This window comes from Pseudofrankia coriaricola (genome assembly GCF_001854805.1).
Lineage (GTDB): Bacteria > Actinomycetota > Actinomycetes > Frankiales > Frankiaceae > Pseudofrankia.
The window spans coordinates 173,014-222,170 of record NZ_MBLO01000210.1; the positions used below are offsets into that span (position 1 = coordinate 173,014).

A 49,157-nucleotide genomic window follows, 5' to 3' on the forward strand; every position below is an offset into this window, starting at 1 on the left:
GCTCCGCCGACGGGCTGACCCCCCGGGCGCAGCTGGACCTGATCAGCGGCAAGACCGCCCAGCTCACCGACCGCGCGATCCGCTGCTTCACCGACGAGGTGCTGCCCTCGCTGGTACACGCGGGCATCAGCATCCGGTTCTGGCACCAGCTGACCACCAAGCAGCAGCAGCGCCTGCACGAGTTCTTCCACGACCAGATCTTCCCGGTGCTCACCCCGCTCGCCGTCGACCCCGCGCACCCGTTCCCGTACATCAGCGGCCTGTCGCTCAACCTCGCGGTGACGGTGCGGGACCCGGGCGACGAGGCCGAGCGCTTCGCCCGCGTCAAGGTGCCGCAGAACGTTCCCCGGCTGATCCGGGTGGACCTCTCCCCCGAGGACGCCGCCGGCGACGAGACGGCCGGCCTGGACGGCGCGGGCAACGGTGTCGAGGGCGGCGCAGGCGAGCCGGAGCCCGACCGCTACGCGTGCTTCGTGCCGTTGGAGGAGGTGATCGCCGCCCATCTGTCCCAGCTGTTCCCGGGCATGGAGGTGGTCGACTCCCACATGTTCCGGGTGACCCGCAACGCCGACCTCGAGGTCGAGGAGGACGAGGCGGAGGACCTGCTGCAGGCGTTGGAGCGCGAGCTCGCCCGCCGCCGCTTCGGCCCGGCGGTGCGGCTCGAGGTGGACGCGGACATCGACGACGGCCTGCTGAAGATGCTCTGCCGCGAGCTGGAGGTCCTGCGCCGTGACGTGCACCTGGTGCACGGCCTGCTCGACCTGTCCGTGCTGTGGGCGCTGTTCGACCTCGACCGGCCGGAGCTGAAGTTCCCGCCGCGGGTCCCGGTGACCCACCCGAGCCTGGTCACCGAGGCGGGCGAGGCTGCGGACTTCTTCACGGTGCTGCGCGAGCGCGACGTGCTCGTCCACCACCCGTACGACTCGTTCACCACCTCCGTCCAGCGCTTCATCGAGCAGGCCGCGGCTGACCCGCGGGTGCTGGCGATCAAGCAGACGCTGTACCGGACCTCCGGCGACTCCCCGATCGTGGACGCGCTGATCGCGGCGGCCGAGGCGGGCAAGCAGGTGGTCGTGCTCGTCGAGATCAAGGCGAGGTTCGACGAGACCGCCAACATCCGGTGGGCACGTGAGCTGGAGCGTGCGGGCTGCCACGTCGTCTACGGCCTGATCGGGCTGAAGACGCACACCAAGACCTGCCTGGTCGTCCGCCAGGAGGAGGACGGGCTACGCCGCTACTGCCACGTCGGCACCGGCAACTACAACCCGAAGACGGCCAGGCTCTACGAGGACCTGGGCCTGCTGACGGCGGACGAAGAGGTCGGCGCGGACCTGACCGACCTGTTCAACGTGCTCACCGGCTACAGCCGCCAGACGGTGTACCGGTCGCTGCTGGTCGCCCCCGAGCGCATGCGCGACGGCATCATCGAACGGATCGAGCGGGAGGCGGCCGCGGCCAGGGCCGGCGAGCCCTCCGGGGTCCGGATCAAGGTGAACAGCCTCGTCGACGAACAGATCATTGACGCTCTCTACCGGGCATCCCGGGATGGCGTGCCGGTACGTTGCCTGGTGCGCGGCATCTGCGCGCTGCGTCCCGGAGTGCCCGGCCTGTCAGAGACCGTGCTGGTGCGCTCGGTCCTCGGCCGCTACCTCGAGCACAGCCGGGTCCTCGACTTCACCTCGCTGGACGAGGTCTGGATCGGCAGCGCGGACATGATGCACCGCAACCTGGACCGCCGGGTCGAGGCGTTGGTCCGGGTGACACAGGCCGACAACCGGAGGGCCCTGCGCCGGATGCTCGACTACGCGTTCTCGCCCGACGTGTCCGTCTGGGACCTCGCGCAGGACGGCCGCTGGGAGCGCCGCGTCACCGGGCCCCAGGAGAACCGTCTCTCGGACTACCAGGCCGATCTCGCCGCCTGGGCACTGCGCCGCGCCTGAGCCGGGACGGAGACCCCTCGGCGCGGCGCGGCCCGCCGTTTTCGCCGCCTTTCCGGAGGTGAAACACGGCGGGCCGACGCGGCCCGCTCGGGCTAGGAGCTAGCCGAAGTCGCTCCCCCCGGAAGACCGGCTGGCGCCGGTCTTCCGGGGACCCCTGCGGCGATGATGGCGAAGCCTCGCGTGGCCGGAGGCCGTCAGACGCGGCCTAGTCGTTGGACGAGACGCTGGACTTGAAGTCCGAGCCCGGGCGGAACTTCGGCACCACCGACGCGGGGACGTGAACCGGTTCGCCGGTCGCGGGGTTGCGTCCGGTCCGCTCGGCACGCTCCACCCGCTCGAAGACCCCGAAGCCGGTGATCGTCACCTTCTCGCCGGCGGAGACGGCCTCCTGGATCGCGTGGAACACCGCGTCGACGGCCTTGGTCGCGTTCGACCGGCCGCCTTCGATCTGCTGAGCAATGCGGTCAACCAACTGGGACTTGTTCACAACAACCTCCGGACACCCCCCGCGGGTGCGGGGTGGGGAGCAGATCGGGCATCACACTGCGCTGCACCGTAGGCATCTCTACTGTCGAGGGCAATTCCCAGAAGCGTGTCGCGTCACACAAACCCGCACGTCAGCGGGTTCGAGACAATCGGCGACCGGATCACTCTCTTCTGTTGCGGCGCACAGTCGAACACGATCAGCACAATCAACCCGCCGATTTTCGAGCCGTTTCAGACGTTCTGTTACCGTTTGGTCGCCCGCCGCCGCGACCGACGCGGCCCCGTTCATCCCTGAGCGCGCAGCGCGAGGCATTGGCGGCGGGGTCAGCGTCACTGCCCACCCTGTCCGCGGCCCGACACCCGGATCGCCAGTTCCTTCGGCGCGCTCGGCCAGAACGGCACCGCCGGGCCAGAAACCCCGCCTTACCGGGAGCCCTTCCCGAGACGGCCTGGTCCCCACCGCCCACCGGGCGGCGGGGACCAGGCCTCCGCTTCCCCGCCGATCCGACGGGGACCCCTCGCGCCACTCGACGCGGAGGATCAGGCCGACGCCGTGGTGGGAAGCCAGGACGGGCGGGTCTGCTCGAAGGCTGTGATGGCATCGGCGTGGCGGAGGGTGAGGCCGACGTCGTCAAGGCCCTCCATGAGGCGCCAACGGGTGAAATCGTCCAGCTCGAACGGCGCGACGATGCCCGCGCCGCGGACCTCGCGGGCCCCGAGGTCGACGGTGATCTCCGTCGCCGGGTCATCCTCGACGGCCAGGAGCAGCGCGTCGACGGTCTCGGCCGGCAGGACGACCGTCAGCAGGCCGTTGCCCAGCGAGTTGCCACGGAAGATGTCGGCGAACTTCGGCGCGATCACGGCGCGGAAGCCATGGTCCTGCAGCGCCCAGACGGCGTGCTCACGGGAGGAGCCGGAGCCGAAGTTCGGCCCGGCCAGCAGGATCGTGGCGCCGGCGTAGGCCTGGTTGTTGAGCACGAACGACGGGTCGGTCCGCCACTCGGAGAACAGGCCCGCGCCGAAACCGGTCCGCTCGATGCGCTTGAGCCAGTCGCTGGGGATGATCTGATCGGTGTCGACGTCGCTGCGCCGCAGCGGCACCGCCCGGCCGGTGTGCGTGGTGAACGCCTCCATCGGGCGCTCTCCCTTCCTGACGAGGTCTGAGAAGTTGTTCAGGTCGTGACGTTCAGCGGCACGTAAGCGAGCTGGCCCGGAGGCGCGCCTCGCGGAGGCCCGGCCCACGCGCGAGGCGAAGGGCTCCCGGACAGGACCCGCTGTGGCCTGGTGACGTGCAGTGGTGGGTGACCCCGCGGCGCGGAGGCGCACCTCGCGGAGGCCCAGCCCACGAGCGAAGCGACGTGGGTTGGGCCGCAGCGAGGTCGCCGGAGCGCCCGTGAGCGGAGGAGGCGGACCTCCCAGATTGGCTCCGCAAGCTCCGCCAATCCGGCAGGAACCCCGTCGCGCGGAGGTCCCTCGGGAGCGAAGCGAGTGAGGGGCCGGAGCGCGGTGCCCGGACGGAGCGAACCAGAGACACAGCGAACCAATGTCACAGGTCGGCGGGAGCGGCGAACCGGCCGGTGACGGCGGTCGCGGCGGCGACCTCGGGCGAGACCAGGTGGGTCCGGCCGCCCTGGCCCTGCCGGCCCTCGAAGTTGCGGTTCGAGGTCGACGCGCTGCGCTCCCCCGGCTTAAGCGTGTCCGGGTTCATCCCGAGGCACATGGAGCAGCCCGCGCTGCGCCACTCGGCTCCGGAGGCGCGGAACACCTCGTCCAGGCCCTCGGCCTCGGCGTCCGCCTTGACCTGCATCGAGCCGGGGACGACAAGCACTCGCAGGCCGGCGGCGACCTTGCGGCCGCGCAGGATGTCGGCGGCGGCCCGCAGGTCGGAAAGCCGACCATTCGTGCATGAGCCGATGAACACCGTGTCGACGGCGATCTCGCGCAGCGGGGTGCCGGCGGTGAGGCCCATGTAGGCCAGCGCGCGCTCAGCGGCCGCCCGGGCGCCAGGGTCGGCGAACGAGGCCGGGTCCGGCACGGAGGCATCCAGCGGGACGCCCTGGCCGGGGTTGGTTCCCCAGGTGACGAACGGCGTGAGCGTGCTCGCGTCGATGACCACCTCCCGGTCGAACACCGCGTCCTCGTCGGTCGCCAGCGTCTTCCAGTAGGCGACCGCCGCGTCCCAGTCTGTGTCTCGGCCGTGCTCCGCCGCGGAGCCCTTCGGCGCGTGGGGGCGGCCCTTCAGGAACTCGAACGTCGTCTCGTCGGGAGCGATCATGCCCGCGCGGGCGCCCGCCTCGATCGACATGTTGCAGACCGTCATCCGGCCTTCCATCGACAGCGACCGGACCGCCTCGCCCCGGTACTCCAGGACGTAGCCCTGCCCGCCGCCGGTGCCGATCTCGGCGATGATCGCCAGGATCAGGTCCTTGGCGGTGACGCCCTCGGGCAGCGCGCCGTCGACCGTGATCGCCATGGTCTTCGGGCGGCCCTGCGGCAGCGTCTGGGTGGCCAGCACGTGCTCCACCTGGCTCGTGCCGATGCCGAACGCGAGCGCCCCGAACGCGCCGTGGGTGGCGGTGTGGCTGTCGCCGCAGACGACCGTCATGCCCGGCTGGGTCAGGCCCAGCTGGGGGCCGACGACGTGCACGATGCCCTGGCCGGGGTCGTTCATCGGGTGCAGCCGGACGCCGAAGTCGGCGGCGTTCTTGCGCAGCGCCTCGACCTGGGCGCGGGAGACCGGGTCCGCGATCGGCAGCAGCGTGTCGGTGGTCGGGACGTTGTGGTCCTCGGTCGCGATGGTCAGGTCCGGCCGGCGGACGGGCCGGCCGGCGAGCCGCAGCGCCTCGAACGCCTGCGGCGAGGTGACCTCATGCACAAGATGCAGGTCGATGTACAGCAGATCGGGCTCACCGTCGGCACGTCGCACGACGTGCGCGTCCCAGACCTTCTCCGCGAGTGTGCGCCCCATTGGCCCACTCCTTCTCTGACAATGTCGCAGTGCTGTGTCGTCGCAGTGCTGTGTCCCGCCGCCGGCCAGCCCAGCCGTCTCGCCCTGAGACGGCACCCTCGGCGCTTCCGTTCGAAAGTCACCGTTCGAAAGTCACCGTTCGAAAGTGGCCGTTCGAGGGTCGCCGTCTCAGCGATTGGGATGGCAGTATCAACGTATGGAACAGCGTATCCCCTCTCCGGGCCTGGCCGTCGGCACCCCTGGGCTCGGCGCGGACAGCCTCACCGGCGCCGACGGCATCGGCACCCAGGAGGTGACCAGCGGGGTCGGCGTGCTGGACAAGGCGGCGCTGGTGCTCTCGGCCGTCGAGGCGGGCCCCATGTCGCTCGGCGAGCTGGTGGCGCGCACCGGGCTCAGCCGCGCCACCGCGCACCGGCTCGCGATGGCGCTGCAGACGCATCGGCTGGTCGGGCGGGACGCGGACGGGCGGTTCGTCGCCGGGCCGCGCCTGGCCGCGGGGTCGGCGACCGCCGCGCTGTGGCCGCTGCCCTGGCAGGTACTGCAGGCCGCCCCGACGGTGCTCGCGGAGCTGCGGGACGCCACCGGGGAAAGCACCCAGCTCTACGTGCGCCGTGGCGCCGAGCGGGTGTGCGTCGCGGCCGCCGAGAGCGGCAGCGGGCTGCGGGACACGGTCCCGGTCGGCGCCATCCTGCCGATGACGGCCGGGTCCGGCGCCCAAGTGCTGCTCGCCTTCGTCTCCGGCGACGATGCGGGCGGTGGCGAGGCGCCCGGCCAGGGACCGCGAACCGGAGGTGTCCCGGCCGGCTCGGTGTTCGACGAGGCGGTGCTGGCCGAGGTGCGCGCCCGCGGCTGGGCGCAGAGCGCCGGCGAGCGCGAGGCGGGGCTCGCCTCGGTGTCGGCGCCGGTCCGCGGTGCCTCCGGCGCCGTGATCGCCGCGCTGTCCATGTCCGGGCCCGACGGCCGGCTCACCCGTGCTCCGGGCGAGCTGTTCGGCGCCACCGTCGCGGCCGCCGCGGACCGGTTGTCCCTCATCGCCGGCTACACACGGGTGTCACATGTGACTACCCCCAGCGGACTACCCGCGGATGCGACAGCGTAGCCTTTTCCGTGTCGTCCTGGGTGATATCGGTAGTCTCAATGCCGGTACGTCAGGGTCGGTGGTCGCACGGTCGTGGCATTTCAGGCCGTGGCACGCCGGCGACCACTGGCCCCGGCCGCTGCTCCGGACCCGGCCCTGTGGCGTCGGTCCGGACCAGCCGGCCACCCGCCCAGGACCGACACGAGCCGTCGTTCGGGGGGTCGGACGGGCGGCTCGGGCGAGATCGTGACCGGGCATGCCGCGCGCCCCGCCGCGGCCTCGCCGTCGTGGCCGTCACCCGCCTCCCGCTGGGCGGCGCGTAGAGGGGGAGTCTGGCAGTGCGCACACTCGGCTCGCGGTACGTCCTGCACGAGCTGCTCGGGCAGGGCACCACCGGCGAGGTGTGGCGGGCCAGCCGCCGCGACGACGGTGCCGCCGTCGCCGTGAAGATGCTGCGCCCCGAGTTCGCCGACGACCCGGTAGTGGTCGACCGGTTTCTGCGAGAGTGGCAGATCCTCTACGACATTGACAGCCCCGATCTGGTACGCGTTCTCGATCTGGTCAACGAGCGGGACGCGCTGGCGATCGTCATGGAGCTCGTCGAGGGCACCGACCTGCGCGAGTACCTGCGCCACGAGGCGCCGCTGCCGGTCGACGAGGCCGTACGGATCGTCATCGACGTGCTGTGGGCACTCGACAACGTGCACGGCGCGGGCGTGGTGCACCGCGACGTCAAGCCGGAGAACGTGCTGCTGGAGAGCCGCGGCAACGGCCCGGCGGTCCGGCTCACCGACTTCGGTATCGCCCGGATGGTGGACACCCTGTCCCGCGGCCGCACCCCGGCCACCGGCCCGATCGGCACACCGCTCTACATGGCCCCGGAGCTCGGCACCAGCACGCCGCCCACCCCCGCCGTCGACATCTACTCCGCCGGCATCGTGCTCTACGAGCTGCTCGCCGGCATGCCGCCATTCGACGAGGCGAACCCGGCCGACATGCTCGCCGCGCATCGCGAGCAGGAGCCGCTGCCCATCAAGGGCGTGCCGCGGCCGGTGTGGGACGTTCTGGCGGCGATGCTGGCCAAGTCGCCGGCGCACCGCCCGCCGACGGCCGCCGAGGCGGCGCGCGCGCTGGAGTCCGCGCTGCGCCGCGACCGGGACCGCGACCTGGACCTGGACCTGGACGACGACCGGCGGCGAAACGACGACCGGGACTGGGACCGTCGCGAGGACACCTGGGAGCGCGGCGTCCCGGACCGCCGGAACGAGGCCGGCGACGCCATGGCCGGCGCCGGCGGCCGGCGCACCGCCGCCGCTGCGGCCGCCGGTGCGGGTGCGGGTGCGGCGCTCGGCATGACGAAGGTCGCCCACGCCGAGGCCGGCCAGGGAGGTCCGCCATACGGACCCGGCCGGGGCTACCCCGATGACGACTGGAACCCGGACGCGGCCACCGGCCTGATGCCGCCCGTGCCGGGGCCCCGCCCCGGCGGGCCGCGCGGCGGCGGCGCCTGGGACGACGACCACGACGCGCCGACGGGCATACTCCCGCCCGTCCCCGGCGCCGGCCCGGGCGGCCCGCGGCGCGGCTGGGACGACGATGACGAGCCGCCGACCGGCGGCCAGCCGGTCCGGGTACCCGGCCGCGCCGGGGCGACCCAGTCCGACCGCAACACGGTGATCTCGGCCATTCCCGCCTCGCGCCAGCCCGCGCCCGGAGGTGGCGGCGGACGGCCCCCCAGCCAGAACAACCGCCAGCAGCGACTCAAGATCGCCGCCGGAGCGGCGCTCGTCGTCGCCCTCATCGCGGGCGCCGGCGGCTGGGCGCTGGCCGCGTCGACCGGCGGCCAGTCCGGGGCCACCGACACCGGCAGCGAGTCCTCCGTCGGCGCGCCGGGCGTCAGGTCGACCCCGTTCGTCGACACCTCCGGCAACATCATCGACCCGGCGGCCACGGCGCCGTATGCCACGGTTGTAAACGGCACGACAGTCATGGTCACCCCCAAGTCCTCGGCCTCCGGCGCGTCGACGAAGCCCGGTTCTCCGTCGAACTCGACCGCCGCCGGCGCGCCGACGACCAGCGCCGCCCCGACGACACCGTCGACCGCGACCGTCCCCAACCTGATCGGCCAGAACGTGAGTGACGCTCAAGCCGCGGTCGCCGACGCCGGTTTCACCAACCAACTGCAGACGCAGCAGAAGTGCTTCGATTCGGACACGCCGATCGGGGAGATCCAGTCGCAGGCACCGGCCGCGGGCTCCCGGGCGGACAGGTCCACCACGGTCTCCGCGGTTGTCGCCGGTGACTGCGTCACGGTGCCCAACGTCGTCGGGATGTCGGTTGCCGACGCCAAGTCCGCGCTGGAGAGTAGAGGCTTCGCCGTGGGCTACCCATGGGGGACCTGCGACTACGGCACCTCCAGCGTCACCGGCCAGAGCCCGGCGAACGGCTCACGGCAGCTCCGATCAAGCTGGGTGAACATCGCCTACGACTGCAAGGCGTCGCCGCCGCCGCCCTCGTCCCCGTCAAGCGGCTGACCCTGGCCATCTGAACTGAACAGTCCGGCCCGCCCCGCGTCTCCGGGGTGGGCCGGACTGTTATCCCGACCAGTGCGGCACGTCAGTGACCCGACCCGGCTGCCCGGCGGCAGGTCGCTCGCGGGTGTGGACGACCCGCCGCGTTGGCGCTGGCGGTAGGGACGCCGGCACCCGGACGAAACCACGCCGGCCCGAACGACCCGACGCTCCAGCGGGTGGTGGCGCGGCCAGGACAGTGATTGTCGGACCCCAGCCACAGGCCGCTGGCGTGTCAGCCTGAGCGGTCCAGGGGGAAGTCGTCGGGTGTCCGCCAGGACGACGCGACGCGGCGCCCCAGCGGGGCGGAGTGGCCAGGACCACCGCCACCGTCCAGGGCGATGCGGCCAGGGGCGGGGGCGTCGGCAGGGATGGGCCCGTGGGAGGGCCAGTCCCAGCGCGGCGGGCGCTGGCCCGCCAGCGGCGGCGTGGGGGCCAGCGCGGGCTCGTCGTGGGGGTAGTCCTGGGCCAGGCGCTCGGGACGCAGCCCCGGCAGGTCGGGCATGTTCGGAAGGTGGGTCGGGTCGTTGGTGGGCAGCGACAGCTCGGCGGCCCACATGTCGACCTCGACGTTGATCTCGCCGCCGTCCGCCGTCATCCGCAGCCGGCCGCCATGCACCTCGACCAGCCGGCGCACCACGTACAGGCCCATGCCAGCGCCGTCGATCGACCTCGTCGCCGAGCCGTCCCGCTGAGTGAACGGCTCGAACAGCCGGTCGATCGTCTCCTTGTCGAGGTCGGGCCCCTGGTTGCGGACCCGCAGCACGACCTCGTCACCGACCCGGCCCGCGATGAGACGGACGGGGGTCCCCGGCCAGGAGTGCACGAGCGCGTTGTCGACCAGGTTCGCGACCACCTGGTGCAGCGCCTGGCGGGACATCCGCACCGGCAGGTGCTCGGGCAGGTCGACCGCCACGGCGCCCGCCATGGAGGCGTGGCGCAGGCTGCCGAGCGCCTCGTGGACCACCTCGGGCAGGTCGGAGACGGTGTTGTCGTCGATGCCGGTCGCGGTCGCCGCGGTCAGCATGTTCTCCAGCAACCGGGACAGCCGCTCGGAGGAGTTCAGCGCCGAGTCGAGCATGACGTCCAACTGCTCGTCGGACATGCGGTGGCGGCGGCGGCGGATCGTCAGCAGGTTGCCGCGGATGCCGGCCAGCGGCGTGCGGAACTCGTGGGACACCGTGGCGACCAGGTCGGTGCGGATCTTCTCGGTCTCCTCCAGCCGCGCCATCAGGCTCTGCTGGCCCTCGTAGAGCTGGTGGCGGTAGCGCTCCGTCCGGCGGCGCTCCTTTTGGTTGTAGTGCCAGAAGACGACCTGGGCGCAGGCGAGCGCGACGATGAAGCCGGCGTGCATCGCGGCCAGCATCAGTGCGCTGTGCCGGGCGTTGTCGGTGAGCGCGCCCGGGCTGACCAGGTAGCGCAGCACCAGGTTCGAGATGAAGACGAACCCGATCGCCAGCACGTACACGGACCAGTCCTCGTACAGCGCGATCAGCGCGACGACGACGAAGAAGTGGAAGTACATCGGGCCGAGCCCGTCCGAGAGGTGGACGAGCACCACCGAGCAGCACAGCAGCCCGAGGCTCGCGGCCAGCGCCCGGACCCGTCGCGCGCCCGGCAGCGCGGCCGCGCCGAACAGCAGCAGCGACGGGCTCGCGGCCGCCAGGCCGTGCGTGAGGCTGAAGTCGCGCAGGAGCGCGTAGCCGACGATCGCCGGCAGGTGCAGCGCGAGGATCCACTTCAGCAACCGGTGACGAGCGGTCCAGTCCTCGAACGGCAGCCGGTGGCCGTGGGGCACCAGGCTCGCGACCCACCCGCCGGCGCGGCCGGCCCTGCTGTGCGCATCCGTCTGGCTGGGCTTCTCGGCCTGCCGGTGACGCTCGGCGGCGGGACGCTCAGACCGGACACCGACGTGTTTGGTCCGCGCGGCGCGCGCCCGCTCATGCCGACGCCGCGCCCGCTCTCCGAAGGGGGGACCGGCGGCGGACATCCGCGCAAGTTTCTACCGAGACGACCGGTAGCCGCCATGGTTGTCAAGGGTGGTGTGTGATGGCGACAGTGTCCACTTTTGACTAGGCACTCAGGACCAGCCCGGAACAGGCTAGACGGAGCATGGCGCCGCAAGGCGGCCACCGACAGTGTGGTCCGCGTCGGCGCCCCAAGGGAAGCCTTCGCTTCCACTGGTTTCGCGGACAACGGTGTACGGGTCACAAGCCCGTCACTGTCGGCGAGACAGCACCGTCGCAGGTCCCAGGTTGTTGCCCACGAGGAGGACACCGTGCCCCCAGTCGCCCTGACCGTCGCGTCTGCCCCGGCCTGCCTGTCGTCCCGGCGAGCCGCCGCCGTCGCCCCGTGCCCGAGCACCACGGAGGCTGTCCCGATGCCCGCGCTCGCGCCCGTCCTCCCGGAGCAGCCGGCCGCGCGTCCCCACCTGCGCCTCGTGACCGCCGCCGCCTCGCCTCGGGTCGACGACGTCGACGAGGCCGAGGTCATCGAGATCGTCCACGGCCACGGTGGCCCCGCCTCCTGCCGCTGCCGCGCCTGCACGATGGCCCGGCACCCCGCCGCCCTCCTCCCCCGTCTCACCGTCGTCCGCTAACCGGACCGGGAGAGAAGTAGCCGCCATAGCCACTCGCGCCTGCCTGGGCTTTCCAGCTCAGGCAGGCCGCGGAGGCATCGCGAACAGCAAGAAGCCCGTCAGATCGCTTGGATGATCTGACGGGCTTTCAAGCTTCTTCAAGCAACCCCCGAGCCTGTCGAAGCCAGACACCGGGCGTCCGGGGATGACCGCCGGAACAACATGGCAGCCAACGGGAAGATGACCGAAAGGTCATCAACTCAAGCAACCCCCGAGCCTGGCGAAGCCAGACACTGGGAGTCCGGGGGTGGCCCCCGGAGCAAAATCGCGGCCGACGGGAAGATGACCAAAGGTCATCGAACAGCATCGGCCAGCTCGTAGCCCCGACCGGATTCGAACCGGCGCTACCGCCTTGAGAGGGCGGCGTCCTAGGCCACTAGACGACGGGGCCAGACTTTTAAAAGCATCTACCACGCGCTCGCCGCAGTATGTCTCCACCCCGCGACGTCCCACACCATACACGACATCCGCCCGCCCCGGTGGGGGGTGTCGGGGGGGCGAAGCCCCCTGACACGGGGGTTCCAGGGAGTCGCCCCCCTGGGCAGACATCGAGGCCCCGGGGAGCCGATCAACGATCGGCGAACAGGGCCTTGCTGGGGTACCAGGACTCGAACCTAGACTAACGGAACCAGAATCCGTTGGGCTGCCAATTACCCCATACCCCATGGGATGCCCGCGTGGGCGTTGCCTACTGTACCGCATCCCGCGAGGGTGGTTCGCTCCCAGGTCGGGAGATCGAACCGGCATCGAACCGGCCCGGAGAGAGCCGCTCCGGCACGGCCTGGGGGTGGGCTGCGGGGACCGGGTGGATGGGCTCGATACGGTCGCTGCGTGCGTATCGCTAGGTTTACAGACGGCTCGGAGCCAGCCTTCGGCGTGGTGGAGGGCTCGGTCGAGCGCGGCGAGGCGACCATTGCCGCCCTGACCCCCCACCCGTTCGGGCCTTTCACGTTCACGGGGGCCCGCCGGCCGCTTGGCGAGGTGCGGCTGCTGGCGCCCGTGCTGCCGAGCAAGGTCCTCGCGGTCGGCAAGAACTACGCCGACCACGTGAAGGAGATGGGTGGCGACGCCCCGCCCGAACGCCCGATCCTCTTCCTCAAACCGTCGACCAGCGTCGTCGGCCCCGGTGACCCGATCATCCATCCCGACCCGACCAGCCGGATGGACTACGAGGGCGAACTGGCGATCGTCATCAGCCGGCTGTGCCGCGATGTACCGCAGGAGCGGGCGATGTCGGTCGTGCTCGGATTCACATGCGCGAACGACGTCACGATGCGCGAGCAGCAAAGTGCCGACGGCCAGTGGACCAGAGCCAAGGGCCACGACAGCTTCTGCCCGCTCGGCCCGTGGATCGAGACCGACCTCGACCCTTCGAACGTCGGCCTCCGCACCACCCTCGACGGCGAGGTCCGCCAGAACTCCACCACCGCGGCCCTCATCCACACGATCCCGCAGCTGATCGCCTACATGTCGGCCGCGATGACGCTGCTGCCTGGCGACGTCCTCCTCACCGGCACACCCGCCGGCGTCGGCCCGATGCGCCCCGGCCAGACGGTCGCCGTCACCGTCGGCGGCGTCGGCACCCTCACCAACCCCGTCACCGCGCGCTGATCACCGTCACTCGCTCTCAACCCCTCAGAGCCTCGGCGCGGGTACCGGGCCGGTCCGCCACCGTGGGTGACCGGCGCGACGAGACGGGGCAGCCTGCCCACGCTCGGCACTGTGAGCTGGACCTCGGCCGGGTGGCTGTCAGGCCGGCGCGAGCATGGCAGAGAATTCGGAGCAGATCCGGCGGTGTGCCGTAGCCGGGGTATGAAGACCCGGTCACACGACTTAGGTCAGCGGACCGCCGGTGGGGGTCCACTGACGAACGAACGGAAACGGACAGAAGGAGCGGCATGACCGAGGCCGTCTACGAGGTTGGCGCACCGGAGCCCAAGCCGATCGACGAGGAGCTGAGCGTCAAGCTCGGTCACCTGGCGGAGGACGCGATCCTGCGCGGCAAGCCGAACCGCGACGAGCGGTGCGACAACTGCCTGTACTACCTGGACACCGACAAGGACATCTCGTACTGCTGGCACCCGAAGCTGCGGATCCTGGTCGGCGGCCCGTGGTGGTGCCAGTGGTGGGAGGAGATCCCCGAGGACTGACCACAGTCCGAGGCAGGACGGTTCCGAGGCAGGACGGTACCGGCGGGCCGGGGCAAGCGGGCACGGTGTGCGCGCGAACCCGGCCCGCCGTCGCGTCAGGGACGCTGTTGCCTCCGACGGTCACCCTCACAAGATCCCGGGAAAGGCCCCCGGAAAGGTCTAGCGGCGGTGCCCGGCCGCGCGGCGGGTGTCCCGGGGCTCGGTGGTCGCCTCGGCCGCCGACCGCCCGGCCCGAGCCAAGGGCGGCGAAACGAGCCACGGGTGGCGCAGGTCGTGGTACGTCGGCTCACCGGTGAGCTCACGCATGTCGAAGAGGACCTCCTCGATCTCCGGGAGCTGTTCGCCATGCTCGCCGGCGCGCGCCAGCTCCTCGGAGCTGAAGTAGAACACCCGGACGAACCGGCCGTCCGGGCCAACCGCGGCCAGACCGCCGATGATGTCCTGCCGGCCCTCCGGAAGGTAGCGGAGCAGTTCCTTCTCCAGGGACCGCAGCCGCCACGGGTCGGTGGTGCGGCCCTGGATGACCTGCACGAAGCCCGCGTCGTCGGAGCCACCCTCGATCATCAGCACGGCGTCGGCGAACTCGGTGGTGACCACCGGGCCCAGGAAGAGCCGCTCCGTCCTGGCCCACCATTCCCGGTGGTCGGAGCGGGCCGAGAGCTTTGCCAGTGCCTCAACCGAGGCGAACCGGCTGAGACAGATAAACCGGTCGTCCTCGGTGATGCCGGCCGTCGAGCCCAGCCAGCCAGGCGTGCCCGATCCGATGTCGGCAAGCCACCGCTCGTGCTGGGCCCGCATCGCTGCGCGGTCCGGCACCCTTCCCTGGATCACCTGCAGAAACATCACGACCTCCGCGCCGCGTCCCACCCGTAACCACGAACGGACGGACCGTAACCCCGGACGGCCACAACTTCGAACCGATCTTCAGGGTGTCGGTGACAGCGGCCGTCCAGGCCGCGGCGCCACCGCCTCCACCGGTCCGACCTCACATGAGCGCCGTCCCCAAGGGAACACCGGGCCCGACAAAGGGCACTCACGGCTGGCCGGCTGGCCGCCGTCCAGGCCCGCCAGTCGGCATCCACCGCCCAGACCCAACAAGGCCACGCCCCGAAGCGAACGTGGACCCCCGACCCCCCGATCGCGCGGGTCACGTCTGACGCCCGTCCAGGGCCGTCAGACGGTCAGACGGTCAGACGGCGGTGGGGTCGGGGAGTTCGCCCTGGCGACGCAGGCCGTGGGTGACGGCGTCCTGCAGGGCCTGCCAGGAGGCCGCGATGATGTTCTCGTCGACGCCAATGGTGTTCCAGCGTGACTGGCCGTCGCTGGTCTCGACCAGCACCCGGGTCACGGCGCCGGAACCCTCCCGCCCGTCGAGGATGCGCACCTTGAAGTCGGTCAGGTCGACGTCCTTGAGGCCCGGGTATGCCTTCGCGAGTGCCTCGCGCAGCGCCTTGTCGAGCGCGTTGACCGGCCCGTTCCCCTCGGCCGTGGAGACGTGCCGCTCGCCGCCGGTGGTGAGCTTCACGGTCGCCTCGCTCACGATCTCGCCGTCCGGGCGTTGCTCGACGATGACCCGCCAGCTGTCCAGCGTGAAGTAGCGCTCGGCTCCGTACACCTCGTCGCGCAGCAGCAGCTCGAAGCTCGCCTCGGCGGCCTCGTAGGAGAAGCCGTTCGCCTCGCGCTCCTTGACCAGCTCGACGATCCGGCCGAGGGCCTCCTTCTCGTCGGAAAGGTCCAGGCCCAGCTCGCGGCCCTTGAGCTCGATGGTGGCCCTACCCGCGAGCTCGGAGACCAGCATTCGCATGTCGTTGCCGACGAGGGCCGGGTCGATGTGCTGGTACATGTCCGGGTCGATCTTGACAGCGCTGGCGTGCAGGCCGCCCTTGTGGGCGAAGGCGCTCGCGCCGACGTAGGGCCGGTGGGTGTCGGGCGTCGAGTTGGTGATCTCGTCGATGGCGTGCGAGACGCGGACCAGCTCGCGCAGCTGGCCGGTCGGCAGCACCGGCGTCGAAAGCTTCGTCTCCAGGCCGGCGACGACGGTGAACAGGTTCGCGTTGCCGCAGCGCTCGCCGTAGCCGTTCGCCGCGCCTTGGACGTGGGTGACGCCCGCCTGCACGGCTACCAGGCTGTTCGCGACGGCGCAGCCGGAGTCGTCGTGGCAGTGAATGCCCAGGCGCGCCCCCGTGCCGTTGATCACGGCGCGCACAGTCTCGCCGATCTGGGTCGGCAGCATGCCGCCGTTGGTGTCGCAGAGGACGACGACGTCCGCGCCGGCCTCGGCGGCGGTACGAACCACTTCCAGCGCGTAGGCGCCGTCGGCGTGGTAGCCGTCGAAGAAGTGCTCGGCGTCGACGAAGACCCGCTTGCCCTCGGCGCGCAGATGAACGACCGTGTCGCGGATCATCGCCAGGTTCTCGGCGGGCGTGGTACGCAGCGCGCGCTCGACGTGCCGGCGGTCGGACTTGGCGACCAGGCAGACGACCGGGGTGCCGGCGTCGCGCAGCGCGGTCACCTGCGGGTCGTCGGCGGCGGTCTTGCTGGCGCGCCGGGTGGAGCCGAAAGCGGCGAGCTTGGCGTTACGCAGGGTGAGCTCGGTCTGGGCTCGGCGGAAGAACTCGGCGTCCTTCGGGTTGGAGCCGGGCCAGCCGCCCTCGATGAAGCCGACACCGAGGTCGTCGAGGTGGCGGGCTACCGCCAGCTTGTCGGCGACGGAGAGCGAAAGCCCCTCCTGCTGCGTGCCGTCCCGCAGAGTCGTGTCGTAGATGTGCAGGGACTCGGGGTCATATGGCCGCACGCTGCGCCTCTCACGGTGTCTCGCCCACAGGCCTCGGGGTACGCAACCCAACCGCATGGTCGCGCGTGCTCTGGCCGTATCGCCTGTATGCCTCCGGGGCGGGCGCCTGGCGAGCCTGCTCGCGCGTCCTTCGGCCTGATTCCCAAGCGTAGGACCGTCGAAGGGCGAAGAACATCACGCCGGCCGGGGCCCGCAGTAATCCCTGGGACAGCCATCCGTCGGCGAGGCGAACGCGGATACGTGCCCTCGCCCGTCGGATGTCGACGGGACCGGTCGGCTCTCCATCGCGGCCGGTCCTGGCGATGGCCGTCTCCCAGGGCTCGTCACGCGTCCGGCCCACTAGGGTCGGGTGACCGGAGCGCGCGACGAAGACGGGTTCACCGCCGGGTGTCCACCTTACGACGTAACACCCGCGACACGCCGCCACTGTGTCCCAGGTCGCCCCCGTTAACCTGCCCAGCTCAGCGCCGGTCTGTGAGGCCGGAAATCACCCGAATGCCAGACGGCCTCTGGCTACTCGCCCGCACGGAATGCGGCGAGCCAGGCCCTGCCCAGGGCGCGGCTGAGCCCCGCGCGTCACCTCCAGCACCGCGCGGGGACACCAGAACGTGCGCCTGGACGGCCTAGGCCAAAGCCGCTCCCCCGGAAGATCGGCTGGCGCCGATCTTCCGGGGACCCCTGCGGCGATGATGGCGGAGCCTCGCGTGGCCGGAGGCCGTCAGACACGGCCTAGTCGCCAGCGAAGCGACGGAGGCGGTCCAGCTGGAGAATTGTGATCGTCTGGCCCTCGGAGAGGATCCACGTACGCCGCTCGAACTCGCGCAGGGCCTGGTTGACCGACTGGCGAGAACCGCCGAGCAGCGAAGCGATCTCGGTCTGGGTGAGCCCCAGCTCGATGACCGGCCGGCCGGCCTCGCGCGTCCGCATCAGCAGCAGTTTGGCGACCCGGCGTGGAAGATCCAGGAACACCAGGTCCGCGTTGGCCCCGGTGAGCCGGCGCACATGCGCGACCAGTGCGCGGATGAGCTGCTCGGCCACCGCCGGGCGCTCCTTGACGAGCTCCCAGACGGCGGTCCGGTCGAGCACCAGCGCGGTGCTGGGCTCGAGGGCCTCGACACTCGCCGACCGGGTGCCCGGCTCAACGATGTTCAGTTCGCCAATGGTCTCTCGCGGGCCGTGGATGTTCAGCACGTGGTCACGGCCGTCGTCGGCCTTCGTGAGCACCTTCAACCGGCCCTGGGCCACCACCAGCAGGGTGTCCGCGGGCTCCCCCTCAGTGAAGACAACCTGGCCCCGCCGGTACCGGCGCGTCACCGCGCGGGCAGCAAGCCGCCGCAGGTCCTCCTCGTCAAGTTCCTTGAGCAGCGTGGTCGCACGGAGCAGCGCGACCGCCTCGTCGTCGTCGAGCATGGGCGAGACGTTAGCGGCTTTCACCGGTCTCTTGCTGCCCACATCACGCAGAACACGCCCGAATCGGGTTTCTGACGGGTGCGGCGCCGTAAATGCGCCAACCTCGCGCCAAACAGGGGCGACACCTGCCATCGCTAGGTGGTTACGCGCTGCTGGTTCCAGCAGCGCACAACGTCACGCATCGACAGAACCCCAGCCACCGAACCACCCTCAGTCACAACGAGGTGGCGAAAACCGCCCCGGAGCATGGCGTCGGCGGCGGTATCGAGCGACCAGTCCGGGTCCGCGAACACAAGGTCACGGGTGAGATGGTCGGCGGAGACTTCCACGTCCGGGTCCTTGCCCGCGGCCAGCGCCAGCAGGATGTCCCGCTCGGTGAGGATGCCGTAGCCCGCACCGTCGGTGTCGAGCACGACCGCCGCGCCGACCCCGCGCCCGGCCATCAGCCGCGACGCCTGCCGGAGGGTGTGCCCTGGACCGATCATTAGCACCAAAGCGCTCATTCCATCCGAAACCCGCATGAGAACCTCCGACCGGACGGCGCTTGTGCGCTTGTGAAATCGGCTATGGAGGCAAGGTAAGGTCCAATCCGCCATCTGACCAGACCCCCGATTCCACTCGGCGCGTCGCGTGCCACGGCCGGCTCACCGCGCCGCGGGGTCCACGCCCTGCCCAGAGGTGCTACGGCGTAGCCATCCGCGGGCCAGAACACACGCCGCAAAGCGACGCGCCCCCGGCTGTTTCCAGCCGGGGGCGCGTGCGGAGCCGTTCGTGGTCACGCCAGCGTGCCCACCTCACCGCCCCCTACCAAGACCAGACCAACCCCGCCCATGAGCACCGGTGCCGCAACCACACAGCCGGGCGCGAAGCGTCCGGAGTCGCGAGGCGGACGGGCGCTCCGTCCGCGAACGGACCAACGCACCCGGCCCATCGACCCCAACCGGGACCAGCCACAGCTATACGCACCAACCCGTAACCAGGCCGCTCGGGCGCCCGGCGCCCGAGGTCAAGCGAGTAGGGGAGGCGCGAAGCGCCGATTCCTACTCGCTGACGTATTCGTTCCAGTCCTTGTAGCGGTCGAGTTGGCCGGTGGTGGCCTGGTGGAAGATCTCGGCGATCTCGCGGGTGACCAGGCCGGGGCGGCCGGTACCGACCGCGCGGTCATCGACCTCGGCGATCGGGACGATCTCCGCGGCCGTGCCGGTGAAGAACGCCTCGTCGGCCAGGTAGATATCGGTACGCACGATGTGCTTCTCGATCACGTCGTAGCCCTGGTCCGCGGCGATCTGCATGACGGAGGCCCGGGTGATGCCGCCGAGCGCGCCGTCGGTCAGCGGCGGGGTGACGAGGGTGCGGCCGGTGACGATGAAGACGTTCTCGCCTGAGCCGTCGGCGATGTGGCCGGTCGGGCTGGTGAGGATCGCCTCGTCGTAGCCGCCCTTGATGGCCGCGACCTTCGCGAGCGACGAGTTGAGGTACTGGCCGGTGGCCTTCGCGGCCGGCGGGGTGATGTTGACGTCGTTACGCCGCCAGCTGGAGATGATGACCCGGCAGCCCTTCTCCAGCGCCTCCTCGCCAAGGTAGGCGCCCCACGGCCAGACGGCGATCATCGACTCGACCTTGGACGGCAGCGGGTTGAGCCCCATCTCGCCGTAGCCGAGGTAGACCAGTGGCCGGATGTAGCAGGACTGGATGTTGTTCGCCATGACGGTGTCCTTGGCCGCCTGGACGAACTGCTCCTGGGTGAAGTCCGGCTCCATCATGTAGATCTTGGCGCTGCGGTAGAGCCGGGCGATGTGGTCGGTCAGCCGGAAGACCGCGCTGCCGCGAGGGGTCTCGTACGCACGGATGCCCTCGAACACCCCCCAGCCGTAGTGGAGGGTCGGGGTGAGGACGTGGATGCGAGCGTCGTCCCAGGCGACGAACTCCCCGTTCATCCAGATCTTCGAGGTAGGCGTGATGGCCACGGGCGTACTCCTCAGCAGGGCACCGACAGGAAGTCCGGTCGAGCGGAGCTCGACACCGGGGGTCCGGGGACCCGGGGGTCCCCGGGCGGATATCGCGGGCCACGGGAAGCTGACTAATGGTCAGCGAACAAGGTGACCCGCACGGGGCCGAGCTTCGCCGTGGTCGGGCCCTGCCGGCTGCCGTCGTACCGGTTCTACGGCTCTTTCGAGGATAGCTGTTCGGGGTCCGGGTGAGGAGTAGTGATGAATATCGGACGTCCATCGATCGGACACGGGGCCGCCCGACCAGGTGGGCTGGTCGGGCGAAGCCGGACAGGAGGCCAGGGCCAGCCCGGGACCGTCTGCCCGTCGGCGTCGCGGGGTCCCGAGCCGACGGGGAGACGGTTCGCGGCCGGGGCTAGGCGGCGGAGTTGGAGCGCTCGGCCAGGTCCTCGCCGACCTCGCGGGTCGAGAGCGGCTGGCCGGGGGACGCGGCGCGGGCCGCGAGCGAGGCGGCGACCGCCCGCTCGACGCGGGCCGCCTCGGCGGTGAGGCCGAGATGGTCGAGCAGCATGGCGACCGAGGCCACGGTGGCGGTCGGGTCGGCGACGCCCTTGCCGGCGATGTCCGGGGCACTGCCATGAACTGGCTCGAACATGCTCGGGTGCGCGCCGGAGGGGTCAAGGTTGCCGCTGGCCGCGAGCCCGATGCCGCCGGTGATCGCGGCTCCGATGTCGGTGATGATGTCGCCGAACAGGTTGTCGGTGACGATCACGTCGAACCGGCCCGGGTTGGTGATGAAGAACATGCTCGCCGCGTCGGCGTGCTGGTAGTCGACGCTGATCTCGGGGAACTCCGGCGCGACCTCGGCCACGGTCCGCGACCACAGGTCGCCGGCCTTCGTGAGCACGTTGTTCTTGTGGACGAGGGTGAGCTTGTGCCGCGGGCGGCGCTGCGCCCGGCGAAACGCGTCGCGCACGACCCGCTCGACGCCGAACCGAGTGTTGATGCTCTCCTCGGTCGCGATCTCCTGCGGGGTGCCCTTGCGCAGCACACCCCCAGCACCGGCGTACGGCCCCTCGGTGCCCTCCCGAACGACGACCATGTCGATCGTCGGGTCGCCGGCCAGCGGCGAGGTCACCCCCGGGTACAGCTTCACCGGGCGCAGGTTGACGTGGTGGTCGAGCTCGAACCGCAGGCGCAGCAGCAGGCCGCGCTCCAGCACGCCGGAGGGCACGCCAGGGTCGCCGACAGCGCCGAGCAGGATCGCGTCGTGTCCCCGGAGCTCCCCGAGCACCGAGTCGGGCAGCGTCTCGCCGGTCTCCCGCCAACGGCGCGCACCGAGGTCGTACTCGGTGGTCTCCACCTTGTCGTGCACCGCCCGAAGGACCCGCAGGCCCTCCGCGACCACCTCCGGGCCGATCCCGTCGCCACCGATAACCGCAAGCTTCATGGCTGCTCAGCCTATCCGCCGACCAGCGAGCGCTCTCGGCACACGGACCGCCGGCCCAAGCGACCTCGTCGAGCCGCTACTACGCAAAGCATCCAACCGCACACGGCTGAGAGCCCCGCTGCCGCGGTCAGCGGCCCAGCCGGAGGGCCGGACTGGCCCCGCTCCCAGCTCAGAGAGGTCCCCGGTCTCTCGCGCGCCCGCTCCAACTCCGAATCGTGTCGGATTACCAAGCCTAGAGGCTTGGCAATCCGACACGGTCATCCACGACCCATGCGGAGCGTGTCGGATGGGCGAGCCTCTAGGCTCGCCCATCCGACACGGTTGGCGTTCCTGGGCTCAGCCCGCGGCGGACGTGACCTCCGCACGGGCCCGGGCGGCGCGGTTGACCGCGCTGACGACGGCGCGCAGCGAGGCGGTGACGATGTTCGAGTCTACGCCGACGCCCCAGAACACCTTGCCGCCGGCGGCGTCCTCGACCTGGACCTCCAGGTAGGCGGCGGCGCGGGCATCGGCGCCGGCGCCGATCGCGTGCTCGTGGTAGTCGTGCACCTTGACCGTCACGCCCCTGGTTGACAGTGCGTCGACGAACGCGTCGATCGGCCCGTTGCCGACGCCGGTGAGAACCTTCTCGGCGCCGTCCTGGCGAACCGAGACATTCACCTCATCACGCGCGCCCCCGCCGGCCGACGTCGTGAACCGGACGACCTCGAGCGCCGCCTGACCCGCGGTGGAGTCCAGGAAGTACTCCGCGCGGAACATGTCCCACAGCTCGGAGGCGGTGACCTCGCCGCCCTCGCCGTCGGTATGCCGCTGGACGACCTGGGAGAACTCGATCTGCAGCCGGCGCGGCAGGTCCAGCCCGTGCTCGGACTTCAGCAGGTAGGCGACGCCGCCCTTGCCCGACTGGCTGTTGACCCGGATGACGGCCTCGTAGGTGCGGCCGACGTCCTTCGGGTCGATCGGCAGGTACGGAACCTCCCAGACCCTCTGAGCGGTCCGCTCCATCGCCTCGAGGCCCTTCTTGATGGCGTCCTGGTGGGAGCCGGAGAATGCCGTGTAGACGAGGTCGCCGCCGTACGGGTGCCGCGGGTGCACGGGCAGCTGGTTGCAGTACTCGACGGTCCGGCGGATCTCGTCGATCTCAGAGAAATCGATCATCGGGTCGATCCCCTGGGAGAACAGGTTCATCCCCAGCGTCACCAGGCAGACGTTGCCAGTGCGCTCGCCGTTGCCGAACAGGCAGCCCTCGATCCGGTCGGCGCCGGCCAGCACGCCCTGCTCCGCGGCGGCGACCGCGCAGCCGCGGTCGTTGTGCGGGTGCAGCGACAGCACCACCGCGTCGCGCCGGGTCAGGTTGCGGCCCATCCACTCGATCTGGTCGGCGTACACGTTGGGCGTCGACATCTCGACGGTGGCCGGCAGGTTCAGCACGACCGGGCGGTCCGCCGTCGGCTCCCAGACGTCCATCACGGCCTCGCAGACCTCGACGGCGTAGTCGAGCTCGGTGCCGGTGAACGACTCGGGGCTGTACTGCCAGCGCAGGTCGGTGCGGTCGTCCAGCAGCTTCTCGGCGTACTGGACGGTCCAGCGGGCGCCCTGGACAGCGATCTCCGTGATGCCGGCCCGGTCCTGGCCGAAGACGACCCGCCGCTGCAGCGTGGACGTCGAGTTGTACAGGTGCAGCAGCGCCCGGCGGGAGCCGACCAGGGACTGCACGGTCCGCTCGATCAGCTCCTCGCGGGCCTGGGTCAGCACCTGGATGGTGACGTCATCCGGGATCAGGTCGCCCTCGACCAGCTGGCGGATGAAGTCGAAGTCGGTCTGGCTCGCGGCCGGGAAGCCGACCTCGATCTCCTTGTAGCCCATCCCGACCAGCAGCTCGAACATCTTCAGCTTGCGTTCGGGCGTCATCGGGTCGACCAGGGCCTGGTTACCGTCGCGCAGGTCGACGCTGCACCACATCGGCGCCTTCGTGATCTGGGCGTTCGGCCACGTCCGGTCGGGCAGCGGTACCGGCTGGAACGGCCGGTACTTGTCGATGGGCATGCCAGACGGGACCTGCGGGTTGTTGATCACTGCATCTGCTTCCTGTCGGGACCCTCAGCTTTGAAGGCCACCCGGGGTGCGGCGGGAGGCTCCACGCCCCGCCTTCGGACGCGCCGCGCCCGACCTCTGTGGTCTGGGGCGGAGCAGAAGTGCGGGGGGAGCCTGATTCGAGGCCGGTGACTTGGCTGGGTATGCGCGAGCAGACTCCGCGACGAGGAAGCCAGCCGGAAAAGTCAGGCCCCGCCGCGGCAGCTAAGGAGCAGGCCGCCCAGCCGTAGCCGCGGAAGCGGCGACGGCTGCAAGACAGGAAGCGAGGCATACATGGCGTCAACACACTACCCCAGTCGCGGGCCTCGTCCAGCTCGTCCAGCTATGGACCAGCCAGGAGAGCCCGCCCCACGCCGACTCCGCTCGGCTCAATCTCGCGTGACCAGACCGCCTCGCCCCAGCGCCGCCGGTCCGGCTCTCCTGGCTCCGGCCGTGACGGGTGTGGCCAAGGTCCCAGAACACAGACGACTCGCGGAGGTGACTTGACTCGCGCCGCGATCGTCCGCCAAGGTAGGTGGGTGCGTCAGAGCCTTCTTGTACGCGGAGAGCGTGCGTAGTCGACCCGCCCCAGCCAGTCTGGGACCGACTCGTACGCAGCCCCTCAGTGCCCTTGGCACGGGGGGCTTTTTAGTGCCCTCAGTGACATCAAGGACGCAGCCACACAGGAACGTCAGCACTCGGTGACACCACGTATGAACGAGAGTCAGGCCCAGCCGGCCAGACCCTGAACTCCCAGCAAGCCTCCCGATCGGCGATGCCGGTCCGGGGGGAACCCGGCGCCCAGGCCGCGGCGCCCGCCCCACCCCCGGCCAACGTCAAGGAAGACGGCAGATGACTAGAGAGATCACCGGAGCCCAGTCGCTCGTCCATTCCCTGGAAGCGGTCGGGGCCGACGTTGTCTTTGGCATCCCGGGCGGCGCGATCCTGCCCGCCTACGACCCGCTGTACGACTCGACGCGGGTCCGGCACATCCTCGTCCGCCACGAGCAGGGCGCCGGGCACGCCGCGGAGGGCTATGCGCAGGCGACGGGCAAGGTCGGCGTCTGCATGGCCACCTCGGGCCCGGGGGCGACGAACCTGGTGACCCCGATCGCCGACGCCTACATGGACTCGGTGCCGATCGTCGCCATCACCGGCCAGGTCTCCCGGCCCGCGATCGGGACGGACGCCTTCCAGGAGGCGGACATCTGCGGCATCACGATGCCGATCACGAAGCACAACTTCCTGGTCCAGTCCGCGGACGACATCCCGCGCACGATCGCCGAGGCGTTCCACCTGGCGTCCACCGGCCGGCCGGGCCCCGTGCTCGTCGACCTGCCGAAGGACGTCCTGCAGTCGGTCACGTCGGTGCTGCCGCACGAGGTGTGGCCGCCGGCGCTCGACCTGCCCGGCTACCGGCCGGTGACCCGCCCGCACGCCAAGCAGGTGCGCGAGGCGGCCAAGATGATCAGCTCGTCGCGCCGGCCCGTGCTCTACGTGGGTGGCGGCGTGATCAGGTCCCGCGCCGCCGCGGAGCTGCGCATCCTCGCCGAGCTGACCGGCATCCCGGTGGTCACCACGCTGATGGCGAGGGGCGCGTTCCCCGACTCGCACCACCTGCACCTGGGCATGCCCGGCATGCACGGCTCGGTGGCGGCCGTCACCGCGCTACAGAAGGCCGACCTGCTGATCGCGCTGGGCACCCGGTTCGACGACCGGGTCACCGGCAAGCTGTCGACGTTCGCGCCGCACGCGCAGATCATCCACGCCGACATCGACCCGGCTGAGATCGGCAAGAACCGCGCCGCCGACGTGCCGATCGTGGGCGACTGCCGGGAGGTCGTCGCCGACCTGATCGGCGCGCTGCAGGCCGAGGGCCGCCCCGACCTGGGCGGCTGGTGGGAGCAGCTGAACAGGTGGCGCGGCACCTACCCGCTCGGTTACACGGAGCCCACGGACGGCTCGCTCGCGCCGCAGTACGTCATCCAGCGGATCGGGCAGATCGCCGGCCCGGACGCCGTGTACACCGCGGGCGTCGGCCAGCACCAGATGTGGGCGGCCCAGTTCATCTCGTACGAGAACCCGTACACGTTCCTGAACTCCGGCGGCGCCGGGACAATGGGCTACGCGGTGCCGGCGGCGATGGGCGCCAAGGTCGGCCGTCCCGACACGACCGTGTGGGCGATCGACGGCGACGGCTGCTTCCAGATGACCAACCAGGAGCTCGCGACCTGCGCGCTGGAAGGCATCCCGATCAAGGTTGCCGTCATCAACAACGGGGCGCTCGGCATGGTCCGCCAGTGGCAGACGCTGTTCTACGACAAGCGTTACTCGAACACCGACCTCGGCACCCACCCGGCCAGCTCCCGCACCGGAGTGAAGCGGGTCCCGGACTTCGTCCGGCTCGCCGAGGCGCTCGGCTGCGTCGGGCTGCGCTGCGAAACGGCCGCCGACGTCGACAGCACGATCGAGAAGGCGATGGCGATCGACGACGCGCCGGTGGTCATCGACTTCGTCGTCCACCCCGACGCGATGGTGTGGCCGATGGTCGCCGCCGGCTCAAGCAACGACGACATCAAGGTCGCCCGCGACCTCGCTCCCGACTTCGACTACAGCGGCGACGCCGAGGTCAACATCTAATGCTGGTTCGCTCCGTCCGGGCGCGGCGCTCCGGCCCCTTGCTCGCTTCGCTCCCAAGGGACCTCCGCGCCGCGTCCTCCTCCGCTCACGGGCGCTGCGGCGACCTCGCTGCGGCCCAACCCCTTCGCTTCGCTCGGGGCCGGGCCTCCGCGAGGCGCGCCTCCGCGCCCAGCGCGGTCGCCTGCCGCTGCACGTCACCAACCCACGAGAACAAGGCCGAGGGCCCGCTCGAGGACACATCGCTGCGCTCATGGACGGGGCTCCGCGGAGACGCGCCTCCGCGCCGCGTGGCTGGGTTCGTGATTCGTCGTGAACAGACCGGACCTGGTGCTCGGCGTTTTTCGATCGAGCACGCCACAGGATCTTTGGAAGGGCAATGACGCCGTGACCACCCACCACACGCTGTCCGTTCTCGTCGAGAACAAGCCCGGAGTGCTGGCCAGAGTGGCCAGCCTGTTCTCCCGGCGCGGCTTCAACATCGAGTCGCTGGCCGTCGGGCCGACCGAGCACAGCGACATCTCCCGGATGACGATCGTCGTCGCCGTCGACGAGCTGCCGTTGGAGCAGGTCACCAAGCAGCTCAACAAGCTCGTCAACGTGCTGAAGATCGTCGAGATGGACTCGGACGTCTCGGTCCAGCGCGAGCTGCTGCTCGTCAAGGTGCGCGCCGACGCGGCCGCCCGCTCGCAGGTGCTCGAGCTCATCGGCCTGTTCCGCGCCAAGGTCGTCGACGTGGCCTCCGACGCCGTCACCGTCGAGGCGACCGGTACCCGTGACAAGCTGGACGCGCTGGTCCGGGTCCTGGAGCCGTTCGGGATCAAGGAGCTGGTCCAGTCCGGCATGGTCGCGCTCGGCCGAGGCTCCCGCTCGATCACCGACCGAAGCCTGCGCGCCCTGGAGAGAACCGCCTGACCGCCCGCCGGGGGTAAGATCACCGGTCGCACCTCCGGTCGAGGCCCGCAACCTGCGCGCCACCACCGCGGGACACCTCGGCCCAAGGCTTACGGGCAGCTCACGCAACCTGACAGCCTGGCTCCGCTCAGATGCTCTACACCCAGCCCCAAGACCAACCGAGGGAGGGCGCTCAGCGCCCGACCAGGCGGAGCGGCCCGCGGGCGCGCCAGCGCCCTTCGGGCCGATCGCCACACGCAACGAGGAGATCGCGCACGATGGTCGAGATCTACTACGACGACGACGCCAACCTGGAGGACCTCGCCGACCGCAAGGTCGCGATCATCGGGTACGGCAGCCAGGGCCACGCGCACGCGCTGAACCTGCGGGACTCGGGCGTCGACGTCCGGGTCGGCCTGCCGGAGACCAGCAAGAGCCGCGCGAAGGCGCAGGAGGAGGGCCTGCGGGTCGTCACCCCGTTCGAGGCCGCCGCCGAGGCGGACATCATCATGATCCTCGCGCCCGACACCGCGCACCGCAAGATCTACGCCGAGTCGATCCTGCCCAACCTCAAGGCGGGCGACGCGCTGGCCTTCGGCCACGGCTTCAACATCCGCTACAACCTGATCACCCCGCCCGAGGGCGTGGACGTCTTCATGATCGCCCCCAAGGGCCCGGGCCACCTGGTCCGCCGGGTGTTCCAGGAGGGCAAGGGCGTGCCCTGTCTCGTCGCGGTCGAGACCGACGCGACCGGCAAGGCCCTGGCGACCGCGCTCGCCTACGCCAAGGGCATCGGCGGCACCCGCGCCGGCACGCTGCGCACCACCTTCACGGAGGAGACCGAGACCGACCTGTTCGGCGAGCAGGCGGTGCTCTGCGGCGGCGCGTCCGCGCTGGTCCAGGCCGGGTTCGAGACCCTCGTCGAGGCCGGCTACCAGCCGGAGATCGCCTACTTCGAGTGCCTGCACGAGCTCAAGCTCATCGTCGACCTGATGTACGAGGGCGGCATCTCCCAGATGCGCTACTCGATCTCCGACACCGCCGAGTACGGCGACGTCACCCGCGGCCCGCGAGTGGTCACCCCCGCGGTCAAGGGCGAGATGCGCAAGATCCTCGACGAGATCCAGGACGGCACCTTCGCCCGCGAATGGGTCGCCGAGGACGACGCCGCCCGCCCGAACTTCACCAAGCTCGTCGAGGAGGGCAAGGCCCACCAGATCGAGAAGGTCGGCGAGCAGCTCCGTTCCATGATGTCCTGGATCAACAAATAGGGTCTGGCGGGCGGAATCGGCGCTTCGCGCCTCCCCGCCGCCAGACCATCGGGCGCTGAGCGCCCTCCCGGCTGGTCCCGGGTCCAGGCATATCACCGTGGTCCCACCTGGTTGGGGCTCGATGACGTGGTCGCGTGACGCATGCGCCGATGCGCCGTCGCCAGCCTTGGCGGGTTCGCGCTGGTTCGTCGGGCGCTGAGCCCGACCTCCCAGCAGACCTCCCAGCAGACCTCCCAGATCGCTTCGCGATCCGGCAGGAACCCCGGCTCCGCGATCCGGCAGGGACCCTGCTCCCGAGCTGGTCCGGGTCCAGGTATATGACCGTGGTTCCACCTGGTTGGGGCTCGATGGCGTGGCTGGGGCTCGACGGCGTGGTTGCGTGGCGTTTGCGCCGATGCGCCGTCGCCAGTCTTTGGCTGGGTCACGTCGGTCCGCCGCCCGCGGTTCGGGTACCGCCAGGGCGAATAACCACAGATCACCGCTCACGGGTCGTCTGGTGGCAGTCAGACAACTGCCACCAGACGACCCGCGGCTATTGGGACCGGTGTCACGCTGATCACCCGATAGGCTCTAGGCCGCCGGGGGGCGTGTGTCCACGTCGCCCGGGTCGGCGGTGACCGGCGGGTGAACTCGCGATCACCGCTGTGTGCTCTGTCACTGCAGGCCTCCGGCGACGCGGGGAGGGCATCATCGCATCGCCTGCGGCCTTGTCTGTCACGGATGGCCTCCGGCGGTGCGAGAAAACATGATCGCATCGCCTTTGGCCAAGTGCTCTCGATGAGGAGATCCCAGTGCCCGTCGTACTCGTAGCCGAGGAGCTCTCGCCGGCCGGGCTGGAGGTGCTGTCCGGGGACTTCGAGGTCCGCCACGTGGACGGCGCCGACCGGTCCGCGCTGCTGCCCGCGCTCGCCGACGTGGACGCGGTGATCATCCGGTCCGCGACGAAGATGGACGCCGAGGCGCTGGCCGCCGCGCGCAAGCTCAAGGTCGTCGCCCGCGCGGGCATCGGCCTCGACAACGTCGACATCCCCGCCGCGACGACCCGGGGTGTCATGGTCGTGAACGCGCCGCAGTCGAACATCGTCAGCGCCGCCGAGCACGCGATCGCGCTGCTGCTCGCCGTCGCCCGCCGCGTGCCGGCCGCCGACAAGGCGCTGCAGAACGGCGAGTGGAAGCGTTCGAAATACACCGGTGTCGAGCTGACCGAGAAGGTCGCCGGCATCGTCGGCCTCGGCCGGATCGGCCAGCTGGTCGCGCAGCGGCTGGCGGCGTTCGGCATGCAGCTGGTCGCCTACGACCCCTACCTCGCCCCGGCCAGGGCCGCGCAGATGGGCGTCCGCCTCGTCGACCTCGACGAGCTGCTGCGGATCAGCGACATGATCACGATTCACCTGCCGAAGACCCCGGAGACGCTCGGGCTCATCGGCGCGGAGGAGCTGGCGAAGGTCAGGCGGGGCGTGATCGTCATCAACGCGGCCCGCGGCGGGCTGGTCGACGAGCGGGCGCTCGCCGACGCGGTGCGCTCGGGGCAGGTCGGCGGCGTCGGCGTCGACGTCTTCCTCAAGGAGCCGACCACCTCCTCGCCGCTGTTCGGGCTGGAGAACGTCGTCGTCACCCCACACCTGGGGGCTTCGACGAACGAGGCACAGGAGAAGGCGGGCCTGGCGGTCGCTCGTTCGGTGCGCCTGGCGCTGCAGGGCGAGTTCGTGCCGGACGCGGTCAACGTCCAGGCCGGTGGCGTGGTGGCCGAGGATGTCCGTCCCGGCCTGTCTTTGGCGGAGAAGCTCGGCCAGGTGTTCACCGGCATCGCCGGCGGCCTGCCGGAGAACCTGACCGTCGAGGTCCTCGGCGAAATCACGGAGTTCGATGTCTCCGTGCTGCAGCTGGCCGCTCTTAAGGGCGTGTTCGCCGACGTCGTCGAGGAGCAGGTCACCTACGTGAACGTTCCGCTGCTCGCCAAGGAGCGCCACGTCGAGGTCGCGCTCGAGACGCATCGTGAGAGCCCCGACTACCGCAACCTGGTGACGCTGCGGGGCGCGCTGCCGGACGGCACGGTGGTCTCGGTCTCGGGGACGCTGGTCGGCACCCGGCAGGTCGAGAAGATCACCGCGATCGACGCGTTCGAGGTGGATCTGCGGCCTGAGGCACATCTGGCGTTCTTCCGGTACGAGGACCGGCCGGGCATCGTCGGAGCCGTCGGCGAGCTGCTGGGAGACGCGAGCATCAACATCGCGAACGCCCAGGTCAGCCGCCTGGAGGCGGGTGGGCAGGCGCTGATGTCGCTGTCCCTGGACGACGCCGTCCCTGCCGACATCCTGCAGGAGATCGCCAAGATCATCGGTGCTCCGTACGCTCGCGCCGTGAGCGTCACCGTCGGCCGCTAGGCAGGCGCCGCTTCCCCGCCGGTTTCCGCGCGCCCGGTCTCGCGTAGGTCCGAGGCCGGCCGGGGCTCGCACGCGACCGGCGGGGAAGGGGAAGCCGGAGAACCAGCACGGCTCATCCGCCTCCATGCCGCGGCCGGGGACGAAAATCGACCGAAAGCTCGGCGGCCCGGGTTGCTGCCAGCCCCCGAACGTTCGGGGGCTGGCCGGCACCGACAGCCAGTCGCCTCGACAGGCAACGTTGGCCCGCCGCGGCGGGAGTTCTGGCTATCAGTCAGACGTAGCGCGCCGCCGGTGAGACGTAGCGTCTGACTGATCGTTGACCTGCTGGAGCAGGTGGCGGGGCGAACGTTCGCTGACGCGGCTCTAGTCGCATGTCGCGCGACGTGGAAGCGGCGTGCGACGGAACTGCACTGCACGTTGCCACCACGCTACCGAGCGTCGGTTCCCGTGCCCGATCAGCCCAAATCGCGGCTGCCGGCAGCCGGCGGCCATGGGGCATTCGTTGTGGTCTGTACAGTCGTTGAGGGAAAGACCACCGAGATGGGCCGGCGCGGGTTTACCGTTGCTCCCATGGCGTCGCCGGAGCGGGAGCCCGCGGAGCACCGGGATCCCTTCGAGAACCTGCATCTGGATGAAGGTTTCGTCCGGGCTGCCCGGTTCATCGAGCCGTCCGCGGCCGAACGTGGCCGAACGGCTGATCGGCGGGATCCCGGGCGCTGTCAGGTCGTACCGGCGAGCCGCCGCCTGCCGGCGGGCATGCACCGGATGGTCTGGGCGCCGCGACCAGGGTTCCGTCGCCGCCGGGCCGCGCGTGTCGTCGCCTTCCTCGCCGTGCTCGCCGGAGTGATCAGCATCGTCGTCGCGCTGCGGCACAGCAACAGCCGAGCGGGCACGACCGCGGCCGCGGCCCCGGGCACCGCTCGCACGAGCCCCACCGCGTCGGCACCGCTGGCGCCGCGCACCGCCGGCGGGGTGCTCGTCACGCCGCCGCTGCTGTCGTCGCTGCGGGTCGGTGACTGTGTGAACTGGGACCCGGCCAGCTCGGCGGGTGCCGATGCCGCCGAGGTCGTGCAATGCGGCCAGCCGCACCGCGCCGAAGTCATCAAGTTGATCGACCTGAGCCTGAGCCTGCCCGGCGTCTGGCCAGGCAGGAGTGAACTGGACGGTCTCCTGCCGACCAACTGCGGCGACGCGTTCAACAGCTACGTGAGCCACGCGCAGCCGGGCCGCTCCCCGGTCCCCGGGCACGCGCAGCCGGGCGCCTCCCCCGTCTCCGGCGCGCTGGAGCCCGGTCCCGACGCCTGGGACCAGGGCGTGAAGACGCTGGCCTGCACCGCGCAGCTCCCCGGGCTGACGTCGCTGATCGACCAGCTCGGCGCCGTAGCCACGCCGGCCTGACGCCCGCGGGCCTCCGGCCCGACGCCGCAAGCCACCTCGGCTGGCTGGCTGGCTGGCTGGCTGGTATCACCCTAAGTAGTCATCGCTCGCGCCCTGTCCGGGCGCCTCGCGACGACGCGCAGCGGGAGACGCGACGCGGCCGATCCGACTCGGGCGCGTCGTCCGTCGTCATCGCGACGGCGCGGAGCAGCCCATACCGGCAACTCACCGCGAGCGGCCAGAGAGCGGCATGCGAGCCGCCGGCACGCCATCCACCACCATGAGCCCAACGCGGCGGGCGCAGCGTGGCTACGCAGCGTAAGGTACGGCCGTCGGAACCCCAGTGACAGCACCTGGGGACTTGTCCCAGACACGGACGGTCGCATAGATCGGGGGGTGGCGCCGTGCCACTGACTCCAGGCGGTTTCACGGCCATGCCAGGCCGGCGTCGCCGCGGGTCGCGGCGCGGGGTCGCCCTGGCGGCGGCCCTCGTCGTCCTGCTCGGCGCCGGGGCCGGCGGCGGCTACCTCTGGAAGGTCCAACGGGACCACGCGGCCGCGGACCGGGCCGTCCGGGACACCGCCCTGGCCTACCTCGCGGCGTGGCGCTCGATCGACGAGTCCACTCCGCCGCCCGTGACGCCGAACGTCGGGGGCGGCGGCGTGACGAACGGCGACGCACCGGTTCCGCCGAGCCCGACAGCCCAGCCGGCCACCTCGGTCGCGCCCGCCGCGCTCGTGCTTCCCGCCGCGGCTGACCCCGCGGCTGGCCTGCCCAGCGACGACGCCACCCGCGGGCGCCAAGGCCCGGGCGCCGGCCAGGCGGGGATCACCGCGGTGACCGTCCCGGGCGACGTCGACGTCCCGACGCTCATCGCGGCAATGGCCGACATGCGCGACCGGCTGCGGCTGACCGACGCGACGTTCACCCCCGGTGAGGCCCACCGCGCCGGCACCACCGCGACCGTCGCCTACACGGCGGCCCTGCGTCTCGCCGACGAAGCAGCTCCCTGGCCGTACTCCGGCAAGCTGTCGCTCGCGAAGACCGCCGCCGGGTGGAAGGTGCGGGCGCTGCTCGGCTCCGTGCACCCCCAGCTCGCGCCGGGCCTGCACTTCGACCGCACCGGGTCGACGGCCCGCCGCGGCGAGCTCCTCGACCGTGCCGGCCAGCCGCTGGCGGCGGATCCGGAGCTCGCCGGCAACCTCATCGGCCAGGTGTCCCCGCCGACCGGCCTGCAGCGGGCCTACGACGACCGTCTCGCGGCGAGCGGCGGCCAGGTCGTGCTGCGTGACGCGCGGGGCGCCGTCGTGCGGACGCCGTACAGCTGGACGATGGCCGACGGCGACAAGATCCGCACGACCGTCGACCTCGGGGTGCAGCGAGCGGCGGAACAGGCACTGGCGACGTCGCGGTGGCCGGCCGGCGCGCTGGTGGCGGTCGACGTCCGCACCGGCGGCATCCTCGCCGCGGCGAACCATCCCCTCAACGGCTTTGGGCGGGCGCTGCGCGGCACCTACCCGCCCGGCTCCACCTTCAAGATCGTGACAGCGACCGCGGCGCTGATGAACGGCCGCGACCGGAACACCCCGCTGGACTGCTCCGCGACGGCCTCCGCCGGAGGGCGCAGCTTCTCCAACGCCGAGAACGAGAAGCTCGGGCCGCTGACGCTGCGCGACGCGTTCGCGCGCAGCTGCAACACCGCCTTCATCAACCTGGCCGGCTCGCTGCCGCCGGACGCGCTCGCTCAGGCCGCCCGGCTGTACGGCTTCGACGGAAACCCGCCGCTGCCGATCGCGAGCGTCGGCGGCTTCTTCCCCACTCCGAAGGACGCCGCGGAGACGGCGTCCGCGTCGATCGGCCAGGGCCGGGTGGCCGCCTCCCCGATGCAGATGGCGAGCGTCGCCGCCGCCGTGGCCAGCGGCACCTGGCGCGCGCCGTTCGTGGTCGGTGGCCCCACCCGGACGAACCAGCTGCCGCCGAAGATCCTGCCGGACCTGCGGGCGTTCATGCGGGCCGTGATCACCGACGGGACCGCGGCGGGCGTGCCGTTCCCCGGTGAGGTCTTCGGCAAGACCGGCACCGCCGAGTACATCGACGGCAACCCGCCGCCGACCCACGCCTGGTTCGTCGGCTACCGCGGCCCGGTCGCCTTCGCGGTCCTCATCGAGAACGGCGGCTTCGGCGCCGAGTCCGCCGCCCCGGTCGCCGCCGCCTTCCTGAACGCCCTCGACGGCAATCTCCCCGCCCCGACCACCGCCGCTGGTTCCGCTCCCGCCGGCACGGCCTCCGCGCCCGGCTGAGATCAGGACGCGACGGGATCGACGGGCAGGATCCGGCGCAGCGGGGGGCGCTGGTAGTGGGCGGGGCGGCGGGTCCACTCGCGGGGGTAGCCGAGCGAGACCTCCTCGAAGCGGACGCCGTCGTAGACCGTGGTGCGGGGGATGTGCAGGTGGCCGTAGACGGCGGCGGCGGCGCGGAAGCGCACGTGCCAGTCGGCGGTCAGCTCGGTGCCGCACCACTGGGCGAACTCGGGATAGCGCAGCACCCTGGTCGGCTCCCGAACCAACGGGAAGTGGTTGACCAGCACGGTCGGCGGGCCGTCCGCCGGGAGCTCGGCGAGCCGCTTCTCGGTCTGCGCGACCCGGGCCCGGCACCAGTCGTCGCGGGCCGGGAACGGGTCGGGGTGCAGCAGGAACTCGTCGGAGCAGACGACACCGGTGGAATGGGCGTAGGCGAGCGCCTCGGCCTTCGTCGACGTGCCCTCGGGGCGGAACGTGTAGTCGTAAAGCAGGAACATCGGCGCGATGACCACCGGCCCGCCGGGGCCGTCCCAGACCGGGTACGGGTCCTCGGGGGTAAGCACGCCCAGCTCCCGGCAGATGTCGACGAGGTGCCAGTAGCGGGCGACACCGCGCAGCTGAACCGGGTCGCGCTTGGGCGTCCACAGCTCGTGGTTGCCGGGCACCCAGACCACCTGGGCGAACCTGCTCGCGAGCAGCGCGAGCGCCCAGCGGATCTCGTCCACGAAGTCGGCGACGTCACCGACGACGAGCAGCCAGTCGTCGTCCCCCGTCGGCCGCATCGCCTCGACCACGGCCCGGTTGTCCGGGTAGCGGACGTGCAGATCGCTCGTCGCGTACAGCGTCCTGGTCGAGGCGGCCATTTGCCCCATGCTCGCACATGAAGATGCCGGAACCCGGCCGCTTAGAGACCGATCACAACTCGACCATCGAACCCGGACATCCAAGCTTCACGGCGTTAGCGCCCTTCTGGCGACCTGTCCACGTATCCCAGCCACAACTAGTGACGGCGCATCAGCGCAGTGCCAACCCAGCCACGTCATCAGCCCGGGATCGGCTCCACCACCGCCATAAGCCAGGGCCCGGAACCACGTGGGGAGGGCGCTCTGCGCCCGACAGGCTGCGCCCGGCGGCGGGCGCGGAGCGTCCGCCGCGGGACAGCCTTAGGCGGCGCCGAGGCGCTCCAGGAGGAGGGCGCGGACGGTGGCGGCGTCGGCCTTGCCCTTCATCGCCTTCATGACGGCGCCGACGAGCGGGCCGACGGCGTTGAGCTTGCCGGCGCGGAACTTGTCGACGAGTTCGGGGGCGGCGGCGATCGCCGCGTCGACGGCGGCGGACAGCGCCGAGTCGTCGGTGACGACCGCGAGGCCACGCGCCGCGACGACCTCGTCCGGGCCGCCCTCGCCGGCGAGCACCCCGTCGATCACCTTGCGGGCGAGGGCGTCGGTCAGGCTTCCCCCGGCGATCAGTTCGATGACGCGGGCGACCTGGACCGGCCGGATCGCGAGCTCCGCCGGGGTGACGCCGGCGCCTGCGGCGCGGCGGGGCAGCTCGTTGAGCCACCATTTCCGGGCAGCCGGGGCCGGCGCTCCGGCGGCGATCGTCTGCTCGACGAGGTCGAGCACGCCGGCGTTGCGCATGTCGACAAGGTCGCGGTCGGAGAAGCCATGCTCGGCGATCAGCCGGGCGCGCCGCTGCGACGGCAGCTCCGTCAGCGACGCGCGAACCGCTTCGACGTACTCCCGGGACAGGGCCAGCGGGGTGAGGTCGGGCTCGGGGAAGTACCGGTAGTCGGTCGCCTCCTCCTTCGAGCGGCCGGACGAGGTGCGGCCGGAGGCCTCGTCGAAGTGGCGGGTCTCCTGGATGATCCGCTCGCCGGCGTCGAGCCGCCCCGCCTGCCGGACGATCTCGGAGCGGATGGCGCGCTCGACGGACCGCAGCGAGTTGAGGTTCTTCGTCTCGCTGCGGATGCCGAACGGCTTCTCCGCCTCTCCCGGGCCGACCCGGAGGCGCAGCGACACGTTCGCGTCGCAGCGCAGCGAGCCCTGCTCCATCCGGACGTCGGAGACGGCGAGGGCGCGGCACAGCTCGCGCAGCTCCTCGACGTAGGCGCGGGCCACCTCGGGCGTGCGCACGTCCGGCTCCGTGACGATCTCGACGAGCGGGATGCCGGCCCGGTTGTAGTCGACCAGCGAATGGGTCGCCCCGTGGATGCGCCCGGTCGCGCCGCCGACGTGCAGCGACTTGCCGGTGTCCTCCTCCAGATGCACCCGGGTGATGCCGACCCGGTGCACCTCACCGTCGACCTCGACCGCCAGCCACCCGTCCGTGCACAGCGGCTCGTCGTACTGGCTGATCTGGAAGTTCTTCGGCATGTCCGGGTAGAAGTAGTTCTTCCGGGCGAACCGGCACCAGCTCGCGATCTGGCAGTTCAGCGCCAGCCCGATCATCACGGCGAACCGGATGGCCGCCTCGTTGACGACCGGCAGCGCGCCGGGCAGGCCGAGGCAGACCGGGCAGACCTGGCTGTTCGGCGGAGCGCCGAAAGCGGTCGCGCAGCCGCAGAACATCTTCGACGCGGTGCCGAGCTCGACGTGGGTCTCCAGGCCGATCACCGGCTCGTAGCGGGCGAACGCGTCCTCGTAGGACGGGGTGGTCATGACGGCGGCCGGGGTACTCACCTGGACTCCTCGACGTCTGATGTGTCGGTCTTGGCGGTGGCGTCAGCGACCGGCTGGCCTGGCGCCGCATCCTCGCCCTCGCCGTCGCCTGGGCCCGAACCTGGCGGGCCGCCGGAGCCGATGTCCGGCCCCAGGCCCCGGGAACGGGTGTCACGGAAATGGACGCGGGTGAGGTAGATCGCGGCGATCAGCCCGACCGTTCCCCACACCAGCAGGATCGGGCTCTTCGCGAGCCCACCGAGAACGAGCACGATGACGGTGAGGACCCACACCGCGATCAGCAGCGTCCGGTCCTGCCGCGTACTGCGCAGCTTGACCATGGCGGTTGTCCTTCCGTGTGGTGTTGAGCGGTCCGGCTGGGCGCCGCTCCCGTCAAAGAGCCGAAGGAGGCGCGAAAACGGTCTTCCTTCGCGCGCCCGGCGCCCTCCTCCCGGAGTCACTAGAGGGCGGGGGCGGCGTCGAGGAGGGGGTGGCCGCGGCGGGCGTCAAGGGCGGCTTCCAGCGTGCCGCCGACCTGGTAGAGACGGTCGTCGGCGAAGGCGGGGGCCATGATCTGGAAACCCACCGGCAGCCCCTCGGACAGGCCGGCCGGCACGCTCATCGCCGGCACACCCGCGAGGTTCGCCGGAATCGTGCAGAGGTCGTTGAGGTACATCGCGATCGGGTCGTCGGCCTTGGCCCCGATCGGGAACGCGACCGTCGGCGTCGTCGGCGACACCAGGACGTCCACCCGCTCGAAGGCCGCGGCGAAGTCACGGCTGATCAGCGTGCGCACCTTCTGCGCCTGGCCGTAGTAGGCGTCGTAGTAGCCGCTCGACAGGGCGTAGGTGCCGAGGATGACCCGGCGCTTGACCTCGGGGCCGAAGCCGGCCTCGCGGGTACGGCTCATGACCTCCTCGGCGCCGGCCTCGCCGTTGTCCCCGACCCGCAGGCCGAAGCGCATCGCGTCGAACCGGGCGAGGTTGGACGAGCACTCGCTGGGCGCGATCAGGTAGTAGGCCGGCAGCGCGTAGTCGAAGTGTGGGCAGCTCACCTCGACGATCTCGGCGCCCAGCTGGGAGAGCAGCTCGACCGCCTCGTCGAAGCGGGCCTGCACCCCCGGCTCGTAGCCCTCGCCGGACAGCTCGCGCACGACGCCGATCCGCATGCCGAGCACCTCGAGGCGGGCCGCGGCCTCGACGACCGGCGGGATCGGCACCTCCACGCTGGTCGAGTCCATCGGGTCGTGCCCGGCGATCGCGGCGTGCAGCAGGGCCGCGTCGGTGACGGTACGGGCGAGCGGGCCGGCCTGGTCGAGTGAGCTGGAGAACGCCACCAGGCCGTAGCGGCTCACCCCGCCGTAGGTCGGCTTGACACCGACGAGGCCGCAGACAGCGGCCGGCTGGCGGATCGAGCCACCGGTGTCGGTGCCGATCGCCAGTGGCGCCTCGAACGCGGCGACGGCGGCCGACGAGCCGCCGGAGCTGCCGCCCGGGATGCGGGCGAGGTCCCAGGGGTTGCGGGTCGGGCCGTAGGCGGAGTTCTCGGTGGACGAGCCCATCGCGAACTCGTCCATGTTCGCCTTGCCGAGGATCACGATGTCGGCGGCGCGCAGCCGTGCCGTCACGGTCGCGTCGTACGGCGGGTACCAGCCCTGGAGGATCCTGCTGCCGCACGTTGTCGGCATCCCCTTGGCGGTGAGCACGTCCTTGAGCGCGAGCGGGACGCCCGCGAGCGGGCCGAGCTGCTCGCCGGCGGCGCGGCGGGCGTCGATCCCGGCCGCAGCGGTGAGCGCGCCCTCGGCGTCGACGTGCAGGAAGGCGTGGACGGCGTCGTCGACCTTGGCGACCCGGTCGAGCGCCGCCTGGGTGGCCTCGACGGCGGACAGCTCGCCGGCCGCGATCGCGGCCGCGGTCTCGGCGGCGGTAAGCCGGACGACGTCGGCGGGGGCGTCGGTCATGGGTGCTGTCGGTCCCTCACATGTCTATGAGCCAAAGGGAGTGCGAAAATGATCTTCCTTCGCGTCCCGGAGGCTGCTGTCTCAGAAGTCTGGTGGCATCGGATGCGCGGCCCGCCGCGGGGCACGCCTGGCGGTTCGTGGCCGCTCCCGCCCGGCGGCCGGCGCGGCGAGCGGCGGGCCGGAGCGATACTCGGCTGTCGGCGACGCCTGGCGGTCGGTGCTGGGGAGCGGCCCGCCCAAGGAAGCTGTTCCCGTTCACCGCGGGTGGCCAGAGTCGACGCGGCGCCCGGGGCCGTGACGGAAAAGGCTCACTCGTCCGGATCGAGGATCCGGGGTACCCGGAAACGGTCGTCCTCAGCGGCGGGAGCGGCGGCCAGCGCCTCGTCGGCCGAGAGCGACGGCCGGGTCACGTCGGCCCGGAAGACGTTGGTCAGCGGCACGGCGTGGCTGGTCGGCGGGATGTCGGCCGCGGCGACCTCGGTTACCCGGGCGACCGCGGCCAGGATCTGGTCCAGCTGTGGGGCGAGCGCGTCGAGCTCGGCGTCGGACAGCGACATCCGCGACAGGCGGGCGAGGTGCGCGACCTCGTCCCGGGTGATGGCCATGCGGTAGGCCCCCTCATCGGCGGCGGGCGCGAGCCCACCGATTGTCAGCCGCGGCAGGCGCGGTGCCCACCGATTTTCCTCACCGACTGTGGTCACCAGGCCTGGTCCCGGTGGCCCGCGCGGCGGCGACGAGCCCGGTTTGGCAGCCGCCGCGGCGCGTCGGGCCTGGGCAACCGGTCGGGCCTGGCCACGACCGGCAATCCGGGCCAACCCGGCCGCGACGGCGACGGGCGCGATCCGCGACGACCGGCGACGCCACGGCGTGTCTGCGTGTCGGTGTGATGTCATCGTACGGGTCCGCTGGCGGCCCCCGGCGTAGCCTGTCCGCTGGCGTGAGCCCGGCCGGGTCGCGGCCGTCCCCCCGGCTGGGGTGACCGCCGCGACACCGTGACTCGCCCCTCCACTACGCGCTGATACCGGCCCGGCCGACCTGCGGCGCGGGACACGGAGGAAAACCCCCTGATGTCACCGGAGTGTCACGCCGGTCGGGAATGCTCGCGTCATGTCGTACCTCCTCCGCCTGCTGCTGCCCGACCGACCCGGTGCGCTGGGGGCCGTCGCGACAGCGCTCGGGCGGGTCGGGATCGACATCGCCAGCCTCGCGGTCGTCGAGCGGTCACCGGACGGCGCGGTGGACGACCTGCTGGTGCTGCTACCGCCGGGCGGGCTCGCGGACAGCGTGCTGACCGCAGCCCAGTCGGTACCGGGCGTCCGGGTGGAGTCGCTGCGCCCCTATCTCGCCAGCGGAGGCGGGGTCAGCGACGATCTGGACCTCGTGGACGCGCTCACCGACCGCCCCGAGGACGCCCCCGCCATGCTCGCCGAGCTGGTCGCCGGCGTCTTCCACGCCGACTGGGCGATGCTGCTCGAGCAGGTCGCTCCAGGCGACGTGCGGATCAGGGAGGCCTCCGTCGGCGCTCCCGAGCTCGGCGTCGACGACTACGCCAGCCCGCCGCGCGCGACGCGGCCGGTGCCCTGGCTGCCGCTCGCCGAGGCCCGCGAGATCGACCCCGCCGAGGGCGGCCTGCCAGCCCGGTGGGCCGACCGTGGGATGCAGCTGGCCGCCGCCCCGGTCGGGTGCCCCGAGCTGGTCATCCTCGTCGGCCGCCCCGGCGGCCCGAAGTTCCGCTCCTCCGAGATAGCCCGCCTCGCTCACCTCGCCGGCATCACCGCGTCGTTGTCTCGTCGGCCGGCGCTGTAGGCGCTATTTCGTCTCTGTCGCCCTCAGCCTGACGATCTCCAGTGCGGCCGCGACGTCCAGGGGGTTCTCCGCCAGGGGACGGGGCAGGAGCTGGTCCGCGTGGGCGAGTCGGCGCAGAACCGTGTTGCGGTGGGTGTAAAGGCGCCGGGCGGCGCGAGACGCGTTGAACTGCTCCCGCACGTAGGTCGAGACCGTGTGACGGATCTCGGCGTCGGCGCTCGCGAGCGGGCCGAGAGCGTCGCCCACGAACTCGTCGGCCAGCGCGGGATCGACGGTCATGAGCGCGACGAGTTGGACGTCCTGGAACCGGGTGACCGGCTGGCGCGCGGTGATCCTGGTCAGCATCCGCTGAGTGGTCGCCGCGTCCAGGTGGCTGCGACGGAAACCGTCGAGGTCCCGGCCGCCGCGGCCGATCGCGATCCTGATGTCGTGCAGGGTGCGCAGACGGGACTCGAGCTGCGCGTCCTGAGGTATCTCGGCGACCGGGAGCCAGACCCACAGGGAGGCGACGCTCGCGACGACCGTCAGCCGGCGGGTCGCCGCGCCGGCACGCATGAGGGCCTCGGCCGCGGCCTCGAGGTCCGCGCTCACGTCGGAGCCCAGTGCCTGCCCGTCGCCCGGCGCGGTGGCCCAGACGATGGCGGCGGTCTGCGGCCCGGCGAGGCCGTAGCCGAGCTGGCTCTCGGCGTGTCCCCTGGCGAGTGGGGCGCCTTCGAGAAGAAGGGTCACGGTCGCCATGCGTTCCGCGTGGCTGCCACGGGTGAGTTCGTCGCGCTCCGCCTCGACCCGCGCGGAGACGGCCTCGACGGTGTCGTCGACGAACGTGGAGATGGACAGGGCCGAGATGTCGAGCAGGGCCTGGAGTTCCTCGCGGTCCGCGGTGAGCTCGAAGCAGATGTCCATCCAGAGGCGCCAGGCCGCGCTCTGGGAGGTGCGGTAGGAGTCGAGCGCGCTGCGGTCCAGGCCGCGCCGCACGAGGTCCCTGGCAAGCTCCATCGCCTCCGGGCCGAGGTAGGGAGGCACCCGCTCGGCGGGCCGTTGGACGTTCCAGGCCGCCCACTGCCGCAGGTTGGCCGCGTTCGCCCGGGCTGTGGCCTCCGCGAGCGCGGGATCGGCCGCGACCGTCCGCGTCCCCAGGCCACTCAGCGACGCCGCGTTGAGCTGCGCGAGCACCTCCGGCGCCGGCGACAGCACCCTCTCGGCACCACGGCGCATCAGCTCGCGTACGCGGTCGGAGGGCACCGGCCACGACGGCTTCATGCGGGCAGTTTGCACCATAGGATGCTCAAAACCGAGGCAGATCGTGCTGGCTTTCCGACAGGGCGGTGACGCWCGGTGGCGAATGTCGCAATCGTGTCCTGAGCGGGAGCCACCATGGAGAGCTCAGCCGAGATGGAGAGCCTCGACGTCCTGATCATCGGAGCGGGCCTGTCGGGCATCGGGGCCGGCCACTACCTGCGGGCCGAGCACCCCGCCAGGAGCTTCGCGATCCTGGAGGCCCGCGCGTCCCTCGGGGGAACGTGGGACCTCTTCCGCTATCCCGGCATCCGCTCCGACTCGGACCTGCACACCTTCGGCTACGAGTTCAAGCCGTGGGAGGACAGGGAGGCGATCGCCGACGCGCCGAGCATCCTCGCGTACCTGCGCGCGGCGGCGGACGAGGACGGCCTCGGGCCGCATATCCGCTACCACCACCGCGTCGTGCGGGCCGGGTGGTCCTCACGGACGGCTCGCTGGACCGTGGAGGTGGAGCGCCGCGCGGGTCCGGACGGCCCGGCGGAGCTCGTGTCGTTCCGCGCCAGCTGGATCTTCGCCGCCACCGGGTACTACCGGTACGACGAGGGCTACACCCCGGTCTTCGAGGGCCGCGAACGGTTCGCGGGCGAGATCGTCCACCCGCAGGCATGGCCCGAGGACCTGGACTACGCGGGCAGGCGCGTCGTCGTGATCGGGAGCGGCGCCACGGCGGTCACGCTGGTACCGGCGCTGGTCCGGGGCGAGGGCGCGGCCGCGCACGTGACGATGCTCCAGCGCACACCCACCTACATCCTGCCCGTGCCCCGCGTGGACAGGACCGCGATCCGTCTCCGCAAGGTCTTCGGAGAGCGGCGCGGCCACGCCCTCACCCGGCGCAAGAACATCGCCCGTCAACGCCTGATCTGGGTTCTCTGCCGGAAGTATCCGGCCATCGCGCGGCGCGTGATCCGGTACCTCAACCGCAGGGCACTGCCACCTGGCTTCGATCTCGACACGCATTTCAACCCGCCGTACGACCCCTGGGACCAGCGCGTGTGCGTGGCGCCCAACCGCGATCTCTACCGCGCGCTCGCGGCCGGGAAGGCCTCGATGGTGACGGACCAGATCGCGTCGTTCACCGAGACGGGAATTCTCCTGCGGTCGGGCGAGGAACTGCCCGCGGACGTGATCGTGACCGCCACGGGTCTCAACATCCAGGTCCTTGGCGGAGCCCAGCTCCAGGTCGACGGAAAGCCGGTCTCGTTCCGGGAGACGGTCGTGTACCGGGGGCTGATGCTCAGCGGCGTGCCCAACCTGGCGCTCGCCGTCGGATACACGAACTCGTCATGGACCCTGAAGATCGGCCTGCTGTGCGAGTACTTCTGCCGGCTGCTCACCCACATGGACGAGCACGGCTTCGATACGGCCTGTGCCGTCGCGGACCCCGAGATGGCCACCCGCCCGCTGCTGGACTTCGGTGCGGGGTACGTGCGGCGCGCGCTCGACAGCCTGCCGCGCCAGGGACCGCGCACACCGTGGGTGATGTCCAGCAGCTACCACGACGACAGGAAGTTGATCCGCCGCGGACCGATCGCCGACGAGTGGCTCCGGTTCACGTGTGCCGCCGCGGATGCCGCCGCGGTCACCGCCGCCGACGGCTCTCCGGAGAGCACCGCGACCGGCAGGTCCCCGGAGGGCACCCCTGCCCACAGCTCCGCCGAGAAAACGGCCACCGAACTCCGCCAGGAAGCCGGCGCATGACCTCCGCATCCTCCACATCCTCCACATCCACGCTTCGGGGCAAGGTCGCCGTCGTCACCGGCGCCGGCTCGGGAATCGGCCGGTCCCTCGCGCTCGCGATCGCGCGGCGGGCTGGCCGGCTTTCGGTATGCGACGTCAACGCGGACGGGCTCGCGGAAACCGTCGAGGCGGTGCGGGCGCTCGGGGCCGAAATCCATTCACTCCCTGTGGACGTGGCCGACCGCGCGGCGGTCGTCGGGTACGCCAAGGAGGTCCACACCCATTTCGGGGTCGTCCACCAGCTGTACAACAACGCCGGAATCGCCAGCGGTGCGGGATTTCTCGACACCGACTACGAGCTGTTCGACAGGGTGCTCGCCGTCAACCTCTCCGGGGTCATCTCCTGCACCAAGGAGTTCCTGCCGCGCCTCATCGAGTCAGGCGACGGCCACCTCGTCAACGTCTCCAGCCTGAACGGGCTCCTGGCCCAGCAGTTCCTCGGTGCCTACTGCACGTCCAAGTTCGCGGTCCGCGGCTTCACCGAGTCGGTCCGCGCCGAGATGCTGAGCCTCGGCCACCCCGTACGCGTCACCGTCGTGCACCCCGGCGGCGTCGCCACCAACATCGCGCGCTCGGCGGTCGCGCCGGCGTCGTTCACCGCCGATGAGCTCGCGCTCTTCCACGCAGGGCAGCGGATGTACGAGCGGAAACTGCTCAGGATGCCGGCCGACAGGGCCGCAGAGATCATCGTCCGCGGCGTCGAGCGCGGCAAGAAACGCATCCTGGTCGGGTCCGACGCGCGCGCCCTGGACCGCGTCGTCCGGCTCCTGCCGACCGCCTACATCAGCGTGCTCGTCCGCGCCGAACGCCTCGTCTCCCGCTGAGCCGCCCAGAGGAACCGCGCGGTACCCGACTCGGCCGGCCACCGCGGCGCTGGAGCCGGGGATGATCCGCGTCCCGGCGCAGGGCTCCGGCGGGTTCTCCCTCGGCCCAGGTCCGGGACGGGGGAGAACCGTTGGATGTCCGCGCCGCGTCACCGCCTCGGCCCCGGATGCGCGGGCCGTTCATGATCTGGTGGAATCCTCGGAGCTACAGCCCCAAAATCACACCAGATCATGAAATGCGGCACCGACCGTGGCGCTCCGGGCGGCCCGGGGCGCGGCAGGAGCTCGCTAGGAACTGGCCTCGTCTGGTTGGTCCGCGGTTTCGGGCGCGGCCTCGGTCCCCGCTGGCTCGCCGATGGTGGCGAGTTCCTGGGCGGCTTCGGGGCCGCTTTCGAGGAGGGCGGCGAAGCCGGGGCCATCGAGGATGGGGACCTTCAGCGAGACGGCCTTGTCGTACTTGGAGCCGGCGTTCTCGCCGGCGATGACGAAGCTGGTCTTCTTGCTGACCGAACCGCTCACCTTGCCACCGAGGTTCTGGATCGCCTCGGTCGCGGAGTCGCGCGTCCAGCCCTCCATGCTGCCGGTGATGACCACGGTGAGGCCGGCGAGCGGGCGCGGCCCCTCGTCGGCGCCCTCGTCCGCGACGGTGACGCCACCGGCGCGCAGCCGCTCCACCAGGTCGATGTGGCTCGGGTCGGCGAACCAGTCGGTGACGGCGGCGGCGATCGTCGGGCCCACGCCGTCGACGACGGCCAGCTCCTCGAGCGAGGCCGCCCGGATCGCGTCGACCGAGCGCAGCTCCCTCGCGAGTGCCTGGGCGGCGGCCGGGCCGACGTGCCGGATCGACAGGCCGACCAGCAGCCGCCACAGTGGGCGGTGCCGGGCCACCTCGATCCCCGTCAGGATCTGCTCGACCTTCTTGCCAGGCACGGGCTGGCGCAGCGCCGTCTTGCCGTCCGGGCCCTTCACCGGCTTCTTGTCCGGCCCACGGACGATCTCCAGCCGCTCGAACAGCGGCAGGCCGGCGAACGACGCCGCGGTCAGGTGGAACACGTCGGCGACGTCCTTGATCCGCCCGGCCTCGATCAGGTCGATCGCGCTCTCCTCGCCGAGGCCGTCGATGTCGAGCGCGCCGCGGGAGGCGAGGTGGATGATCGCCTCCCGGCGCTGGGCGGGGCAGGCGACCGTGTTCGGGCAGCGGGTGTCGGCCTCGCCCTCGGGACGGACCAGCTCGGTGCCGCACTCGGGGCAGTGCGTCGGGAAGACGAACTCGCGCTCGCTGCCGTCCCGCAGGTCGACGACCGGGCCCAGGACCTCGGGGATGACGTCGCCCGCCTTGCGCAGGATGATCATGTCTCCGATGAGGACGCCCTTGGCCTTGACCTGGTCGGCGTTGTGCAGGGTGGCGAGGCCGACGGTGGAGCCGGCGACCACGACAGGCTCCAGGACGGCGAACGGGGTGACCCGGCCGGTGCGCCCGACGTTGACCTCGATCGACTTCAGCCGGGTCGTCACCTCCTCCGGCGGGTACTTGTACGCGATCGCCCAGCGCGGCGCCTTCGACGTGGCCCCGAGCCGGCCCTGGAGCGTGAAGTCGTCGACCTTGACGACGACGCCGTCGATCTCGTGCTCGACGTCGTGGCGGTGCTCGCCCCACTCGCGGATGTAGCCGAGCACCTCGTCGATCGAGCCGAGGACGCGGTAGCGCGGCGAGACGGGCAGCCCCAGCTGGGCGAACGCCTCGTAGGCCGCCGACTGCGAGGGCACGTCGAAGCCGCGGTGGGCACCGATGCCGTGCATGTACATCGCCAGCCCGCGCGTCGCAGTGACCCTCGGGTCCTTCTGCCGCAGCGAGCCGGCGGCGGTGTTGCGCGGGTTGGCGTACAGTTCCTTGCCGGCCGCGGCGCGCGACTCGTTGAGCGCCCTGAACGCGGCGACCGGGAAGAACACCTCGCCGCGGACCTCGAGCAGCTCCGGCACCTTCGACCCACGCAGCCGGACCGGCACACTCGCGAGCGTGCGGATGTTGGCGGTGATGTCCTCCCCCACCCGCCCGTCGCCACGGGTCGCGGCCCGCACCAGCACGCCGTCCTCGTAGACGAGGTCGACGGCCAGCCCATCGATCTTCAGCTCGCACAGCCAGGCACCGACCGGCGCCTCCCTGGTGGCCCTCGCCGCCCAGGCCTGGAACTCCTCCTCGTCGAACGCGTTGTCGAGCGACAACAGTCGCTCCAGGTGCGTCACCGGCTCGAACAGGTCGGACGGGGTCTCGGTGACCTTCTGGGTCGGCGAGTCCGGGGTGCGCAGCGACGGGTGGCGCTCCTCCAGCGCGACGAGCTCGCGGTAGAGCGTGTCGTACTGCGCGTCCGGAACGGTCGGCCGCGCGAGCACGTAGTACTGGTAGGCGTACTCGTCGAGCAGCCGGGTCAGCTCGGCGGCCCGCGCCCTGGCCTCGGCTGGGACCTCCACCGCGCCTTCCTGGACCCCGCCGGCGGCGATCTCGTCCTCCTCCGCGCCGGTCGGCGCCGGCGCCTCGGCCCCACTCATTCCGGCGACTCCACCAGTACCCGGGCCGCCGCCCGGCAGTGCCGCATCGCCAGGCGGGCATATCGCTCGCTGGCGCCGGCGAGTCCACATGTGGGGGTCACGGCGACCACCTCCGCGAGCCGTTCGGGACGGAATCCGAGCCGGCGCCACAGCGTCCGGACCGGATCGACCGTACGACCCGGGTCCGACAGTTCCGGTCCGCCCCGATCGGCCTCGCCGCCGACGCCCTCGCCCTCGTCCCCGTCGAGCAGCCCGAGCCGCCCGGCCGCGCCCCGCGCCGTGCCCGGCGCGGACGCCCTGGCCCCCGCGGCGGCCGCGGCCACCGCCCGCCGGCGCGGCCCGCTGCCGGCCGCCGCGTCCGCGGCGACCCCGGCCGACGGGGATGGCGGTGGCGACGCGCCCGGCTGGTCGGTCGACGGGACCACCCCCATCATCAGGCGCAGCCCCGCCTCCACCGCCTCGCCGATGGCCTCGTCCGCCTTCTGGGTGAGCAGCGTGGCGTCCAGGCCGACGAACTGTGCGCCGGCCCTGCGCAGCAGCTCCAGCGGCACGTCCGGCGCGCAGCAGTGCACCCCAACCCCAGTCACGCCGTCCACTCTGCTCGCGGCCGCCAGCACCAGGGCGAGCCGTTCGGCGGCCGGGCCCTCCTCGACGGCGCGCACCACGGAGAACCCGCTCGGCGTGCGAACCCTGCCGGCGATCACGGCCGGTAGCGACGGCTCGTCCAGCTGCACGAGCAGCCGGGCGCCCGGCACCCGCCGGGCGATGGTGGCGAGCATCTCGGCGAGCCCGGCGGCCAGCGACTCGGCCAGGTCGCGGGTCGCGCCCGGGTCGGACAGCGCCTTGTGCCCGCGGGTCAGCTCGACGCCGGCCGCGAGCGTCCACGGCCCGGCGACGGCGATCTTGAGCGGGCCGGCATACCCCTGCGCCGCCTCCTCAAGCGCGTCCAGGTCGTGCTCGACCAGGCCGCGCGCCCGGCGGTAGTCCATGCCTGGCCGGGGCACCAGCCGCCAGCCGGACGGCTGCAGGTCCACCGGCAGATCCAGTGCGATCACAGCGGCCCGGCCCAGCATGTCGCCGCCGGGACCACGGCCCGGCAGCTCGACCAGATGCGGCAGGTCCGGCAGCTCGTCGAACACCAGTTTCGCGGCCGCCAGCGGATCGATGCCCGGCAGCGACCCGACACCCGTCGCCGCCCCCGCCGGCCACAGAGCCGTCTCGGCCGTCCCGCCATCAGTCGTCATGAGATCCAAGTTATGTCGCTGGTTCACTCCGTGCGTGAACGGCACAACGGCACCTTGCTCGCTTCGCTCCCAAGCGGAATGGGTTGGCGGGGGTTGGTCGGGAAGTGGCGGGGTTAGGCGGGAAGGTTGTTGATGGTTCGCTCCGTCCGGGCACCGCGCTCCGGCCCCTCACTCGCTTCGCTCCCGAGGGACCTCCGCGCGGTGTCCTCCTCCGCTCACGGGCGCTGCGGCGACCTCGCTGCGGCCCGGCCCACGTCGCTTCGCTCGTGGGCCGGGCCTCCGCGAGGTGCGCCTCCGCGCCCGCACGGTCACCCGCCGCTGAACGTCACCAACCGAAGCAGGCCCATCGGTAGGGCCACTTCGCTGCGCTCGTAGGGCGGTGTCCGTGCCTGACCTGTGGCTCCCGCATGGAGCTGTCCGGATTAGGCCCGGTCTGGATTGGTCACGTTCAAGCGGCACGCGACCGGGCTGGCGCGGAGGCGCGCCTCGCGGAGGCTTCCCTACGAGCGAAGCGACGTAGGGAAGCCGCAGCGAGGTCGCCGGAGCGCCCGTTCGCGGAGGAGGACACGGCGCGGAGGTCCCTTGGGAGCGAAGCGAGTAAGGGGCCGGAGCGCCGTGCCCGCACGGAGCGAACCAGAAACAACCTTCCACCCCAACCCGGGGCTTGTTGACCACGAGGCCGGAGCGCCGTGCCCGCACGGAGCGAACCAG

At 71.6% G+C, this 49,157-nt stretch carries 34 protein-coding genes and 2 tRNA genes (1 of these 36 running past the window's edge); 15 read left to right on the top strand and 21 right to left on the bottom strand.

The window, feature by feature from the left end; genetic code table 11:
* Positions 1 to 1,940: the 3' portion of an RNA degradosome polyphosphate kinase gene (locus BCD48_RS23855; protein WP_071050589.1), read on the top strand. The gene continues 325 nt to the left of window position 1, outside the view; the window shows 1,940 of its 2,265 coding nt (coding positions 326–2,265); its start codon lies off the left edge, out of view; the stop codon is at positions 1,938 to 1,940.
* A gap of 205 nt (positions 1,941 to 2,145) precedes the next feature.
* Here the strand turns inward: BCD48_RS23855 and BCD48_RS23860 are convergent, their stop codons facing one another.
* The 3 genes from BCD48_RS23860 to leuC form a co-directional block, all read right to left on the bottom strand.
* On the bottom strand, positions 2,146 to 2,427 hold the full coding sequence (locus BCD48_RS23860; RefSeq protein WP_071050590.1) for an HU family DNA-binding protein: 282 nt from the start codon (positions 2,425 to 2,427) through the stop codon (positions 2,146 to 2,148).
* Between the two features lie 539 nt (positions 2,428 to 2,966).
* Positions 2,967 to 3,560, bottom strand: coding sequence for a 3-isopropylmalate dehydratase small subunit (leuD, locus tag BCD48_RS23865; RefSeq protein WP_071050591.1), 594 nt, complete (start codon positions 3,558 to 3,560; stop codon positions 2,967 to 2,969).
* 412 nt (positions 3,561 to 3,972) lie between these two features.
* A complete protein-coding gene (gene leuC / locus BCD48_RS23870) occupies positions 3,973 to 5,394 on the bottom strand; it encodes a 3-isopropylmalate dehydratase large subunit (RefSeq protein WP_071050592.1) in 1,422 nt (473 codons plus the stop codon).
* A gap of 196 nt (positions 5,395 to 5,590) precedes the next feature.
* Here leuC and BCD48_RS23875 point away from each other — a divergent pair, with 196 nt between their 5' ends.
* Together BCD48_RS23875 and BCD48_RS23880 are read left to right on the top strand one after the other, a co-directional pair.
* The gene (locus tag BCD48_RS23875; protein WP_083419094.1) at positions 5,591 to 6,493 is read left to right on the top strand and encodes an IclR family transcriptional regulator; all 903 of its coding nucleotides are present in this window, start codon (positions 5,591 to 5,593) and stop codon (positions 6,491 to 6,493) included.
* A gap of 317 nt (positions 6,494 to 6,810) precedes the next feature.
* Positions 6,811 to 9,006 (top strand): serine/threonine-protein kinase, encoded by a 2,196-nt coding sequence (locus tag BCD48_RS23880; protein WP_071050593.1) that lies wholly within the window; start codon positions 6,811 to 6,813, stop codon positions 9,004 to 9,006.
* A gap of 271 nt (positions 9,007 to 9,277) precedes the next feature.
* Here the strand turns inward: BCD48_RS23880 and BCD48_RS23885 are convergent, their stop codons facing one another.
* Positions 9,278 to 11,032, bottom strand: coding sequence for a sensor histidine kinase (locus tag BCD48_RS23885; RefSeq protein ID WP_071050594.1), 1,755 nt, complete (start codon positions 11,030 to 11,032; stop codon positions 9,278 to 9,280).
* 288 nt (positions 11,033 to 11,320) lie between these two features.
* Between BCD48_RS23885 and BCD48_RS23890 the strand changes: the two genes are divergently transcribed.
* Complete coding sequence (locus BCD48_RS23890) at positions 11,321 to 11,641, top strand: hypothetical protein (protein WP_071050595.1); 321 nt, start codon at positions 11,321 to 11,323, stop codon at positions 11,639 to 11,641.
* 357 nt (positions 11,642 to 11,998) lie between these two features.
* Here BCD48_RS23890 and BCD48_RS23895 read toward each other — a convergent pair.
* Together BCD48_RS23895 and BCD48_RS23900 are read right to left on the bottom strand one after the other, a co-directional pair.
* Positions 11,999 to 12,071: transfer RNA gene (locus tag BCD48_RS23895), tRNA-Glu, on the bottom strand.
* Between the two features lie 202 nt (positions 12,072 to 12,273).
* Positions 12,274 to 12,345, bottom strand: a tRNA-Gln gene (locus BCD48_RS23900).
* A 166-nt stretch (positions 12,346 to 12,511) separates the two neighbouring features.
* Between BCD48_RS23900 and BCD48_RS23905 the strand changes: the two genes are divergently transcribed.
* Positions 12,512 to 13,291 (top strand): fumarylacetoacetate hydrolase family protein, encoded by a 780-nt coding sequence (locus tag BCD48_RS23905; RefSeq protein ID WP_071050596.1) that lies wholly within the window; start codon positions 12,512 to 12,514, stop codon positions 13,289 to 13,291.
* A gap of 287 nt (positions 13,292 to 13,578) precedes the next feature.
* Positions 13,579 to 13,830: a hypothetical protein gene (locus BCD48_RS23910; RefSeq protein WP_071050597.1), complete on the top strand. Its 252-nt coding sequence runs from the start codon at positions 13,579 to 13,581 to the stop codon at positions 13,828 to 13,830.
* A gap of 159 nt (positions 13,831 to 13,989) precedes the next feature.
* Here the strand turns inward: BCD48_RS23910 and BCD48_RS23915 are convergent, their stop codons facing one another.
* From BCD48_RS23915 to leuA, 7 genes are all read right to left on the bottom strand, one after another.
* Positions 13,990 to 14,673, bottom strand: a complete 684-nt coding sequence (locus tag BCD48_RS23915; protein ID WP_083419109.1) for a hypothetical protein — start codon at positions 14,671 to 14,673, stop codon at positions 13,990 to 13,992.
* 346 nt (positions 14,674 to 15,019) lie between these two features.
* On the bottom strand, positions 15,020 to 16,624 hold the full coding sequence (gene cimA / locus BCD48_RS23920) for a citramalate synthase (protein WP_071050598.1): 1,605 nt from the start codon (positions 16,622 to 16,624) through the stop codon (positions 15,020 to 15,022).
* 729 nt (positions 16,625 to 17,353) lie between these two features.
* Entirely contained in the window at positions 17,354 to 18,058 is a 705-nt protein-coding gene (locus BCD48_RS23925; RefSeq protein WP_007516342.1) for a Crp/Fnr family transcriptional regulator, read from the bottom strand.
* 110 nt (positions 18,059 to 18,168) lie between these two features.
* The gene (locus BCD48_RS23930) at positions 18,169 to 18,555 is read right to left on the bottom strand and encodes a CBS domain-containing protein (protein ID WP_071050599.1); all 387 of its coding nucleotides are present in this window, start codon (positions 18,553 to 18,555) and stop codon (positions 18,169 to 18,171) included.
* A gap of 519 nt (positions 18,556 to 19,074) precedes the next feature.
* The gene (ilvE, locus tag BCD48_RS23935) at positions 19,075 to 20,001 is read right to left on the bottom strand and encodes a branched-chain-amino-acid transaminase (RefSeq protein ID WP_071050600.1); all 927 of its coding nucleotides are present in this window, start codon (positions 19,999 to 20,001) and stop codon (positions 19,075 to 19,077) included.
* Between the two features lie 397 nt (positions 20,002 to 20,398).
* The gene (locus BCD48_RS23940) at positions 20,399 to 21,433 is read right to left on the bottom strand and encodes a 3-isopropylmalate dehydrogenase (protein WP_071050601.1); all 1,035 of its coding nucleotides are present in this window, start codon (positions 21,431 to 21,433) and stop codon (positions 20,399 to 20,401) included.
* A 336-nt stretch (positions 21,434 to 21,769) separates the two neighbouring features.
* On the bottom strand, positions 21,770 to 23,479 hold the full coding sequence (leuA, locus tag BCD48_RS23945; RefSeq protein ID WP_071050649.1) for a 2-isopropylmalate synthase: 1,710 nt from the start codon (positions 23,477 to 23,479) through the stop codon (positions 21,770 to 21,772).
* Positions 23,480 to 24,274: 795 nt separating this feature from the next.
* Between leuA and BCD48_RS23950 the strand changes: the two genes are divergently transcribed.
* From BCD48_RS23950 to BCD48_RS23975, 6 genes are all read left to right on the top strand, one after another.
* Entirely contained in the window at positions 24,275 to 26,146 is a 1,872-nt protein-coding gene (locus tag BCD48_RS23950; protein WP_083419095.1) for an acetolactate synthase large subunit, read from the top strand.
* 384 nt (positions 26,147 to 26,530) lie between these two features.
* A complete protein-coding gene (gene ilvN, locus BCD48_RS23955; protein WP_071050603.1) occupies positions 26,531 to 27,058 on the top strand; it encodes an acetolactate synthase small subunit in 528 nt (175 codons plus the stop codon).
* A 257-nt stretch (positions 27,059 to 27,315) separates the two neighbouring features.
* The gene (ilvC, locus tag BCD48_RS23960; protein WP_071050604.1) at positions 27,316 to 28,308 is read left to right on the top strand and encodes a ketol-acid reductoisomerase; all 993 of its coding nucleotides are present in this window, start codon (positions 27,316 to 27,318) and stop codon (positions 28,306 to 28,308) included.
* Between the two features lie 791 nt (positions 28,309 to 29,099).
* Complete coding sequence (gene serA, locus BCD48_RS23965) at positions 29,100 to 30,692, top strand: phosphoglycerate dehydrogenase (protein WP_071050605.1); 1,593 nt, start codon at positions 29,100 to 29,102, stop codon at positions 30,690 to 30,692.
* A gap of 570 nt (positions 30,693 to 31,262) precedes the next feature.
* Positions 31,263 to 32,090 (top strand): septum formation family protein, encoded by an 828-nt coding sequence (locus BCD48_RS23970; protein ID WP_241841946.1) that lies wholly within the window; start codon positions 31,263 to 31,265, stop codon positions 32,088 to 32,090.
* A 413-nt stretch (positions 32,091 to 32,503) separates the two neighbouring features.
* Positions 32,504 to 34,369: a penicillin-binding transpeptidase domain-containing protein gene (locus tag BCD48_RS23975; protein ID WP_083419096.1), complete on the top strand. Its 1,866-nt coding sequence runs from the start codon at positions 32,504 to 32,506 to the stop codon at positions 34,367 to 34,369.
* A gap of 2 nt (positions 34,370 to 34,371) precedes the next feature.
* Here BCD48_RS23975 and BCD48_RS23980 read toward each other — a convergent pair whose 3' ends face one another.
* The 5 genes from BCD48_RS23980 to gatC form a co-directional block, all read right to left on the bottom strand.
* The gene (locus BCD48_RS23980; protein ID WP_116271635.1) at positions 34,372 to 35,232 is read right to left on the bottom strand and encodes a metallophosphoesterase family protein; all 861 of its coding nucleotides are present in this window, start codon (positions 35,230 to 35,232) and stop codon (positions 34,372 to 34,374) included.
* A gap of 300 nt (positions 35,233 to 35,532) precedes the next feature.
* Positions 35,533 to 37,029 carry an Asp-tRNA(Asn)/Glu-tRNA(Gln) amidotransferase subunit GatB gene (gene gatB, locus BCD48_RS23985; protein WP_198543363.1) on the bottom strand — a complete coding sequence of 499 codons (1,497 nt, stop codon included), beginning with the start codon at positions 37,027 to 37,029 and terminating at the stop codon, positions 35,533 to 35,535.
* A 17-nt stretch (positions 37,030 to 37,046) separates the two neighbouring features.
* Complete coding sequence (locus BCD48_RS23990; RefSeq protein WP_071050610.1) at positions 37,047 to 37,370, bottom strand: hypothetical protein; 324 nt, start codon at positions 37,368 to 37,370, stop codon at positions 37,047 to 37,049.
* Between the two features lie 119 nt (positions 37,371 to 37,489).
* Positions 37,490 to 38,989, bottom strand: a complete 1,500-nt coding sequence (gatA, locus tag BCD48_RS23995) for an Asp-tRNA(Asn)/Glu-tRNA(Gln) amidotransferase subunit GatA (protein WP_071050611.1) — start codon at positions 38,987 to 38,989, stop codon at positions 37,490 to 37,492.
* 308 nt (positions 38,990 to 39,297) lie between these two features.
* Positions 39,298 to 39,594 (bottom strand): Asp-tRNA(Asn)/Glu-tRNA(Gln) amidotransferase subunit GatC, encoded by a 297-nt coding sequence (gene gatC / locus BCD48_RS24000; protein WP_071050650.1) that lies wholly within the window; start codon positions 39,592 to 39,594, stop codon positions 39,298 to 39,300.
* A gap of 502 nt (positions 39,595 to 40,096) precedes the next feature.
* On the opposite strand from gatC, the gene BCD48_RS24005 reads away from it, so the two are divergent.
* Positions 40,097 to 40,795, top strand: coding sequence for an ACT domain-containing protein (locus BCD48_RS24005; protein ID WP_071050612.1), 699 nt, complete (start codon positions 40,097 to 40,099; stop codon positions 40,793 to 40,795).
* A 3-nt stretch (positions 40,796 to 40,798) separates the two neighbouring features.
* Here the strand turns inward: BCD48_RS24005 and BCD48_RS24010 are convergent, their stop codons facing one another.
* Entirely contained in the window at positions 40,799 to 42,055 is a 1,257-nt protein-coding gene (locus tag BCD48_RS24010; protein ID WP_241841948.1) for a PucR family transcriptional regulator, read from the bottom strand.
* A gap of 114 nt (positions 42,056 to 42,169) precedes the next feature.
* Between BCD48_RS24010 and BCD48_RS24015 the strand changes: the two genes are divergently transcribed.
* Positions 42,170 to 43,792, top strand: coding sequence for a flavin-containing monooxygenase (locus BCD48_RS24015; RefSeq protein WP_083419097.1), 1,623 nt, complete (start codon positions 42,170 to 42,172; stop codon positions 43,790 to 43,792).
* On the top strand, positions 43,789 to 44,655 hold the full coding sequence (locus tag BCD48_RS24020) for an SDR family NAD(P)-dependent oxidoreductase (protein ID WP_071050615.1): 867 nt from the start codon (positions 43,789 to 43,791) through the stop codon (positions 44,653 to 44,655). Before BCD48_RS24015 ends, BCD48_RS24020 begins: the two co-directional genes overlap by 4 nt.
* Before the next feature lie 288 nt (positions 44,656 to 44,943).
* Here the strand turns inward: BCD48_RS24020 and ligA are convergent, their stop codons facing one another.
* Positions 44,944 to 47,202, bottom strand: coding sequence for an NAD-dependent DNA ligase LigA (gene ligA / locus BCD48_RS24025; protein WP_071050616.1), 2,259 nt, complete (start codon positions 47,200 to 47,202; stop codon positions 44,944 to 44,946).
* Positions 47,199 to 48,446 carry a methionine synthase gene (locus BCD48_RS24030; protein WP_071050617.1) on the bottom strand — a complete coding sequence of 416 codons (1,248 nt, stop codon included), beginning with the start codon at positions 48,444 to 48,446 and terminating at the stop codon, positions 47,199 to 47,201. The genes ligA and BCD48_RS24030 overlap by 4 nt, the downstream gene beginning before the upstream one ends.
* Between the last annotated feature and the right edge of the window lie 711 nt (positions 48,447 to 49,157).

Bases quoted from the DNA above. Each gene is read 5' to 3' on its own strand.
- leuD (WP_071050591.1), bottom strand. From the start codon at position 3,560: ATGGAGGCGTTCACCACGCACACCGGCCGGGCGGTGCCGCTGCGGCGC.
- leuC (WP_071050592.1), bottom strand. From the start codon at position 5,394: ATGGGGCGCACACTCGCGGAGAAGGTCTGGGACGCGCACGTCGTGCGA.
- BCD48_RS23875 (WP_083419094.1), top strand. From the start codon at position 5,591: ATGGAACAGCGTATCCCCTCTCCGGGCCTGGCCGTCGGCACCCCTGGG.
- BCD48_RS23885 (WP_071050594.1), bottom strand. From the start codon at position 11,032: ATGTCCGCCGCCGGTCCCCCCTTCGGAGAGCGGGCGCGGCGTCGGCAT.
- BCD48_RS23910 (WP_071050597.1), top strand. From the start codon at position 13,579: ATGACCGAGGCCGTCTACGAGGTTGGCGCACCGGAGCCCAAGCCGATC.
- BCD48_RS23915 (WP_083419109.1), bottom strand. From the start codon at position 14,673: ATGTTTCTGCAGGTGATCCAGGGAAGGGTGCCGGACCGCGCAGCGATG.
- BCD48_RS23930 (WP_071050599.1), bottom strand. From the start codon at position 18,555: ATGCGGGTTTCGGATGGAATGAGCGCTTTGGTGCTAATGATCGGTCCA.
- BCD48_RS23940 (WP_071050601.1), bottom strand. From the start codon at position 21,433: ATGAAGCTTGCGGTTATCGGTGGCGACGGGATCGGCCCGGAGGTGGTC.
- leuA (WP_071050649.1), bottom strand. From the start codon at position 23,479: ATGCCCATCGACAAGTACCGGCCGTTCCAGCCGGTACCGCTGCCCGAC.
- ilvC (WP_071050604.1), top strand. From the start codon at position 27,316: ATGGTCGAGATCTACTACGACGACGACGCCAACCTGGAGGACCTCGCC.
- BCD48_RS23970 (WP_241841946.1), top strand. From the start codon at position 31,263: ATGGCGTCGCCGGAGCGGGAGCCCGCGGAGCACCGGGATCCCTTCGAG.
- BCD48_RS23975 (WP_083419096.1), top strand. From the start codon at position 32,504: ATGCCAGGCCGGCGTCGCCGCGGGTCGCGGCGCGGGGTCGCCCTGGCG.
- BCD48_RS23980 (WP_116271635.1), bottom strand. From the start codon at position 35,232: ATGGCCGCCTCGACCAGGACGCTGTACGCGACGAGCGATCTGCACGTC.
- gatB (WP_198543363.1), bottom strand. From the start codon at position 37,029: ATGACCACCCCGTCCTACGAGGACGCGTTCGCCCGCTACGAGCCGGTG.
- BCD48_RS23990 (WP_071050610.1), bottom strand. From the start codon at position 37,370: ATGGTCAAGCTGCGCAGTACGCGGCAGGACCGGACGCTGCTGATCGCG.
- gatA (WP_071050611.1), bottom strand. From the start codon at position 38,989: ATGACCGACGCCCCCGCCGACGTCGTCCGGCTTACCGCCGCCGAGACC.
- gatC (WP_071050650.1), bottom strand. From the start codon at position 39,594: ATGGCCATCACCCGGGACGAGGTCGCGCACCTCGCCCGCCTGTCGCGG.
- BCD48_RS24005 (WP_071050612.1), top strand. From the start codon at position 40,097: ATGTCGTACCTCCTCCGCCTGCTGCTGCCCGACCGACCCGGTGCGCTG.
- BCD48_RS24010 (WP_241841948.1), bottom strand. From the start codon at position 42,055: ATGAAGCCGTCGTGGCCGGTGCCCTCCGACCGCGTACGCGAGCTGATG.
- BCD48_RS24015 (WP_083419097.1), top strand. From the start codon at position 42,170: ATGGAGAGCTCAGCCGAGATGGAGAGCCTCGACGTCCTGATCATCGGA.
- BCD48_RS24020 (WP_071050615.1), top strand. From the start codon at position 43,789: ATGACCTCCGCATCCTCCACATCCTCCACATCCACGCTTCGGGGCAAG.
- ligA (WP_071050616.1), bottom strand. From the start codon at position 47,202: ATGAGTGGGGCCGAGGCGCCGGCGCCGACCGGCGCGGAGGAGGACGAG.
- BCD48_RS24030 (WP_071050617.1), bottom strand. From the start codon at position 48,446: ATGACGACTGATGGCGGGACGGCCGAGACGGCTCTGTGGCCGGCGGGG.